This is a genomic window from Nostoc sp. FACHB-280 (assembly GCF_014697615.1).
Taxonomy (GTDB): domain Bacteria; phylum Cyanobacteriota; class Cyanobacteriia; order Cyanobacteriales; family Nostocaceae; genus Nostoc_B.
In genome coordinates, this window is sequence record NZ_JACJSD010000006.1 from 114,736 (window position 1) to 172,406 (window position 57,671).

Annotated in this window: 41 protein-coding genes (2 of these 41 only partly in view); 26 read left to right on the forward strand and 15 right to left on the reverse strand. The window is 39.2% G+C overall.

Translation table 11 applies throughout. The features are described from left to right. Positions 1–672, reverse strand: partial view of a PhoX family phosphatase gene (locus H6G75_RS06440; protein ID WP_190979124.1) — the beginning only. 1,677 nt of this gene lie to the left of the window's left edge; 672 of the gene's 2,349 nt are visible here — the first part of the coding sequence; its start codon is at positions 670–672; the stop codon falls past the left edge of the window. Positions 673–1,146: 474 nt separating this feature from the next. Next, the gene (locus H6G75_RS06445; protein WP_190979125.1) at positions 1,147–1,965 is read right to left on the reverse strand and encodes a DUF928 domain-containing protein; all 819 of its coding nucleotides are present in this window, start codon (positions 1,963–1,965) and stop codon (positions 1,147–1,149) included. 384 nt (positions 1,966–2,349) lie between these two features. On the opposite strand from H6G75_RS06445, the gene H6G75_RS06450 reads away from it, so the two are divergent. The 3 genes from H6G75_RS06450 to H6G75_RS06460 all read left to right on the forward strand — a co-directional run bounded on the left by H6G75_RS06450 (position 2,350) and on the right by H6G75_RS06460 (position 5,396). Further along, positions 2,350–4,056 (forward strand): CHASE2 domain-containing protein, encoded by a 1,707-nt coding sequence (locus H6G75_RS06450; protein WP_190979126.1) that lies wholly within the window; start codon positions 2,350–2,352, stop codon positions 4,054–4,056. Positions 4,057–4,061: 5 nt separating this feature from the next. Further along, on the forward strand, positions 4,062–4,358 hold the full coding sequence (locus H6G75_RS06455) for a MarR family transcriptional regulator (protein ID WP_190979127.1): 297 nt from the start codon (positions 4,062–4,064) through the stop codon (positions 4,356–4,358). A 276-nt stretch (positions 4,359–4,634) separates the two neighbouring features. Further along, positions 4,635–5,396 carry a MinD/ParA family protein gene (locus tag H6G75_RS06460; protein WP_190979128.1) on the forward strand — a complete coding sequence of 254 codons (762 nt, stop codon included), beginning with the start codon at positions 4,635–4,637 and terminating at the stop codon, positions 5,394–5,396. A gap of 248 nt (positions 5,397–5,644) precedes the next feature. Here the strand turns inward: H6G75_RS06460 and H6G75_RS32675 are convergent, their stop codons facing one another. Both H6G75_RS32675 and H6G75_RS06470 read right to left on the reverse strand, forming a co-directional pair. Further along, positions 5,645–9,130 carry a CHAT domain-containing protein gene (locus H6G75_RS32675; protein WP_199337734.1) on the reverse strand — a complete coding sequence of 1,162 codons (3,486 nt, stop codon included), beginning with the start codon at positions 9,128–9,130 and terminating at the stop codon, positions 5,645–5,647. A 367-nt stretch (positions 9,131–9,497) separates the two neighbouring features. After that, complete coding sequence (locus tag H6G75_RS06470) at positions 9,498–14,162, reverse strand: CHAT domain-containing protein (protein ID WP_190979129.1); 4,665 nt, start codon at positions 14,160–14,162, stop codon at positions 9,498–9,500. 252 nt (positions 14,163–14,414) lie between these two features. On the opposite strand from H6G75_RS06470, the gene H6G75_RS06475 reads away from it, so the two are divergent. The 3 genes from H6G75_RS06475 (at position 14,415) to H6G75_RS06485 (ending at position 17,292) form a co-directional block, all read left to right on the forward strand. Further along, positions 14,415–16,181, forward strand: a complete 1,767-nt coding sequence (locus tag H6G75_RS06475) for a tetratricopeptide repeat protein (protein WP_190979130.1) — start codon at positions 14,415–14,417, stop codon at positions 16,179–16,181. A 269-nt stretch (positions 16,182–16,450) separates the two neighbouring features. Further along, entirely contained in the window at positions 16,451–16,750 is a 300-nt protein-coding gene (locus H6G75_RS06480) for a hypothetical protein (RefSeq protein WP_190979131.1), read from the forward strand. A 272-nt stretch (positions 16,751–17,022) separates the two neighbouring features. Beyond that, complete coding sequence (locus tag H6G75_RS06485; protein WP_190979132.1) at positions 17,023–17,292, forward strand: hypothetical protein; 270 nt, start codon at positions 17,023–17,025, stop codon at positions 17,290–17,292. A 250-nt stretch (positions 17,293–17,542) separates the two neighbouring features. Here H6G75_RS06485 and H6G75_RS06490 read toward each other — a convergent pair whose 3' ends face one another. The 4 genes from H6G75_RS06490 to H6G75_RS06505 all read right to left on the reverse strand — a co-directional run bounded on the left by H6G75_RS06490 (position 17,543) and on the right by H6G75_RS06505 (position 21,129). Then, the gene (locus tag H6G75_RS06490) at positions 17,543–18,076 is read right to left on the reverse strand and encodes a DUF1634 domain-containing protein (RefSeq protein WP_190979133.1); all 534 of its coding nucleotides are present in this window, start codon (positions 18,074–18,076) and stop codon (positions 17,543–17,545) included. A 1-nt stretch (position 18,077) separates the two neighbouring features. After that, the gene (locus tag H6G75_RS06495; protein WP_190979134.1) at positions 18,078–18,914 is read right to left on the reverse strand and encodes a sulfite exporter TauE/SafE family protein; all 837 of its coding nucleotides are present in this window, start codon (positions 18,912–18,914) and stop codon (positions 18,078–18,080) included. 73 nt (positions 18,915–18,987) lie between these two features. Continuing rightward, complete coding sequence (locus tag H6G75_RS06500; RefSeq protein ID WP_190979135.1) at positions 18,988–19,623, reverse strand: cadmium resistance transporter; 636 nt, start codon at positions 19,621–19,623, stop codon at positions 18,988–18,990. A 48-nt stretch (positions 19,624–19,671) separates the two neighbouring features. Further along, the gene (locus H6G75_RS06505) at positions 19,672–21,129 is read right to left on the reverse strand and encodes an APC family permease (protein ID WP_190979136.1); all 1,458 of its coding nucleotides are present in this window, start codon (positions 21,127–21,129) and stop codon (positions 19,672–19,674) included. 589 nt (positions 21,130–21,718) lie between these two features. Between H6G75_RS06505 and H6G75_RS06510 the strand changes: the two genes are divergently transcribed. After that, on the forward strand, positions 21,719–22,372 hold the full coding sequence (locus H6G75_RS06510) for a hypothetical protein (protein ID WP_190979137.1): 654 nt from the start codon (positions 21,719–21,721) through the stop codon (positions 22,370–22,372). Positions 22,373–22,451: 79 nt separating this feature from the next. Here H6G75_RS06510 and H6G75_RS06515 read toward each other — a convergent pair whose 3' ends face one another. The 3 genes from H6G75_RS06515 to H6G75_RS06525 form a co-directional block, all read right to left on the reverse strand. Continuing rightward, entirely contained in the window at positions 22,452–23,792 is a 1,341-nt protein-coding gene (locus H6G75_RS06515; RefSeq protein WP_313934805.1) for a response regulator, read from the reverse strand. Between the two features lie 86 nt (positions 23,793–23,878). After that, positions 23,879–26,332, reverse strand: a complete 2,454-nt coding sequence (locus H6G75_RS06520) for an ATP-binding protein (RefSeq protein ID WP_397331538.1) — start codon at positions 26,330–26,332, stop codon at positions 23,879–23,881. A 169-nt stretch (positions 26,333–26,501) separates the two neighbouring features. Continuing rightward, positions 26,502–27,689, reverse strand: a complete 1,188-nt coding sequence (locus tag H6G75_RS06525; protein ID WP_190979139.1) for an anion transporter — start codon at positions 27,687–27,689, stop codon at positions 26,502–26,504. A 129-nt stretch (positions 27,690–27,818) separates the two neighbouring features. On the opposite strand from H6G75_RS06525, the gene H6G75_RS06530 reads away from it, so the two are divergent. The 8 genes from H6G75_RS06530 to H6G75_RS06565 all read left to right on the forward strand — a co-directional run bounded on the left by H6G75_RS06530 (position 27,819) and on the right by H6G75_RS06565 (position 36,766). Next, the gene (locus H6G75_RS06530; RefSeq protein ID WP_190979140.1) at positions 27,819–28,388 is read left to right on the forward strand and encodes a hypothetical protein; all 570 of its coding nucleotides are present in this window, start codon (positions 27,819–27,821) and stop codon (positions 28,386–28,388) included. Positions 28,389–28,987: 599 nt separating this feature from the next. Then, a complete protein-coding gene (locus tag H6G75_RS06535; protein WP_190979141.1) occupies positions 28,988–29,800 on the forward strand; it encodes a carbonic anhydrase in 813 nt (270 codons plus the stop codon). A gap of 722 nt (positions 29,801–30,522) precedes the next feature. After that, positions 30,523–31,794 (forward strand): glycosyltransferase family 4 protein, encoded by a 1,272-nt coding sequence (locus tag H6G75_RS06540; RefSeq protein ID WP_190979142.1) that lies wholly within the window; start codon positions 30,523–30,525, stop codon positions 31,792–31,794. Positions 31,795–32,278: 484 nt separating this feature from the next. Beyond that, positions 32,279–32,740 carry a ribosome silencing factor gene (gene rsfS, locus H6G75_RS06545; protein ID WP_190588378.1) on the forward strand — a complete coding sequence of 154 codons (462 nt, stop codon included), beginning with the start codon at positions 32,279–32,281 and terminating at the stop codon, positions 32,738–32,740. Next, positions 32,737–33,237 (forward strand): CGLD27 family protein, encoded by a 501-nt coding sequence (locus H6G75_RS06550; protein ID WP_190979143.1) that lies wholly within the window; start codon positions 32,737–32,739, stop codon positions 33,235–33,237. The genes rsfS and H6G75_RS06550 overlap by 4 nt, the downstream gene beginning before the upstream one ends. Before the next feature lie 152 nt (positions 33,238–33,389). Next, on the forward strand, positions 33,390–34,343 hold the full coding sequence (locus tag H6G75_RS06555; protein ID WP_190979144.1) for an asparaginase: 954 nt from the start codon (positions 33,390–33,392) through the stop codon (positions 34,341–34,343). 438 nt (positions 34,344–34,781) lie between these two features. After that, entirely contained in the window at positions 34,782–35,243 is a 462-nt protein-coding gene (locus H6G75_RS06560) for a group I intron-associated PD-(D/E)XK endonuclease (RefSeq protein ID WP_190979145.1), read from the forward strand. Between the two features lie 59 nt (positions 35,244–35,302). Beyond that, complete coding sequence (locus H6G75_RS06565; protein WP_190979146.1) at positions 35,303–36,766, forward strand: YcjF family protein; 1,464 nt, start codon at positions 35,303–35,305, stop codon at positions 36,764–36,766. Positions 36,767–36,860: 94 nt separating this feature from the next. On the opposite strand, the gene H6G75_RS06570 is transcribed toward H6G75_RS06565, so the two are convergent. Next, a complete protein-coding gene (locus tag H6G75_RS06570) occupies positions 36,861–37,589 on the reverse strand; it encodes a hypothetical protein (RefSeq protein ID WP_190979147.1) in 729 nt (242 codons plus the stop codon). Between the two features lie 665 nt (positions 37,590–38,254). Between H6G75_RS06570 and H6G75_RS06575 the strand changes: the two genes are divergently transcribed. From H6G75_RS06575 to surE, 4 genes are all read left to right on the forward strand, one after another. Next, positions 38,255–41,011 carry a hybrid sensor histidine kinase/response regulator gene (locus tag H6G75_RS06575; RefSeq protein WP_190979148.1) on the forward strand — a complete coding sequence of 919 codons (2,757 nt, stop codon included), beginning with the start codon at positions 38,255–38,257 and terminating at the stop codon, positions 41,009–41,011. Positions 41,012–41,037: 26 nt separating this feature from the next. Then, entirely contained in the window at positions 41,038–42,267 is a 1,230-nt protein-coding gene (locus H6G75_RS06580; protein WP_190979149.1) for a response regulator, read from the forward strand. A 329-nt stretch (positions 42,268–42,596) separates the two neighbouring features. Beyond that, complete coding sequence (locus H6G75_RS06585) at positions 42,597–43,895, forward strand: response regulator (RefSeq protein ID WP_190979150.1); 1,299 nt, start codon at positions 42,597–42,599, stop codon at positions 43,893–43,895. Between the two features lie 8 nt (positions 43,896–43,903). Continuing rightward, complete coding sequence (surE, locus tag H6G75_RS06590) at positions 43,904–44,584, forward strand: 5'/3'-nucleotidase SurE (RefSeq protein ID WP_190979151.1); 681 nt, start codon at positions 43,904–43,906, stop codon at positions 44,582–44,584. A gap of 142 nt (positions 44,585–44,726) precedes the next feature. Here the strand turns inward: surE and H6G75_RS06595 are convergent, their stop codons facing one another. Next, the gene (locus tag H6G75_RS06595; RefSeq protein WP_190979152.1) at positions 44,727–45,047 is read right to left on the reverse strand and encodes a hypothetical protein; all 321 of its coding nucleotides are present in this window, start codon (positions 45,045–45,047) and stop codon (positions 44,727–44,729) included. 455 nt (positions 45,048–45,502) lie between these two features. Between H6G75_RS06595 and H6G75_RS06600 the strand changes: the two genes are divergently transcribed. Further along, positions 45,503–46,177, forward strand: coding sequence for a sugar transferase (locus H6G75_RS06600; RefSeq protein WP_190979153.1), 675 nt, complete (start codon positions 45,503–45,505; stop codon positions 46,175–46,177). A 5-nt stretch (positions 46,178–46,182) separates the two neighbouring features. Here the strand turns inward: H6G75_RS06600 and H6G75_RS06605 are convergent, their stop codons facing one another. Next, positions 46,183–46,815: a HupE/UreJ family protein gene (locus H6G75_RS06605; RefSeq protein ID WP_190979154.1), complete on the reverse strand. Its 633-nt coding sequence runs from the start codon at positions 46,813–46,815 to the stop codon at positions 46,183–46,185. 627 nt (positions 46,816–47,442) lie between these two features. Here H6G75_RS06605 and H6G75_RS06610 point away from each other — a divergent pair. Continuing rightward, the gene (locus tag H6G75_RS06610) at positions 47,443–48,891 is read left to right on the forward strand and encodes a M48 family metallopeptidase (protein ID WP_190979155.1); all 1,449 of its coding nucleotides are present in this window, start codon (positions 47,443–47,445) and stop codon (positions 48,889–48,891) included. Between the two features lie 138 nt (positions 48,892–49,029). Next, entirely contained in the window at positions 49,030–49,584 is a 555-nt protein-coding gene (locus H6G75_RS06615; protein WP_190979156.1) for a hypothetical protein, read from the forward strand. 337 nt (positions 49,585–49,921) lie between these two features. Here the strand turns inward: H6G75_RS06615 and H6G75_RS06620 are convergent, their stop codons facing one another. Further along, positions 49,922–51,310 carry a hypothetical protein gene (locus tag H6G75_RS06620; RefSeq protein WP_190979157.1) on the reverse strand — a complete coding sequence of 463 codons (1,389 nt, stop codon included), beginning with the start codon at positions 51,308–51,310 and terminating at the stop codon, positions 49,922–49,924. Positions 51,311–51,550: 240 nt separating this feature from the next. Here H6G75_RS06620 and H6G75_RS06625 point away from each other — a divergent pair, with 240 nt between their 5' ends. From H6G75_RS06625 to H6G75_RS06640, 4 genes are all read left to right on the forward strand, one after another. Continuing rightward, a complete protein-coding gene (locus tag H6G75_RS06625; RefSeq protein ID WP_190979158.1) occupies positions 51,551–52,636 on the forward strand; it encodes a sigma-70 family RNA polymerase sigma factor in 1,086 nt (361 codons plus the stop codon). A gap of 85 nt (positions 52,637–52,721) precedes the next feature. After that, the gene (locus H6G75_RS06630; RefSeq protein ID WP_190979218.1) at positions 52,722–52,883 is read left to right on the forward strand and encodes a hypothetical protein; all 162 of its coding nucleotides are present in this window, start codon (positions 52,722–52,724) and stop codon (positions 52,881–52,883) included. A 7-nt stretch (positions 52,884–52,890) separates the two neighbouring features. Further along, positions 52,891–54,063, forward strand: a complete 1,173-nt coding sequence (locus tag H6G75_RS06635) for a DUF1822 family protein (RefSeq protein WP_190979159.1) — start codon at positions 52,891–52,893, stop codon at positions 54,061–54,063. A gap of 145 nt (positions 54,064–54,208) precedes the next feature. Further along, positions 54,209–57,671, forward strand: partial view of a caspase family protein gene (locus H6G75_RS06640; RefSeq protein ID WP_190979160.1) — the 5' portion only. Its footprint extends 305 nt past the window's final position; 3,463 of the gene's 3,768 nt are visible here — the first part of the coding sequence; its start codon is at positions 54,209–54,211; its stop codon lies off the right edge, out of view.

A 57,671-nucleotide genomic window follows, 5' to 3' on the forward strand; every position in this document is an offset into this window, starting at 1 on the left:
GATTCCCAAGCCAGACAAACCATGAATCCGACGATTTCGGGGATCTCTAACTACGGTAAAACGTCTAGCAGAGTTGCGGCGAGAGATGCGAACAATTGAACCGCCTACGTTGTATAAAAATTCTCCATCTAGTTCCACACCTCTGGTTGCTGGTAAAGACCGACCAATGACTGGTGGAAATGTTGTTGGTAGCCCTTGAACATCAGCAGGCGCTTCTGGTGCTAAAGCCGAAAGGGGAAAACCAACATATTCATGATTCACCCACAAAAAGCCTTCATCATTGGTTCTGCCCAGAGGAATGAAACCAGTGTAGTCGCAGTTGTACCCAAAATATTCATCAGGGTTGGGAAACACGCGATCGCCCCAACTGACGATAATGTAACGCTCAAATTCTGGCGGTACAATCACATCATCAACAACATTGTAGCTAGGCAAATTGGGACTGGTAGAAGGTGCAATTACTTGTCCTTGTCCAATTCCTGTTGGTAAGAAACTAGGTTGAGTTTGATAAATCGGTAAAGGATGCGGTAAACGTACTGGTGTAAAGCTTAGTGGAGTTGTTGTTGCCTCGGCGACATTAGACAAACCTGTTAAAAGTTTGTCTCCCAATACAGCAGCCCCCGCACTGCCACCAAAAAATATAAGAAGTTGTCTTCGACTTAATGTAGACATCAAATTTTCCTCTGTTGTATCAGGAGAAATTTACTAGTAACCAACTCTTTTCCAAGCTGAAGAAATAACTCAAATTATGTGAGTTTTGTCAGTTTCAAACTTTAGTAAACCGACTTTAAAGCGTAGGTTAACACTGAGATTATCGTTAAAGTTTCACACTATATCCCAGATTTTACTTAACCTAATTACCAATAATTATTAGTAGGTTATATAATGGTTAACTTAAAATTATGACTATCAACATAGTCATAATTTCTGTTGTTTCTCACAAAAATATCCCCAATTTCTTGAAGAAGTCGGGGATTTGACATTACATCTGTATTGAGTAAGCAACTAGTACAGTTCGGCGTAAATAAACCGACCACACTTCGACGGCGCTCAGTGACCATAAGAAATTGCTAAAAGGCTTGTTGTATCAATATTCTTTCTTTTTCTTTTTGACCTTTTACTTTTGCCTTGTTGTACTAGTCTCTTTTATTGACTAGCTGCTGTCGTGGGATGGAGGGGGATTAATGGCTGCTTAGACATTGCTTCTAATCCTACTGATTGTAAAACATCATCCCAATCTCGGACTAAAGTTAAGTCATTGGGATGGGAAGCACGTAAATCAGCCAAGGTTTTTAATGTGTCATGCCAGTAACCATTTTCTGCATAGATGATGACACGTTGTTTAGGTGTTGCTGTTTGTAATTTACTTGCTAATGTTGGGGGTACTTCGATACGTTCAATCCAGCCACTAGCAATTGGATCGCCACTGCGATCGCCGTTGGTAGAATCACACAGTAAAGAAAAACGCCATTGATATTTTTTGCCAACTTCCAACCCCGAAAAATCTGTAGGTAAGGTGTAGCTCATAATGCCACTGCTGGCTGTGATCGGCAGAGTTTTGTCAAGTAATTCTTCTCCAGTTTCATCCCTGAGTAAAAACCCAGCTTGCTGTGCAGAGGTTTGGGGAACATTGACAAAAAATGCCGGGCGATCGCTCACTGTCAATTCTACGGGAATTTGATTAGCGGCACTCTTGGGTGGTTTGGGTGGTAAAACTCCACTGATATTTTGCGGACTACATTTTCCCCTAGCTGCGCCGGCTTCGAGATTGCGAGAACCACGAATTCCTGGCACTTTAAATTTTAATAGAGAACGGCGACGCGGGAATAATCTAGGTGTAGAACGCGGAATACTGAATTGAGCAATGCTATTAGTGGGTGCTGCAATTGTAGGGATTGTCCCCAGCCACAAATCGGGAATGAGAGTTAAGCCTAATGTAATTAATAGTAAGTTTCTATTGAGCATATTTTTTACAATATGTATGTTTTTATTAATGACTATTTCATACTATTTCAAGTTTCATTTTATGAATCTCTTCTGCCTAAATTTAGTTAATTTAGGCGTAAGATAGCCTCAGTAAAAACACTATAGCACTCCTTAATCATTCATAAATTAAAGAGATGCCCAGATTCTTGGAGAAATTCAGGGAGCTAAATCTATTGTTTATTTCAAATCAATTTCATTGAGAAATATTAAACAACCAATGACAGAGTGAAGAAAAACAGGTAATTTGGACGCACATTAGCAAAATATTAGTTACAGCAAACAATTATCACCTCCAAATTTCTTGGGGAAACAAGCTATTTTTTAACATTTACACTTTAGTTAATTGATCAAGAGGTAACGCCAATGGTCGGTCAAAATTCCCAATTCCGCAATTTCCGTCAAACAGTTTTCACTATTGGCGGGACAGTGGTCGTCACTAGTGTAGCGATCGCAGGATTAATTTTGGGATTGCGAGAATTGGGTAGTTTGCAGGGGATGGAGTTAGCTGCATTTGATTGGTTAATGCGATCGCGTCCCGACGAAGGGGTAGACAATCGCTTTTTAATTGTGGGTGTGGATGATAACGATATTCAAACCCGCAAAGAATATCCCATTGAAGACGGCACAATGGCGCAGTTATTAACAAAACTCGCAGAACACGAACCGCGTGTGATTGGGATAGATATTTTGCGAGATGTGAAACAAGGCGCAGCCACAGGTCGTGCAGATTTAATGCAAATATTAGCAGACAACGAGAATATAGCGGCGGTTTGCGTTCTGAGTAAAGCCGATTCTCCTGGTATCGCCGCCGCACCTGGGATTCCTGAAGATAGAGTCGGGGTTGCAGATTTTCCTGTAGATGCTGGTGGTACAGTCCGCCAAGGGATGATTATTTCCGTTCCTAAAGCTTCCAAACTGCCCAAACCCAGCGAACATATCTGCAATATTGCTGATCCCGAAAACCAATTACCATCGCTGAGTTTTCAAATGGTGGTGCGTTACCTAGATGCTCAAGGGATTGAACCAGAACCAACAAAATCAGGGGAATTAAAATTTGGTTCCACTGTTCTTAAACGCCTAACACCAAAATCAGGCGGCTATCACAACATCGATACATCAGATTACCAAATACTACTTAACTACCGTTCTGCTAAAAATGCCGTCAAGCAAGTTTCTCTCAGTGATGTTTTAGCTGATAAAGTTGATCCAGCCTTAATCAAAGACAAAATTGTGATGATTGGCTATACTGCCCAAATTGTCAAAGATACCTTTTACACACCATATAGTGCGGGTGCAGCCGATAGCCAAAAAATGCCAGGGGTAGTAGTTCACGCCCAAAATGCTAGTCAGATATTAAGTGCAGTTTTAGATAAACGACCTTTATTTTGGTATTGGAATGAATGGGAAGAAGGGTTGTGGATTTTTGCTTGGTCATTAGTTGGGGGATTTTTGGCTTGGCAAATTCGCAAACCTTGGCTGTTGATATTGGGTGGCGGTGTAGCGATCGCTGTATTATTAGGTAGTACTTATATCATCTTTATCCAAGCTGGTTGGATACCTTTAGTACCACCAGTTTTAGGTTTGTTAGGCAGTTCTGTTGCTGTGGTTTTAATAGACAGATATGCCGCCACAATTGTTAAAACAGTCAAAGGCTTTCTCAAAATTAATATTGACATTGACGAAAACAAAAAAAATCAAGAAGTAGCAGCAATTACCGAAAGTGATTACTTTTTAGAACTACAACAAAAAGCCAAAGATTTGCGGGGGCGAGATAATATTGAAGACTTCCCACCCACAATTTTACCTACTGTAAATAACTTAGAAACTAATCATCTGTTAGCTGACACCATCATTTCTCAACCTCCTAATTCTGCACCCACAGAAATAGATTATCTCCAGCAAGTACGCGACAGACGTAACCAAATTAATTCCCAAGAAACCTTACTACCTCACAACCCCAACAATAACTTAGAAATCACCACCACACCAACCACAATTGAAGAACCAGACGAACTAGAATATCTAGCAGATTTACAACGTCGTAGTAAAAAATTGAAAGAAAACAAATAATCATCATGAATTACCAAGAACCAACCCAATCATCTCCCCAAAATAGTCAACTAGATATCCTCGATTTACCAGACGAACAGCGACAACTAATAAATTGGATAACTCGCCAACAAAAAGTTACTTTAGCAGAAGTAGCAAGCCATTTGAATATTACTGAAGAACTAGCACAACAGCAACTAAAAACTTTAGTGACTCAAAGATTTATTCAAGAAGTAGATGATAGTGAATTAATCTACTATCAACCCTACTTTGGTGAAAAAAAGAAAAGTAAACTCAGTCAAAATATTTGGGATAAACTCTAAAATTATGTAAAAATTCTTACAACTATAGCAATTCTAAATGATTCCTGAAAAAAATTAGTATGTGTAGTGGCGTGGCAAGGCTAAAATAGGGCATAAAAATAACTCTTGTGGTGTGGGCATCCTGCCCGCACCGGACGGGCTAGAAGCCCATCCCACAAGAAATTTATCATGCAACATTTAAGGCTTGCCGCGCCACTACGTACTATCAAACCGGATTTTTATATTACTCTGCGCTCTCTGTGTCTCTGTGGTTCGCCTACAAAAATCACTTTCATCATGTCAAAAATTGTATCTATCCACTCCTTTCGCGGCGGTACAGGTAAATCAAACTCTACCGCTAACCTAGCCGGAATTGTTGCACGTTATGGTTATCGGGTTGGCATTGTTGATACAGATATTCAATCGCCAGGGATTCATGTTTTGTTTGGTTTTGATGAACAGAAAATGAAATATGCCTTGAATGATTATCTTTGGGGGCGCTGTAATATTGAAGAATCGGCATACGATGTTAGCTCAGTTTTAGGGCATTCAGCAAACAAAAAAGGACGAATTTATCTCATTCCTTCGAGTATTAAAGCTAGAGATATCACCAAAGTCTTGCGGGAAGGATTTGATTTTAATTTACTTAACGAAGGCTTTCAAAAATTACTAACTGCTTTACAACTAGATTACCTCTTCATTGACACTCACCCAGGACTCAACGAAGAAACCTTACTTTCTATTGCTATTTCTGATATTTTAGTTTTAATTTTGCGTCCTGATCGCCAAGATTTTCAAGGTACAGCCGTCACCGTAGAAGTAGCCCGTAAACTGGAAGTACCAAATATGTTGTTGTTAATTAATAAAGCACTTCCAGCTTTAGATTTTGATGCTCTCAAACAACAAGTCGAAAAAATCTACAACGCACCAGTAGCCGGAATTTTACCCCTAGCAGAAGAATTAATTCAACTAGCCAGTAGTGATTTATTCTGCTTACGTCATCCAGAACATCCCTTGAGTCAAGTTATGGATAAAGTCGCACGGATGATTATGCAGTAAATGGAATGGGTGTAAGGTGTGGGAGGGGTGGGAGCTTACATCTTGCACCTAGCCTTGGCGAATGGAATTCGCGGCTAAACAAACGAAGTCCGCCTGCGCGGACTAATGAAAAATCAAGGTTTTGAAACCCGCGCAGGCGGGTTTTGCCTGTGTAGCCGCGACTTCAGTCGCCTGGTGCAAGATATGTGTGAGGATAGTGAAGAAATCTTTCCCCCCCTCTCTCCCCACACTCCCCACTCCCCATATCATTACCAAGGATTTCCAATCATCGTAAAAGCCGCCCAAAAATAGGGATGCGTCAACATTCTGTCGCCCATTTCTAGTAAAACTGGTGGTAAAGGAACATAACCACGCGCAGTCCGCAGCCTACCCATTTCTATTCGCACTTGCCCTTTCAGCATAGCAACTTGCGATCGCCGCAGGGCTTCGGCTTTGATAGGTGCTATTTTCAACTTCTCATAAAATTGGGTCATTAATCCCAGTGTTCCTTCATCGGAAACATACCATAAACTTGCCAATGCAGATTTTGTACCAGCTTGCACCGCAAAACCAGCAAAACCTAATTCTGCATCTTCATTACCCAAGGCTGTACGACAAGCACTCAGCACCACCAATTCCACTGGTGGGTGATTCCAACCCAATTGGCGAATCTGATCCATTTTTAATTGGGTGTCCCACAATTGAATATAAGAGTTACTCGGCGCACCGGAATTAAATTCGCCGTGAGTTGCTAGGTGAACAATCCCAAAGGCTGTTTGCTGTCGCTGGGCTTTTAGATTTGTTAAGGTGAAGGCTTCATTTAAAAAGGCTTTACCAGGCCACAGTTTTTGCGTGATAGTAGTTAATTCTGAAGGTACAGATGGTAGGGGATCTTGATTCATAAATTGAGATGCACCCATCCCCAAAACTTCTGCTGTTTTAATATCAACGTATGTGGTATCTGTCAGGCTCAAACTTGGCATTAAGCCAACACTATAGTTTTCAATAAGATACTGTTGACCATCATAAAGCGCCGCTATGGGCATAGTTCGCAAGCCTGCATCCACAATAAACACTAAATTGTTAATTTCTCGTGCTTGTAGATTAGATTTTAGGGGTGCAATCAGCCAGTTATATAGTTTTTGAGACGGAGTAAGATAGCTGTGTGACAAACTTGGTTGTGTGATATTGTTGGTAAACTGTTGACTCACAGCTAAAACTTGCGATCGCGTCACATCAATTACTTTCCGAATCGGTTCACCTTTACCCGTCACTACGACTAACTCTAAAACATCATCAGCTTGAGGCATGAGTTTTTGTTCTGGTAAAACACTCCGCTTGAGTGTTTTCGGCACAAACGAAACGTAAATCAATGCAGGTTTTACACCTGTGGCAGCTTCAATGTTGACTAACATTTCACTAGCTTCTTTAATACCTTTAATTGGCGGTGTACCTGTACCTAAATATTGGGCAAACTGGTTAGTAAATCTAGCATCAATTTTAGATATCTCTTTATCTACATCTACATTTAGCAAAGACTGATCTTTTTCTAAAATTGGAATACTAGCTGTTTTCTTATCTTCTGTATCAGAATCATCTACATTAGTTAGGTCTATATTTAGCGGATTATTTGTTTCGGGATTAAAAGGATTATTTGGCTCTCCAGGAGGAGGATTATTTGTTCCAGGATTAGGCGCGGGATTATCTGTTCCAGGATTATCGGGATTAGGTGTGGGAATAATTATTGGTTGTCGCGTGATATTAACATTGATTGATTGTGGTGCAGATTCCGAAACACCATCACTCACTTTAATGGTAAAAGCTGGTACTCGACCGACAGAACCTCTTTGTGGTGTATAAACTAAAACTGTATCTGGATTTAGAATAGTTTCTTGTGTAACGGGTGTTCCATCCTGCAAGTTTAAAGAACCAGATAATATCTCATCTACAAATATTTGGCTGACATCATTATTAACATCATGAGTATTAATATTTAATGAACCAAAAGTAAATGTAACAGGACGATTTTGGCGAGTATCTGGTAAATTATAATTACCTGTTAAAGTCGGTGTGGTATTAACAGAAATAATAGAAATTAAACCAGGCGTACCTTCTGCTTGTCCACCCAGTGGCAGTACAGGAAAAGTGTGAATTGGTGATGTCGGCGTAATTTGGGAATCGTCGCTATCTATGATGTTTGCAACAGTTGGATTTTGATTAAGAAAACTAAGTTGACTGACGTTAATAGCTGCTTTTGTCCCATTCAAGTTAGCATCACCCACCACAAATGGCACATTATTTACGCCACCGTTATGTTGAATAGTGACAGAACCGGGTTGCGTAAATGCACTAGTCAAAATCGAATTTACTGTAGGCTGACCATTATCAAAAATTTCTCCTACTACCCTGACAGTGCCATTAGCTAAAAGATTAACATTACCACCTTGAGCAAGTGGGGGTGTATCAGGCAACGAAATACCAGCTTGAGGTGGAAGATTTGCAGTGAGAAACTCAATTTGTCCAACATCAATACTGCTCGCACTTGTATTGATACTGCCCACAGTAATGTTAGCACCAGCCCTTAAATTTACTGCGCCTGCATTAGCAATACCCAAAATTAAATCTGCGGAAGTATCAATATTATTAGTTGTAATATTACCGCCTGCTGTTAAATTAACTGCGCCTGCCGTAGCACTTTCAAAACGACTGAAGGCTGAAGCATCAATATTATTAGTTGTAATATTACCGCCTGCTGTTATGTTAACTGTGCCGGACTGACCATTAAATCTATCAGCAGTAATGATATTTTGAGTTATAACAACATCACCATTGCTAACAGTTAAACCAGAACCAGTTAACTTCACCTCACCATTATCGACAACTAAATTAGTGGCATTGCCACCACCACCACCAGTTAATAATGCCGCTAAATCATTCGATGGCAAATTATTATTAGTTGCATTTAACGGTTGAATTTCCAAACTCAAAGGATTTCCCGCCAAACTGACTTTGAGTAAACTACTTCCCGGTACAGATGCAATTGTGACGTTACCCCCTGGAGCAGATAAACTGCCTGTACTTACCACTGTGCCAGCAAATAAACTTAAATTATTCCCTGATGGTACAGCTAAATTACCTTGGTTGAAAATTGCACTAGCAACACTACTATCAAAGGCGAAACTATTAGGTGTGCCGATGAGTTGACTGTAGTTGTTTGTGCCAACCGCATTTAACCAGTTATTATTCCCAAAACCAAGACGAGTGGCTGTAGTAGCTGTAAAGGATGCTGGCACGTTTAAACTGGCATTTTGTCCAAAGATAATGCCTGCGGGGTTGATTAAATATAAGTTGGAATTGCCTCCTGTGACGCGAATTATGCCGTTAATGATGGATGCGTCTCCACCTGTGACTCTACCTAAGATGTTTTGGATGGATGGTTGGGATAAAAAGTTGGCTGTTTGGTTGGCATCGAGTCCAAATTTGCTGAAGCTATGGAAGAGGTTGGCTTTGTCGCTGCTGAGGCTTCCACCACTAATATTGATGTTGTTGCCTTGGGTGTTAACTGTTGTGCCTGTGCCATCATTTGCGGGGGTGATGTTTTGGGCGATCGCTGTTTTAGGTGTTAGATATAATCCTAAAATGATGCTAGTAACGGTTAATATTGTGGCTTTACCTAAAGCTAGTTGAAATGCCGACTGATGTTGTTGAAAAATTATTGAAAAGTTGATTGTAATTCTATTAAATTTCCTGTTCAAAAAAAAATTGATAACATATTTATTTTGAGTAATAACTCGATTTAAGCTTTAACTTTTGTGGTTTAAATTATACACACTTAAGTATATACTTAATCAGTTTGTTTAAGTCAAAAATTGCAGAAAATCAATAAAATATTTACCTTTATGTGAAGAAATCCTAGAATGTAGGAATTTCCAAATTGGGGAGGAATTCAGAATTAATTAGTCGGACTTGATATTACGCACAAAGTTTGACTGTGGCAACTGAGTGAAGGACTGTAAAGGTGTAAGGGTCTTGAACATTTAGACACTTATACTCCTTTACACTCCCTCAAGCCCTTAGTTTTCCAAATGAATATTTAAGTCCTAACAGTATGAATGCTGTGATCTACCAAGGATTACCAATCATGGTAAAAGCTGACCAGAAATAGGGATGAGTTAGGCTTTTGTCGCCGAGTTCTAGTAAGACTGGTGGTAGTGGTAAATCACCATGAGAAGTTTTGAGTTTACCGTTTTCTAGGCGTACTTCTCCTTTAATCATGGCTATTTGTGCTTGTCGGAGGGCTTCCGCTTTAATCGGGGCTTGTTTTAACTTTTCATAAAATTCGGTCATTAAGCTGAATGTGCCTTCATCGGAGACATACCATAAACTGGCTAATGCAGACTTAGCACCAGCTTGCACAGCAAACCCAGCAAAACCTAATTCTGCATCTTCATCACCTAAAGCTGTACGACAAGCACTGAGTACTACTAGTTCTACAGGGGGGTTATTCCAACCAAGTTGACGCATTTGATCCATTCTTAGTTGACTATCCCACAATTGAATATACGAGTTACCGGGCGCACCTTTTCTAAATTCACCGTGGGTGGCGAGGTGAACAATTCCGTAGGGTATTTGTTGTCTTTGGGCTTTAAGATTTTTTAAAGTGAAGGCTTCGTTTAAAAAGGCTTTACCTTGCCAAAGTTTTTGAGTGATGGTGTTTAATTCTGTGGGGACTGCTGGTAGTGGGTCGAGGTTGGTGAATTGTGATGCGCCCATACCCAAAACTTGCGCTTTTTTAATGTCTACATATTGAGTATTAGTTAAGCTGAGGCTGGGCATTAAACCCACACTATAACGTTCAACTAAGTATTGTTTACCATCATAAAGTGCTGCTACGGGCATAGCGCGTAACCCTGTATCCATGAGAAAAACTAAGTTATTAATTTCTCTGGTTTTGAAGTTAGATTCAAGGGGGGCAATCAACCAATTGTATAGTTGTTGCGCTGGTTTGATATAAGTGCGCCGCAGGGCGGGGTCGGTAACTGCACTAGTTAATTGGCGGCTGGCGGCGATAACTTGCGATCGCGTTACATTTGGAAATACTTGCCGAATGGGTTCACCTTTAGCTGTCACCACTACTAATTCTAAAATGTCGTTATCTTTAGAGAGAATGGGTAATTGAGCCGTTTCTTTAATACTTGCCGGGACAAATGAAACGTAAATTAAGGCAGGTTTAGCACCGGTAGAAGTTTCAATTTTAGTGAGAATATCTTGCGCATCAGTGATACTTTTAATTGCTGGTTTACCTTCTCCCAAGTAACTTCCAACCTTATCAGTAAACTTTTCATCTGGAAGGAAATCGGGATCAGTGGGCAAATTTTTTGGAGGTTCTGGAGGTTGTGGAGGTGTTATACACAGAATAGTACATTGTGGTGGCGTAACAGTAATATTTACTTGTTGAGGCGCAGACTGAGAAACAACATCACTAGCTCTAACGGTAAAAGCTGGAATTTCACCACTGGCTCCTGATGGTGGTGTATATACTAAAACCGTACTAGAAGTTAATACACTACCAGATGTAACTGGTGTACCATCTTGAAATGTCAGCGTGCCAGATGAAATTGCATCAAAAATTACAGTGATGTTGTCATTATTGACATCACTAGTAATCGGATTTAAAGACCCAAATGTGAAAGTTATCGGTTGATCTAGATCTGTGGAAAACAGTGAATTGATTGTAATCGTTGGTGGTGTGTTGATGGAAGTAAAATTAGCACCGTTACCTGTATCTGTTACTGTGCCACCATTTGGTAAAACTGGAAATGAAGTAACAGCTGTTGACGTATCATTTCTGACAATATTTCCAAATGTTCCATTAGTAGCGGAATTGCCTACAATAAATGGGACGTTATTTGGCCCGCCATCATGTTGGATTGTAATTGAGCCTGATTGAGTGGAACCAGTAGTATTAATTGTATCTGTACCAACACCTTCTACCGAAATCACGCCTATACCCCGAACTAACCCATAAGCTAAAACATTGACATCTCCAGCTATGGCAGTGCCTTCTCCGCCAAAATTCAAACTTTGAGTATCTATGCTACTAAAAGTAATATTGCGACCAAATGTACCGCTAGTTCCGGCTTGGAGTGTGACTGCACCGGCAACAACATCTCCAAAACCTTCGGCAGATGTGTCAATATCACCTGTGGTAATACTATTTCCGGCTGTAAGATTTACTTGACCTGCTGTACCACTATCTTCGTTGCCAAATGATGTGTCAATATCACCTGTGGTAATGCTACCTCCGGCGGTTAAAGTTACAGCACCACTGTTGCCAAGACTAGTAGTGGTAATATCGCTGGTGTTAATATCGCCTCCGGCTGTCAGTTCGACTCTACCGCTAATGTTATTTTCATTGTCTGGGCTAGTGATATCTTGAGTCGTAATATTACCAGTAGCACTAATAATGACAGGGCCACCATAGTTACTAAAAAAAATATCACCTGTGACATTCACATTACCTGGTGAAGAGGTGCTGCCTGATGATGTGAATAAATCTCCACTGGTAATAAAACTAGAGGGATTACCAGTAGTAACTTCTTGTAAACTGCTGACACCTGCTCGTAAAATCAAAGCTGGCTGACTACTCAAAATTTGACCATCAGCAGTAGTACTAGAAAGGGCAGTATCTTCACCATTAATTATAATTTCGCCAGTCGTAATACTCCCACGGGATTCTACCTTTAAAGATGGCCCATTATAGTTACCAAAGGTAACATCTTGGTTAGAACTAAAAATTGGGTCAACTAAACTAATAAAGTTTGCCCCTTGCTGCTGAGAATTGAGAATTGAAAATTTACCACCACTAGCAAAGTGTGCGTCTAAAGAAATCTTGCCATCACTAACTAAGGTGAGATTACCGCCACTGATAAAAGTTGTTTGCTGTAAGTGATTAATCGCAAAAATATCAATACCTTGATTGCCTTGGAGAGTCAGGTTATTACCAGCAGTAGCCGCGAAATTTCTAGCGACACTATCACGGACTCTGACTGTATCTTTCGCTAGTAAATTTAAGTTATTTGTGGCAGTAAGTTGACTTTCTGGTAGTGTTAAATTCTGGTTAGCAGCGATGGTGACATTTTTCCCAGATGCTTGATTAACGACAACATCACCATTGCTAACAGTCAAACCAGAACCAGTTAACTTCACCTCACCATTATCGACAACTAAATTAGTGGCATTGCCGCCACCACCACCAGTTAATAACGCTGCTAAATCATTCGACGGCAAATTATTATTAGTTGCATTTAACGGTTGAATTTCCAAACTCAAAGGATTTCCCGCCAAACTGACTTTGAGTAAACTACTTCCCGGTACAGATGCAATTGTGACGTTACCCCCTGGAGCAGATAAACTGCCTGTACTTACCACTGTGCCAGCAAATAAACTTAAATTATTCCCTGATGGTACAGCTAAATTACCTTGGTTGAAAATTGCACTAGCAACACTACTATCAAAAGCAAAACTATTAGGTGTGCCGATAAGTTGACTGTAGTTGTTTGTGCCAACCGCATTTAACCAGTTATTATTCCCAAAACCAAGACGAGTGGCTGTAGTAGCTGTAAAGGATGCTGGCACGTTTAAACTGGCATTTTGTCCAAAGATAATGCCTGCGGGGTTGATTAAATATAAGTTGGAATTGCCTCCTGTGACGCGAATTATGCCGTTAATGATGGATGCGTCTCCACCTGTGACTCTGCCTAAGATGTTTTGGATGGATGGTTGGGATAAGAAGTTGGCTGTTTGGTTGGCATCGAGTCCAAATTTGCTGAAGCTATGGAAGAGGTTGGCTTTGTCGCTGCTGAGGCTTCCACCACTAATATTGATGTTGTTGCCTTGGGTGTTAACTGTTGTGCCTGTGCCATCATTTGCGGGGGTAATGTTTTGGGCTATGGCTGTTGTGGGTATGAGACAAAACAACAATGCAATGTTGCTGAGTGCTAATGTTTGTTTTTTAGCTTTGGTAGTAGCGGGGAAATTTATCTTGCTACCAGGAATGAGGGCTTTCTTTTGGAAGCTAGGTTGAATTTGCTGTCGGCGTTTTTTTGCCTTGACAATTGCAAGTTGGGAGTTCTTGATTTGCTCTTGTCTGCGTTGCCGGGATAAGGTTTCAGGATGGGTGCGGTAGTAGTATAGGGGCTGATAGATATGCTCTACTTCGGCAACTTCTGAAAGTCGCAGACACAAATCATAATCTTCTGCTGTTGCCAGTGATTCGTCAATTCCTCCGGCTAATTCCAACACCTCACGGCGAATTAGGCGGAAATGAAATGTCATGAACCGATGTAACAGTTCTTCACTGCTATAAGGTACCAGGCAACGATAGCCATAACTAAGAATTGTATTGTTTTCATCAATGTCTAAATAGTCGGTGTAAACCCAGCCAAAATTGGGTTTAGCATCTAATACTGCTGCGGTTTGGGCTAGTGCGGTGGGGGCGAGTAAATCATCACTATCTAGCCAACCAATATATTTACCACGAGTTGCAGCGATCGCACCTTTTAAAGCTTTGGCTACTCCCAGATTATCTTGGCTGGCTATTACCCGCACGCGGCGATCGCGCTGTTCATATTCACGGGCAATGGCTAGGCTATTATCTGTAGAACCATCATCCCAAATCAGCAGTTCAAAGTCTGGGCGAGTTTGCGATAAAACACTTTCTATAGCTAATTTGAGATAATTGGCGCGGTTGTAAACTGTGATGATGATAGAAATTACTGGCTGCATAAAAATTAGATTTTTTTAATTTATTTATTGAGAGTTTAAAATTTTTAGTTATCTTTTGGAACAATAGAATATAGATTAACTTATTAAGTTGCCAATAATTTATAAAAGTTTGCAGTTTCTTCCAGTTAAAGATGTTAATTTTTGCGAATGTTTGCAAAATTAATTTGTTCTAGATGTGTTTGCTAAAGTTGATGCGGACTGCCATTGATTATTGTCAGAAACGTTAAATATTATTGACAAAGTTTAAAAAATATGAGACATTTTTATGCTATTCAGCCAATACGAAAACAAGCTATTAATAACTGGTTAGGTAAAGCAGTCAAATCCAGCAGTATTGTTGGAGGACTAACCGCAGTTTTTTTCTTAGCAAGTTCGTTAGTGCCAACAAGTTTGTTTGCTGAAGAAAAATTAGAAATTAAAGACTTTGACTATTGGGCAAATTTTTGTAAGTTGTTGGGAGAAGAAAAGAAATATGATGAAGCGATCGCCGCTTGTAATCAAGGTATTTCTATCAAACCCGACGAACCAGAAATTTGGATTACCCGCACAGAAATTTTACTCAAGCAAGCCAAGTATAGTGAAGCGTTGGTGTCAGCCGATCGCACCTTACGCCTGCAACCAAAATATTCTTTAGCGTTGGCTCAAAGATGTGAAGCATTATTGAATTTAAACAAAACTGCTGAAGCGATTGCTGCTTGTGATTTAGCCTTGCGTTCTGATGGTAACTGGGGCAATCATACCGCAGTTTCAGCCTTGTATAACAGGGCTTTAGGCGAAAGTAAATTAGGGCAATTAGACGCAGCAATTACTTCCTATAACCGCGCCTTAGAAATTAATCCTGAGAATTCTTTAGCCTTGGTTGGGAATTGTCAAGCATTATCTAATTTAAACAGATTCAGCGAAGCGATCGCTGCTTGTGACGCAGCCATTAAAGTTAACAAAAATTGGGGTGATACGACACCTGCAATTGCTTGGTATACTAAAGGCTCGGCACAGAAAAAAAACGGTCAATTAGAAGAAGCGATCGCCTCCTTTGATCAAGCCGTAGCCATGAATCCCAAAGATGCAGATATTTGGTTAGAACATGGTAGAGCATTAGCAGCCATTAGTAAACCAGAACAAGCCGCAGTTTCTTATGAATTTGCTGTCAAATTAAGTCCTAATTATGCTTTGGCTTTAGCCAGTCAAAGTGCCAGCTTCAACAAATTAGGTAAATTTAAAGAAGCACAAGCAGCCGCCGAACAAGCACTGCAAGGTGATAGCCGTTGGGGTGATGTTAGTCCCGCCTTAGCTTGGCAAGAACGAGGAATCGCTTTAGCTGGATTAGGAAATTACGAAGAAGGATTAGCCTCAATCGAAAGAGCGATCGCCCTCAATCCCAACTATGCTGAAGCATGGAATAATCGTGCTGCAACTCAATGGTATTTAGGCAGATATTCTGATGCAATTGCGAGTAGCGATCGCGCCACCGAAATTAATCCCAAATATGCCCAAGCATGGTTTAATAAAGGCAGAATCCTTAAAACCTTAGACCGCTATTCTGCATCCCTAGCGGCTTATAATAAAGCCTTAGAAAATGTGGGCAAATTCACAGATCAATCACTCATAGCCAATATTTGGGCTAACCGCAGTGTAGTTTTATGGCATTTATCGAGAAATCAAGAAGCCTTAGTATCTGCCGATAGAGCGATCGGTATCAACCCTAATTTACCCCAAGCATGGTACAACCGAGGCATAGTTCTATTTAATTTAGCTCGATATGATGAGGCGATTAATGCTTATAACCAAGCTAGTACTCTAGCTCCTATGGATGCAAATATCTTAGCAGGTAAAGGCGTTGCCTTATTAAGATTGGGTAAATTAGAAGACGCTGATAAGACTTTTACTGCTACCTTACAACTTGATCCCAAAAATGCCTTAGCCTTAGCTAATCAACCCATCGCCCAACAAAAATTGCAAGCACAACAAGCACAACAAAAACCTAAATTACCAGTTGTACCAGATACTAAAGTGCGTTAGTCCTAATATTCAGTTTCAGTCTTCTAATTTGTACTAGTTCGTAGTGTTCAGATACCCGACTTATTCAATAGACATCTTGCATATAGCATTTATTAGTTGACTAAACGACAAATCTATCTGCGTTTAGCTGTGTTTATCTGCGGTTAATTATTTTTGTTTGTACCTCACTAGTTTAAGAAAGGCTGTAAATCAGATTATGTCCACTAAAAAGCGAATTTTCTGTAATCCCTCTGCTGCACAACTTTATAGTTTAAGGAATTGGATTGAATATGGTTTTAAAAAAGTTAAAAATGAACTGGGCTGATTTTCGCTTGACTAATTATGAAAGTATTGAACGTTGGTGGGAAATCATCTTTAGTGCTTACTTTTTCGTTAGCATTCAGGCTACTTACTTTCAGCTTTCTGAGCAATCGAACCTAACATCTACATCATTAGTATTCTCATCAAGTAACTCTAACATTTCTCAACATAGTCAACATTCCCACTGGGAATCAGGTACAACATGGAAGAGTGCCTTAAATAACCTGAGATTAATTATTCAAGCGTATATTTTTTACTGTTTAATTTAGCCTTGGCTTACAGTATTTAATATTCCTGGTATGAAACGTGGCTTTTTAAAATTAATCGACTTCATGAATGACTTTCGTGCTTCTCCTGTCAGTTTCCCTCTCGCCAGTTGAATCTCTTGTCATTTTTTATCTCCCTAAAGTAACAAAAGAGGGATCGGGGTATATTATACAGCCAGTAAAATTCTAACTTTTTTCAGTATTTATAACAGCAACTGCCATTAATTATGACTATAATAAATATATTTACATCAAGAGTAATAGACTAAATTAGAATGGCAAACTTAACTTTATCAAATATATTTCTAACTCTAGGAATTATTTTCTTAGTAATTTCTGTTTTAGGACAATCAAAATTAGGCTTTATTGAAATTAATCCAGGCTGTTTTGGTAGAGTGTTAGCTTTATTTCTTGGGGTTGCTAGTTTGGCTTTTGTATTATTAGGTGGTAATTTCTCGGTAGAAACTGTTGACTTGATTAGAAACTATTTAGCAAAGGCTATTCAACAAAATCTGCCGCAGCTTAATGAAATTTTAAACTCTTAATACCGTTTATGGATTAGTTTATGAGATACTGTAGAGACGTTGTATACAACGTCTCTACATGATATTAAATTATGCTCATCCTCATTGAAAATCATAAAAATTTGAGATACATCTTTTTTTAAAGATAGCATTAGGACTTACGCAGTAATATGAAAAACCAGGGTTTTTGGATGGTGAATGGGTGTAAGGTTATAGGTGTTCAAACCCCTTACACCTATTATTAAAAGACTATCTTTGTGCGTAATTTCTGTTAAAAATATGCGCCTACTAAACTATACGTTAAACTCGCTAATACCAACAGAGTTACCACTATATAAGTTGATTCTCTCTTGAGGATAAAAGCCAATAAAGAAATAATTACACGTAAAATAGGGGTAGCGATTAATAATAACAAACCTAATTGAATAATGCCTCGACGGCTACCTGCTAAAACTGCATTCATAACACCAGCAGGAGAACGGAACTCTGAGGGTTCACCGTGAAAAACTTGATATGTAGCAGGTTCAGAACCATGATGAATTAAATATAATATGCCACCGAACAAAACAACAGAACTAGCTATTAACACACCATACTTTAAAAGATTGCTGAGTATGTATTCTAATTGTTGCTCACTGGCTGTTTTACTGACTATCTGACTACTATTAATCTCGCTGCTATGGCGTTGTTCTTCTAATTGTTGAATATCTGAGTCTGGTTCTTCTGCTGGTAAGGTAATTGTTGCGACTTCCGTCTCTGCTGATGCTGATGATTGCCAACGAAAAATAGAATTAAACTCGTACATATTACAGCCCCCCTATTAGACTGTTGTAGACCATTTTAAAAGCCATTACCACCAGCACAAGACTGAAAATAATTCGCAAAATTTGTGTTTTAGCACCTATAAGCACTTTTGCTCCTAAAAAAGCACCCGGTAATACTCCTAACATTACAGGCATTGATAATCCCGGATCGATGTAACCTCTGGCTAAATAAACTCCGGCTGATGCGGCGGCGGTGACACCAATCATAAAATTGCTAGTAGTAGTAGAAACTTTAAAAGGTATACGCATGGCTTGATCCATTGCTAGTACCTTAAATGCACCTGAACCAATACCAAGTAATCCCGATAAAATTCCAGCAATGAACATGACACTAAACCCTGCTGGTACAGAATTAACTTGGTAAGACATCAAACCATCGGGAGTAGGGTAGGTTCCATTGAGGTTAAAATAATTGGCTAAAGGATCTGCGGGTTGCTCTTGAACAGTTTCAATTCTTGGTCGTTGCGAAAGATATGCTGAATAAATCAAGACGATCGCTAAGACGATTGTTAACATTTTTACAGAGACAAATACCGCAATCATCGCCCCAATAATTGCCCCAATTGTCGTAGCAACTTCCAAAAACATTCCTAAGCGCAAATTGGTGTAGCCTTTTTTGATATATGTCGAGGCTGCACCTAAAGAAGTTGCAATTACAGAAACCAAAGAAGCACCGACAGCGTAGCGAATATCTACACCAAAGACTGAAGTTAATAGGGGGACAATGACAACTCCACCACCCAAACCCGTTAACGCGCCGACAAAGCCAGCACTAAATGAACCAAGCCAAACCAGTAAAGAAAATTCGAGTATGTTCAAACCTCATACCTCTTATGATATAGGGAAATTCCCAGAGATTTTGCAGATGAGTCTACCAACTACCCTGTTGTCTTCAAGATAAATTTAGTAAAGTTAAACTGCCACTATCGATAACAATAAAAGCGCCTAGTCCCATCAATACAAAAGGCATAAAATTATTACCATAACGAGTTAATAAGTTAGCGATCGCAGTTTGGTTAGTTAATTGATTAGCTACGTAACACAAACATCCCACCAACGTAAAAAACACACCCAAAATTACTAATAAGCTTTCCCAAGTGGCGCTGGCGAATAAAGGTACATAAATACTGATATTGTCCGTACCATTGGCAAATGTCACCGCTGCTACACTGTAAGTCTGCAAATTGAATAATTTGGCTAATATAGTGTCTTGTGATGTTTCTGTTTGTGGTTCCACTGCTGCTGATTCATCTTCTGCTTGACTCAATAAGCACTTGATCCCAATAGCGATCGGAACTAAACCAAACAGCCCAATCCAAGGACGTGGTAGGATTAAGCCACCAAAAAAACCCGGCAGACTCGCCATTACCAGTGCTGTAAAACCCAGATACTGCCCGGCAATGATATGCCAACGGCGAAACCTGGCGTTAATCTGAGAAAAGAATAGCGTCAATATCACTAAATCGTCGATATTTGTGGCGCTAAAGGCAAATGCTCCGGTACTAATCGCAGTAACTAACCCGTTCATATCAATTTAGTTCAAATCAAAAATTTTGTAATCAAAATATGCAAAAACTTAAGGTATTTTGCTGCTGTCGCTAAATCGGGCGTGAATTTCCTCAATTCTTTGGTGCATTACCGTAACTACGTGGGGAGAACGTCTTTTTTTGGCAATGAACCAGCCACTAGTAGCGACTATGTACATCAAGAACAAGTAGGGAAAGGCATCATAAGGCGCTGCGGGAACTGGAAAAAGGCTGCTACCAGGAATCCCCACACTACCCAAAACCGGAATCATCATGAAACCCACCCCAAGGATAGAAAACACGATATCTCGGCGGCGTAGTTTGTTGATTTTATACAGATAGACAGGCGCAGCAATGGAAATCAAAATATAGACAGTCAGAAAACCATAGCTACAAATAGCCCCTAAGTACCCCATACATTCAAACAGCTTGATATTCAACAAAGACATCCCAGCCGGTACGAGGAATGTAATCAAAGAACACATCGTGACTGCAACATGGGGTGTTTTATTAGCTGAGTGGGCTGTACCTAAAGATGAATGAAATAAACCATGACGCGCCATCAAAAAGAAGATTCTAGAGGCAGGGTTGATACTGCCTAGAATGCAAGCAAAGAAGCTAAACAAAGCACCCAAACCCACTAATTCCCCCAAAAAGCCGACTCCTGCTTGTCGGGATAAAAACCCTAAAGGTTCCTCTATGTTGGTAATAGATACACCCGCGTTACTAAAACCCAATACTTCTATATACGTTGTGCAAACATAAAACAACCCTGCCAAAATCACACTACCCATGACTGATTTTGGTATGGTTCGCAGAGGATTTTTGGCTTCATCACCCAAAGAGGTGGCACTTTCAAAGCCAGAGAACGCAAACATCACTAACACCAATCCCGTTGCTATGCTACCTGGAGTAGTATCAGTCAAAGTCAATTGAGACATATCCAAGGCAAAACCTTGATGCGCCCAAATCATCAAGCACAATACAGCAATCAAAACAATTGATATGCCTTCCATCCACAACATAGCAACAGCCGAAAGTTGGATATCTTTGTAAGCTGCATACCAAGAAATTCCAGCACCGATCGCCAGTAATGTAATACTTGAAGGATGAATGCCCAAATGTCCAATTAAAACACCACTAAAATTGGCAAAACCACAAAGAACCGACATCCCCGTAAATAAATAAGCTAGTACTAAACTCCAGCCACAAACCACTCCGGCTGTTGCACCTAAACCTTTAGTGATGTAGGAATAAAGTGAACCTGGAGATGCCGAACGACTAGCAAATTGATTGATATTAATACTGACAAATAATAGTCCAACTAAGCCAAGCAAAAAACTTAACCAAGTACCGTTACCCGAAAGTGCAACGATTAAACCAATGTTAGATGCAGGTATTGTTGTTGGTGCAATTACCGCAAAAGATTGCGCTAACACTTCCGTGAAGGAAAGGCATTCTGGCTTTAAACCATGCAGACTTTGATGCGAAGAGATTTCCTTTTTCATCTTGCGAGTTTTAGTTTGGCAAATGGCGCATACAACGATGGTGTTCACAACAAATTAGAGGAGAGTTTTTAGTTATACACTACTAAAAAACAATCCCTAATTTTGACTTACAGATACTGATATATCTATCAATCGGCAGCGCCTATCGTTGGTTTTATTTCTCAAGATAGATTTAATACTACCCCATGTATTTTCTACAATCAAGTAGACAAAAAATATAATTTTCATTATTTTTTAAGCAATGAAAATCCCAAATCTAACAGGATTTATGGGTGTTTTAATATGGCAATACTCAAGGTAATTTCGCTGACTGACTGTCCAGAAAAATATCCATAAACATCATCGGAATAAGAGACATTTACACCCAAAAGTTAGGAGATGATAACATACATAAAGAAAATATAGAGATAAATCAGAAAACAGTACAAAAATATGAGATTCTCAAAATGAACATGATAATTTTGTATTTTGATGTAAGAAATTAGTATTCAAAAACTTGGAGAAATCAGAAAAAATTGATGGTTCAAAATCTCAATTGTTCTAGATTGCTTTAAAATAAAATTTCGTTGAAAAAATTAGGGATGCAGAGATGAAAAAATTTAAATATTTGTTGCTGACGGTGATATTATTTGTAAGTTTAGTGTTTGCTCAACCAGCTTTAGCTGATCGTCCAAAAGTTAGCAAAAATCCAGATTATATAACTCTTACCCAAGAGTTAGAACAATTTCGTTCTGCCAAAACATCACAACAGCAATTAGCAGATTACACCCCAGAACAAATTGACCAAAAAATCAACGAATTAGAACTACAAAAATATGCTTTCGAGTCAGGAATTGACTGGGGACAATGCACTAACCAAACAGGAAAAACAATAGCTATTTACGGGCCAGAAGCAAATCTTGACGATGATGAATATTCAAAAACAGCCGCACTTTATTTCTTACCTGATGGCGCAACAACTCAAGATAGATGGAATTGTAAAGGTATCTATTTACCCGCAGATGTGAATGCTGTAGCGTTAAATCCTGACCGTCCTGGGCAAGAATTTGTTGGTGATGTAGTAGTGAAAGTTCCCAACGGGACAAACTTAGTTCTCAAAACAAATTCTGATACTGGCGCAATTGAATTTAATCAAGTTGGTGCTAAAATTCTTCCAGCTAGTGATGTAAACTGGTATGTCCCCAAGGTGTCGCAGACAGTTGTAGAAGCCCATGTCGCAACTGCACCTACCAAGAAGGCGTGAGTCTGGTTAGGACTAAGCAAAAACCTCGGTGATGTAACTAATTAATCAATCTGACCAACTGATAATAATAGCCAAAATTTCATATTGGTATTGCTATACTGAACTCAGTACCTTTACCAATAACAGAATGGCATCTCAACTTGCCATTATGTGTTTTTTCGACAATTTGTCTAGCAATTGCTAAACCTAAACCTGTACCTTTACCTACAGGTTTTGTTGTAAATAAATGGTCAAATATTTTTTCTTGAACTTCTTCACTCATCCCATGAGCGTTATCGCTGATTGAGATGATGACATAATTATCCTCAACAAATGTTTTGACTGTGATTATATTAGGGTTACTGGCAATGTCCTCAAATTTGCGCCCCTGGTTGGATTCTTCTAACGCATCAATGGCATTCGCTAAGATATTCATGAAGACCTGATTTAATTGTCCAGGAAAACATTTTACTTCGGGTAAATTATCATAGTTGCTGATGACGGTAATTGCCGGACGATGTTCGTTAGCTTTGAGACGATGCTTGAGAATTAAAATGGTGCTATCAATACCTTCGTGGATATTAAAAGGCTGCTGAGAATCGCTATCAGCACGCGAAAAAATTCGCAGACTTTTACTGATAGATTTAATGCGATCGCCTCCATCTTTCATCGCCCGAATGAGTTTGGGTAAATCTTCTCGCAGGTAATCTAAATCGACAACTGCCAGTTCATCTTCAATTTCCGCACCAGGTTGAGGAAATGTCTGTGCATAGAGATCGATAATACCTAACAAGTCATTTAGATAATCTTGTACCGCATTGACATTGCCCACAATTGCGCTGACAGGATTATTGATTTCATGGGCGACTCCAGAGATCAGATTACCAAGGGCAGACATTTTTTCATTTTGAATCAGTTGCAGTTGGGAAGCTTCTAGTTCTGCGGCTTTTTGGGCGACTTGGGCTGCAAGGTTTTTGGTGAGTTGAGATAGTTGCAATTGGGTACTAACTCTTGCCAAAACTTCTTTTTCATAGAAGGGTTTGACTATATAATCTACGGCTCCTAGTTCCAATGCCTTAACTTTGCTTTCACCGTCGGAAAGAGCAGTCATAAAAATGATCGGAATATGGCGGGTACGCTCATTGGCTTTTAACCGTTTGCAAGTTTCAAAGCCATCGATACCCGGCATCATCACATCTAGTAAGATCAGGTCGGGAAGACGGCGTTCTATTTGCTGTAAGGCGCGATCGCCACTGGTGGCTATAGCTATATCAAAGCCGGCATCGCCCAGAGTCTCGGAAACTACCTCTAGGTTGCTGGGCGTATCATCAACAATTAAAACTAAACCTGTGATGTTAGATATTGGTGGTGTGTATATCATTTTGGAACTGTGGACGTAAATATGGTCAGCCTTAGTCATGGAAGTTGGGAAAGTGTTCATAACTTAAAACCTTTTAGTTCTTGGGTTCATCCTCAGTACTGTGCTAGTAGTTGCTTAAAAGTGGCAGCACAGCAACCATCATGTTTTTAAGCAAGATACTGCTGAATGAATTTTTCCAGTTGTTCACTTTGGAACTGTTTTGCCAGTCGAATAATCTTCTGGGTGAAAGGTTGGTATTGCTGATTTTGTTGTTCCAGTTGTTCTGCTGTTGTGATCAGCTTCTTCAATCGCCCTTCCTGTACCAGTTCTAACCAAGCCTGGAGATTCTCTGGAGGTGGTGGTAATAGTTCTTTTGGTTGCTGCTCATTTGCTGATTGATCGAAGGTATCTTGAGTTTTCCAGGTGAGTTTGAGATGTTTTTCCAGCAGTCGAAACAAATCATTGACTTGCACAGGTTTGGAGAGGAAATCATCACCACCAGCATCAATACTCATTTGTTGATCGATTTGAGCGACGGAGGCAGAAGAGACAAGCACTTTGAGCAATCGCAGTTGTTCATTTTCCCGAATCTGCCGCAGCAATTCAAAACCATCCATCACAGGCATTAATAAATCAGTAATGACGATATCGGGGAGATTTTGCTGGAGTTTGTCTAAGGCAGCTTGTCCATTTTCGGCTTCGGTGATCATGAATCCTAGAGGCGTTAGCAGATTCATTAAGACGGCGCGATTTTCCCAGCGATCGTCTACCACTAAAATATGCTGTTGTCGGCCTTCGTAGCCAATAATTTTACCTACCGATGTAGTCTGCTGTTGACTCCAATCCCTGGCTAAGGGCAGAACAATCTCAAAAGAAAACTCACTACCTACATCAAGCTGACTCTTGACCTTTATTTGTCCACCCATTAACTGTACAAGCTGTTGGCTAATGGCTAATCCTAGTCCCGTGCCTTCTACTTTCCGCTTTTGATCTCCCACTTGTTCAAAGGTTTGGAAGAGTTTATTGATATCTGCCGACGCAATCCCCACACCAGTATCGACAATGCTAAAGCGCAGTTTGGTGCCATGATCGGAATCATATCCAAGGCGGTGAACTCGGAGAGTAACACTACCGCGATCAGTAAACTTAATACCGTTACCCAGTAAATTAATCAAGACTTGGCGCAGTCGTTTTTCATCCGCAGTGATACCCAAGGGTAAATCAGCATCAGGTTCGTAGTGAAACTCAATGCCTTTTTGCTGCGCTCGAATTTGGCAAATTTCCACCACACCTTGCAGAAAAGACGGCAAGTGAAAAGCTTGGGGGGCAAGTTCCAGTTTTCGTGCTTCGATTTTGGACAGATCCAAAATATCGTTAATCAGTGTCAGCAAATGCGTCCCGCACTGGTGAATAATGTTGACTCCCTGACGTTCTTTTTCCGGCAAGTCTTTGGAACGTCCGAGAATTTGGGCATAGCCGAGAATCCCATTCAATGGCGTGCGGAGTTCGTGGCTCATGTTGGCGAGAAATTCACTCTTGGCATTGTTGGCACTATCAGCAATTTCTTTGGCAGCATCTGCTAAGGCTTTTGATTGTTTGAGTTGGGCTTGTTCAGCAGATTGGACATAGACCAACACGCCAATTAATGTGCCTGCCAAGGCTAAGACTGCTAGAGCGATGATATCTAAGAGTTTTAGCTGAGATTCAATATTTTCACGGGGAATGACCAGTGCTACTGACCAGTTAGCTTCTTTAAGGGGGAGAAACGCCACATATTTGACAGTTTTGTCGATGTTGGCTAATTCAATGCCTTGTTGGCGATTGACCATCTTTTTGGCGATCGCAGCTAAACCTGGATCGGCAGCATCAACCAATTTGATCCCCGGCTTTTCAACCGTCGTCATAAAATCAGAATTAGGATGTACAATCGCTTGTCCGCTGGAGTTGAGGGTAAAAGCATAGCTATTGTTGCCATATTTGAGTCTTTCTGTAACATCCTTGATGCGATCGACCGCAACATTACCATGCACTACACCTATAGGGGAACTCGATGGATTGCCATCTTTGCGGATGGGAACGGAGATGGGGACTGATGACACACCATTCGCTCTAGCAATCATGGGATCACCGACATAGACATATCCAGCGATCGACCTTTGAAACCAGCTTCTATCTGTGACATTTGCCCCCTTACTGTTAGGGACTGTACTCTCTCGCCATCCCTCTGGTGTGGTTAAAGCAAACATGGAAAAATCCTCCAGTCGTTCGTCTTCTGCCTTTAAATATTTACTAGCGATCTCCCAATTGACTGAGCGAACTACATCAGTGTTGGCTAACATCTCAACTCTCACTTTGAGAATTTCTAACCAGTGATCAATCTCATCTCCACTCTGTTTCACCTCTGACAGCACTTGATTCTTGAGATTGCCTAGCATGACGCTTCGCAGGGTTTGATAGCTGAAATACGCACCAACAACTACGAATAAAGTTGTACCACCCACAATTACCTTAGCTAACAAGCTGCGCGAAGGTTTACTGGAGTTTGTGCTGCGGGATGAGGACAAGTCAGTAGTAGGTTGTTTCGCTGGTGCAGAAGATTGCCAGAACGAGAAGACAGACATAGGCATCTGTGACAGATTCAAAATTGATAATTTATGATGCCCATGTGTCAAGCAAGATGACCAAAATTTGCTGCACCATCTCCAAATAAGTCCGTACTTATTTGCAAAAAAAGGCACACATCACTGTCCACTGCGATCGCTGCTAATATTTTGAGCAAGTTACTACCGTTTAAATAATCCAAAAATAGGCAAGTGCCAGAGTCACAACAGTTAGCGGTAGCCCAAAACGCAAATGTTCGCCAAATGTCAGCCGATATCCTTTCTTAGCTACTGCCTCCGCTACAATCAAATTGGCAACAGAACCCAACAGAGTTAAATTTCCAGCCAGTGTGGAAGCCGCAGCGACTAGTAGCCACGTTTGCTGGTCAGGACGAGGAATTAAATGATGTAGTAACAGTACAGCCGGCACATTCGATACTAGATTCGACAACAACACAGTGACTCCCAAAATACTCCAGGGAGTATGAACAAACTGGGAAAACCATTGCAGCGCCCCCAATTTTTGGACACCTTCAGTCAGGATAAACAACCCACAAAACATCAATAGCAAATCCCAATCAACTTCTTGCAAAATGCGCTCTGGTTTGATGCGACGCGTGACGAGTAATAATCCAGCCGCAATCAGGGTAGCTTCCGCAGTCGGAATTCCCAGCAAAAAAGCTATCAACAATCCAGTAGTAATAAATAAACTCTTGGCTAACAAAGGTTTAAAGGTGCGATAGCGTGGTAGTTTTACTTTTAGATAAGGACGTAGCGATCGCACCTCTGGATACAACCACGATAACCAACCTATCTGAATTACCAAACTGATAAAAGCGATTGGTGTCAAAGCCTTGGCAAAGTCTAGATAACTAATCCCCGAAAAAGAACCAATTAAAATATTTTGCGGATTACCGCTGAGGGTCGCAACCGAACCCAGATTAGTTGCACCAGCCAACGCCAACAAGTAGGGAATAGGGTTGAGACTGAGTAATTGAGTTATACCGACTACCAGAGGCGTGAGGATGAGGGCGATCGTATCATTGAGAAACAGTGCTGAGAGCAAGCCACTACCAAAAGTTAAGACTATTAATAACCCCAATGGACTGTGGATATAACGGATAGTGTAATCAACAGCCAACTGGAAAAAACCAGAAGCCGTCAGGTTAGCACTAATAATCATCATCCCAAACAAGAAGACGAGGGTCTTGTAGTCAATAGCACTCCACGCCGCAGATAAATCCAGTAATCCCAACGCCATTAAAAATGCCGCACCTACAAGGGCAATTGTGGCACGATTCATCCGCAGTCCGGGTACATAGCCCAGTCCCAAACCAATGTAAGTCAGTAAAATTACTAAGTATTGTAGAACTACCATTGCCTACTTTCCCGCCCTAGCTAATAGAGATGTAGATTGAGGTTCTAGCATCCAGAACCAGGATAAAGCTAAAGCCGAGGAGGCGATCGCAGTCATACTTACAAAAGCCAGCTTATTCCATTTACAGCCATGACGCGCCGAAATTTACTGTTACTATTTGTTGTGTTCGCTCCATTTTTAGCGATCGCCATCATTAACACACCTTTTATTCCCAGTTGGCAATCTGCTCAAGGTTCATTTTTTTGTGTAATTTGGTTACTCACTTTGTTATCAGGCATTGTATTATTAAAAAAGCCTCAACCTTTGCCTATATTTAAAACTAAAATTTTCCTAACTCTTTACTTAGTATTATCAAGTGGAATATTTATCCTAATACTATATATTTGGGGATTTTCTGGAATTTTCGATTTTAATTTAAAGCAAGTAATTCAATATCCAGGCTACTCCAAAACTTTTTACCTTTATGAACAGACTTGTTTTCCACCTGATACTGCCACAGAATGTGGTGATTATCTTGGCAAGTTAAATACAAAAATAAGTTTTATGCCAATTATGACCACAAAGTTTCAATGTCGCTGTTTATTTGGCGAACCAAAGCATATTGATAATACAGTAGTCATTCCTTTAGAAGCAAATTTGGATAAGACAGCATCGTATATAGTCATTAATCTGAATAATGGAGAAATCAGCCCAAAATAAATATTACATCATTAAAAATCCATAATTACTTTGTAAAAGCTAAGTAAGTCGACGTGAAAAAACATAACTAAGTTAAGAAAGGTAAACAAGGCTACTATCCTCTTCCCTTCTGCCTTCTGCCTCCTGCCTTTCCACAACGATGATTTTTAACACTGAGCTACTTAGTGTTTTTAGTAGTTGTATTGATAGCGATCGCCATACACCTTGATGAATTAATGTTGACAACTTTCAGCTATCATCTAAAATTAACCTCTATTCATAAAGCTCACTCCCAAAGCTTCTTTGACATTTATACTGCCATATATCTATCTAAAAGCATCTGGCTTGCAACTTGTCTTGACTACAATTATCTACTTAGCAAATACAGCACCAAATTAACCTATGATATAGGAGTTGTTGTTTACTGATTCTGACTTCTCAACACTCAAAAACTATTTCTGCTCACAAGCTGCTACTGTTTGGCTGAAGTAACACTACCCTCAATTAAATGGCTGATGCTCCTAATGCTGGCAAAAATCTGCTCATACTCCTGCTCATTAGTTTGAGCTTGAAATTATCTTAACTAGTAACTCACCTACAAATATTTCTGGAACTTGGTAATGAAAAAATTAATTAAAGGTCTGCGTGAATTTAAATCTAGCTATTTTTCAACGCACCAAGAATTGTTTGAACAACTTTCACATGGTCAAAAACCCAGAGTACTGTTTATCACTTGTTCCGATTCACGTCTTGACCCAAATCTCATTACCCAAGCCCAGGTTGGTGAATTATTCGTTATCCGCAATGCAGGTAATATTATTCCTCCTTATGGCGCAACTAATGGCGGTGAAGGCGCAACTATTGAATATGCAGTTCAAGCTTTAGGAATTCAACAAATTATTATCTGTGGCCACTCTCATTGCGGCGCGATGAAAGGACTCATGAAATTACAAAGTCTGAGAGAAGATTTGCCACTTGTTTATGATTGGCTTAAGTATGCAGAAGCAACTCGTAGGTTAGTTTTAGACCACTACAGTCATTACCAGTCTGAAGAATTGTTAGAAATCATGATTGCGGAAAACGTTCTCACGCAAATTGAGAATTTACGGACATATCCAGTCATTCACTCCAAGCTTTACCAAGGCCAACTGAAAATTTATGCGTGGGTTTATCACATCGAGTCAGGAGAAGTTTTAGCATACGATCCTCATAAACACGCTTATGTCTTACCTCAAAGCCAAATTGCAGAGTCAGACACAGAAGAAGCCATCCTCAATCCATTTCCCAATTGTGATGTGGCAATTCGTTCCCAGCAAGCCGATGTCACACAAGCTCAGGAATTTACAATAGCTGCATCTGAAAACTTCCCGATGCCACGCCTTTCTCCAGAGCAAAGAGATCGAATTTATCGAGGTTCCAGCCAGTCCAATTAATCTTGGCTCTTATAAATATTCTGGCTTTATAGCGGTGTGCCACACAAACTAGTGACGTGTTTCAAGATATGTGGTGTAAAGGTTTTGGATACATACACCGTTTGACTGATACTCACGCGAAGTCCTTATACCCTTACACCCTTGCTCAAACCCTTGATTTTTCCTCCTTGCGTAAGTTTTATGGTATTTAACCAAGATAAGTGGGTAATGACTAATGACAGTCTCAACCGCAAAAATTGCCAATTCAATGCCACTGAATCTTGGTAATTAAATTACCTCTCTCTAAATCAAGTATTTACACGTATCTCAATAAATTACTCATATTAGAAATTCTATTTAACTTGTAAAAAACTCGGCTACCTCTCAGGTGAGTGGTTACTACTAGATTCTGAGTTCATTTAGAGTGAGAACCAAAATGCCTAACCTTGGTAAATTTTAGCCATGAACTATGACTAATAAGTTCATTAATTTTTGATATTTTAACTATCTGCTGATGGCAACAAGCGTAAGAGTTCTTCAGTGCATACTTACTCATTACTGTAAATAGTCCAGTAATAAATTTATTAAGTATTCTCTACGCAATTCCGAACAAATTTTACTCAATCTTCAACGACAAACCACTGACATTAAAAGAGACTAAAGAGAAAATTGAAATCAGGTGCAACAAAATGCGGCACAACATCATTGTTATCCAAAAAGCCAGGGACTCTGACTGATTTCTTATGCGGATATTAATTTACTCCTACAACTACTATCCAGAACCAATTGGTATTGCCCCGTTGATGACGGAATTAGCAGAAGGACTGGCCAAGCGAGGGCATGAAGTGCGCGTCGTCACCGCTATGCCAAATTATCCTGAACGCCAAATTTACGAGGGTTATCGGGGCAAATTCTACCTAAATGAGTACAAAAATGGTGTTCAAATCCAACGCAGTTATGTTTGGATTCGGCCACAACCGAATCTGTTGGATCGGATAATGCTTGATGCTAGTTTTGTTGTTACAAGTTTTTTACCTGCTTTATTCGGATGGCGGCCAGATGTGATTTTATCCACGTCCCCGTCTCTACCTGTATGCGTACCTGCGGCTTTACTTGGATGGTTACGCGCTTGCCCTGTAGTATTGAACCTTCAAGATATCCTACCAGAAGCAGCTGTTCATGTTGGACTACTGAAAAATAAATTGCTCATCAAAGTATTTGCTGCATTAGAAAAATTTGCTTACCATTCAGCTACAAAAATTAGCGTCATTGCTGATGGGTTTGTCGAAAATTTGCTATCTAAGGGTGTAGCAGCAGAGAAAATCGAGCAAATTCCGAACTGGGTTGATGTCAACTTCATTCGTCCTTTACCTAAAGAAAATAATCCCTTCCGTAATACACACAATCTCAACGGTAAGTTTGTCGTTCAATATTCGGGCAACATTGCCCTCACTCAAGGTTTAGAAACCGTCATTCAGGCAGCGGCGGCACTACGAGATATCACCGACATTGCTTTTGTAATTGTGGGTGAGGCTAAAGGTTTAAAAAGATTACAACAGTATTGTTTAGAATGCGGCGCAGATAATGTGTTGTTACTGCCATTTCAACCGCGTGCAGAACTACCACAAATGTTGGCAGCGGCTGATGTTGGTTTAGTTGTGCAGAAAAAGAATGTGATTTCTTTCAATATGCCATCCAAAATCCAGGTTTTGCTGGCTAGTGGCCGAGCAATCGTCGCCTCCGTTCCCGAAAATGGTACCGCAGCCAGAGCCATCAGACAAAGCGGTGGTGGGGTTATTGTTCCACCAGAAGATGCCCAAGCTTTGGCCGCATCTATTTTAGAACTTTACAAACATCCGGAAAAGGTAAAAACTCTAGGCTATAACAGCCGTCAGTATGCGATGGAGCAGTACGCTTTTGAGCAAGCCTTAAATCACTATGAGGCTTTGTTTGAATCAGTGACTTCTGATAATCAAGTAATTGAAGCCAAGGTTGTTTCCAAACAAGAGGTGTAACTCATACAAGCTGACTATGGTCAAAAGTCGATGATGACTTACCCAAAAATTTGGGTGCGTAATTAATGTTCATACGCCTGCAAGCTGCAAATTGCATAGTTGAGACTGTCATTAGTCATTTGTCCCTTGTGCTTTTAGAATACAAATGACCAATGACACACCATCAAATCTGGGTGCTGGCTGTGGGCAATAAGAAATTTGGCAGAATCATAACTTACTCATCCGCAAGATAGAATCTTGAGTATTCTCAGATTTTAATGGGGAGATAATTCGCTACAATTCTTGGTAAAAATTTATTGCTTGATTGGTGATCAGACTAGAGCTTGTAGCTATTTAGTCTGATTTTTAGTTACAACCCAAACAGCTAATTTGGAACTAACTGCATTAACAGGTGTTTTTTTGTTAGTATTCAAAAAAACAGTTGTTGTTCAATTGTTGTTGGTGAGTAATTATAAAATAAAAGGGATCAAGCACCTGAGGTTTAATGTCTGATTATATCCAAGGAAATCTCCCATTACAGTCTGTGTCGGAGAAAAACAGTCCACTCAAAAGCCTAGATGGAGGGATAAAAGATTTGAGTGGGCAATTAGCTATAACTGTTGCTGACGCAGCGTCAGATCGCAAAGCAGGAGATATTTTGGTACTGAGAGTAGCCGATGTATCTTACCTAGCAGATTATTTTGTGATGTTGACTGGTTACTCTAGGGTGCAAGTCAGGGCGATCGCTCAAGCAATAGAAGATAAAGTCGAAACGGAATGGCAACGTCGCCCTCTACGCACAGAAGGCAAAGCGGAAGGCAGTTGGGTGTTACAAGATTACGGTGATGTAATTGTTCACATCATGATGCCCAAGGAACGAGAGTTTTATAATTTAGAAGCGTTCTGGGTCAATGCCGAACGTATTGCTGTTCCAAACGCCGATGAGGGTGGGGGTAAGCCAATATGATGAGGTCTTCGGTGTCCAATTGTCCGGTTCCTACAGACCAACAACCACTGAATGAGTACGAAGAATTAAAAACTTCCTGGCTGTTTCGTGATTGCACTTTAAATTGGCGAGAATATCTCACAAATATTGCTTGGATTTGGGGTTTGTCTTGGCTGGTTTCTGGCCCCGTAGCCGCAGCCAGCTTTCCGCCACAAAAATATGCTGCCCATTTTGTCTTGTGTGGAGCCGCAGGGGCAAGTCTGGGAGTAATTTTTGTTTTATTACGTATGTACTTAGGGTGGCGTTATGTGCGCGATCGCCTCTACAGCACGGCTGTATTTTATGAAGAGTCAGGCTGGTATGATGGTCAAACCTGGATTAAACCCCAAGAGGTTTTGGCGCGCGATCGCTTAATTGTCACCTACGAAATTAAGCCAATTCTGCAAAGGTTACAATTTACCTTTGCTGGCTTGGCGGGAATGTACCTAATTGGTACTATAGTTTGGCATTTGTTTTAAATAGTCCACAGTCAAGAGGAGCTAGTGCGTTGGGTGGCGATGCCCACTTGCTCACTGGCGTTCAAAAGTCCATAGTCATCAAGTCTATAATTAGCCTTTTGACCATTGATGATTGACCATTGACAAATATAAAAAGAGATAGATTTTAACCCATGACAATGGGAAAACGAACTCAAGCCACAGTACTGGAAGTCCGGTTACTCAGGGAAGGCATTATAGAATCACGCCATGTAGTCCAAGCTGCTGTATGTGATGACAGAGGCCGGGTTTTATCCGTTGCGGGTAACGCAGAAACAGCAACATTTGTCCGTTCAGCACTCAAACCCTTTCAAGCACTAGCTGTCACCACAACCGGTACCCTAGAACGCTACGATCTGAGCGATCGCGATTTAGCAATTATTGCTAGTTCCCATAAAGGCACAATAGAGCAAGTCAGACAGGTATTTAACATCCTTTGGCGTGCGGATATTGATCCAACTGCTCTTCAATGCCCGATTCCAGAAGGTAAACGCAGTCCCCTGGAATATAATTGCTCTGGTAAGCACGCCGGAATGTTAGCTGTTTGCCAGCAACGCCATTGGCCTGTAAATAACTATTTAGACCGCAAACACCCCATACAGCAGTTAATTTTGACGAAAATTGCCGAGTTACTGCGAATGCCTGCGGAGGAATTTATCAGCGCCCATGATGACTGCGGCGCACCAACTTATCTTATGCAGCTGGGACAAATGGCATCTTTATATGCCCTACTAGCCGCAAGTAGCAATTTGGATATGGAGCGCATTGTCCGGGCGATGATTCATCACCCTAGCTTGGTTGCTGGTGATGGCGAGTTTGATACCGAACTGATGCGTTTAGCAGCAGGAGAAGTAGTCAGTAAAGCAGGTGCTGAAGGTGTACAGTGTATTGGCAGACTTGGCGAAGGGATGGGACTCGCAATCAAAGTGATGGATGGGGCAAAACGCGCTAAATATGCTGTCGCTATTCACTTATTGCAACAAATGGGTTGGATTAGCCCCAGCGCCGCAGAAACCCTCGCAGAAAGGTTTATGACCTTCGGCAAATACAGGCGATTAGAAGTTGTTGGAGAATTATCGCTGTTATAGTTGTCAAACTCTGGACTTTGCGTTACACTAGAAAAGTCAAGAGCGACGCGGGATAGAGCAGCCTGGTAGCTCGTCGGGCTCAACGAGTAAGAGTAACTAAACGCTTATCAGTTGTTCTTACAGTGGGCGGTACATGAAGAAACTCATGTGCGATTACCTGTCAAACTCGGGGAAGCCAATAGCGCGGTAATCCCGAACCAAGCTTCAGAAATGGAGAAGGTGTAGAGACTGGAAGGCAGGCACCCTAACGTAAAAAAGTCGAGGGTGAAGGGACAGTCCAGACCACAAACTGGTTAATCCAGGCAGTGAAAACTGTAGATGGTAAGCATAACCCGAAGGTCAGTGGTTCAAATCCACTTCCCGCCACCAAATTAAAAATAAAATAAAACTCTGTGGTGTAAAAGCTACAGAGTTTTATTTTATTTCAGGTGTTTGTTGATGGAAACAAAGCTCAAAGGTGATATTGCAGAGCAAGCAGCTGTGCTTCATGCTCTCAAGTGTGGTTGGGGAGTGTTAAGACCAGTTGGCGATCGCTTACCTTACGATTTAGTATTTGATGTAGGGGGAAACTTCATAAAAATCCAAGTTAAATACGCTTGGTTAGCCGAGTCTTCTGGTAATTATGTCGTCGATAATCGTCGTACAAAAACAAATCGGCGGCTAATGATTCGAGAAACATACAAGCCAACTGACTTTGATTTTGCGTTAGTGTATGTAGAACAGCTTGATTTGTTTTATGTCTTCCCGGTAGATGTCTTCATAGGATATGGTAGCGAAATCAACCTTGTGGAAGCTGAAAAAAGACAACGTAAGCCCCGTTCTGCACCGTATCGTAATGCTTGGGATTTAATTTTACAAGCAACCGTAAGTAAAGAAAATTGTGTACCTTCGCTTGTCTGATTCGCAAAGCAAGGTTTTGATCTATTCTGAAGAAAACCTTCCAAAAAGCTCGGAGAATCATGGTTGTGAAGTTAGAACGACCTATTTTAGTGGGAGGATTAGGACTTTCCTTTTCCCTTTGGATACTACAAAGCTGGGATGATTTTATAGTACAGCTAGGTGAATTTGGTTTATTGAGTACCCTAGCAGTTGGTGGTGGCTTGTGGTTATGGCAGCAAAATCGCCCAAAAGCAAGTTTAGAACCACTAGATTGTACACCTGTAGATCGGGCAACAGCCGAAAGTGCGATCGCCAAAGCCGAAGCAGTGATTAACCAACTCGCACAAGAAGCAGAAAACCACACCTCACTAAATACACTGCGAGAACAATTAACTTACCTGTCGTTGGAGTTAGACAGACAAGAAATTAAAGTGGCTGTAACTGGCAGTAAAGCTGTAGGTAAAAGCAGTTTAGTTCAACTGTTGAATTCTAGTGCTTGGCAAGAAAAACAGCCAAAATTGCATTTGCAAGAAACAGCACCTTTGTTTCAGGAAACAACTGATAAGTCAGACGCAGCAGTTTTAGCAGAAGTCGCCAAATCTGATATTGTGCTGTTTGTCGTCAACGGTGACTTAACTCAAACAGAACACCAAACCTTACAAAAATTAAAAGCAGCAAATCAGTCTACAATTCTGGTGTTTAACAAACAAGACCAGTATTTAGCTGATGAGCGTGCTAGTGTGTTGCTGTCATTACAACAAAGAATTCCCGGTAATGTGGTAGCAACTGCGGTATCTCCAGTTCCTATCAAGGTGCGGAAACATGAAACTGATGGTTCTGTACAAGAATGGCTGGAACAACCAGCACCAGATATTACTCAACTCACACAGCAATTAAACGCAGTTTCGGCACAGCAAGGACAAAAGCTAGTCTGGACAACAACTATGAGAAAAGCTGTGGCGCTGAAAGCTGAGGCAAAAAATTGCTTAAATCAAATTAGGTGCGATCGCGCTACTCCCATTATTGAACAATATCAATGGATAGCTGCGGCTACAGCCTTTGCTAACCCAGTACCCGCCTTAGATATACTGGCAACTGCCGCCATCAATGCTCAAATGGTTGTTGATTTAGGTAGTATCTATCAGCAGAAATTATCTCTAGAACAGGCACAAACTGTAGCTGGAACGATAGGAAGTTTGATGCTGAAGTTGGGTTTAGTGGAAATTTCGACAAAAGCCGTAAGTACCGTCCTGAAGAGTAACGCCATCACCTTTGTTGCTGGTGGTTTAGTGCAAGGTGTCAGTGCTGCTTATCTCACCAGAGTTGCAGGTTTGAGTCTCGTAGAGTATTTTGAGCAGCAAGAAATCGCATTAAACTCAGGAAATGCTTTAAATCTTGACACATTGCGCCAAACCTTACAAAAGGTATTTCAGCAAAATCAGCAGATGGCTTTTCTCCAAGGTTTTGTTAACCAAGGTGTGAAGCGTTTATTGCCACAAACACAGAAGCTTGTACTCAATGGTGTTGAGCAAGTTATTGGTTAATTGGAAAGTTGATTAAAAAGGAGATAGTTATGATGTAACTATCTCTTTTTTATGGAAGAAATTTAACTTCTAACTAAACTCAGAGTTCCTGATACTAGTTAACTGATTCCAGCAGAATTTTAGTTTGCTGTGTTGTCATTTGTTGTTTAGCAAACTCCAAAAAAGAATTCATAGCTTCTGTATAAGCTGTAAAAATTGACTCTACTGCAAGTATAGCTTGCTGTCTTTGCTGATCATTTAGTTCTATTTGTTGAAAGAAACTCACAATATTGGGAGTATTAATATGGTGATGTTCTTCTTCGTGCAGATGACACATCCCAAAATAACGATATTCTTTACCTGTGATTGCTTTTAGTTCTAAAGCTACTGGCTGTGAGACATTAAAAAACACATTCGCTGTAGCTTCAGCAACTTGCATAGCTGCGAATTTCACAATCGGGTCTGCTTGGAAACTATGATGATGTAATTGATAACAGACATTGCGTGACTTCAAAGTAGCATCACCAAAGCTAAATAACATTGCATCAGTTAATTTAGAACAATGATGTAGATCAAGCTTTTCTAAATCTTCTAACAACCATTGCCAATGAAAATGCTCTTCGTAGGTGTGTCGATTAAGTAAGGCTTGAACCTTGTTAGTCGTTGGTTCTTCGCGGAAAACATAGTTACACAATTCGCCAAAACCCATAGCCAAAGGCACAATTAGTGGCGCAAAACAAAGCCTATCTTTGGGGTGGATACTTTGATTTTGCATAAAAGAGAATAAGGGCAATTGAGCAAACTCTTGCTTTTTGGTTTCGATTAATGCCAAAACTTGCTGCATACTTTTGGTTACTGGTTCTAATTATGAAACTGCTATTTAACTGAATTCTAGTGAATAGGGAATCAAAAAATAGGGCAAGACATAAAGAACTCTTGTACATATACCTTGCATAGAGACAAACAGGTACATGACTAACAAAAGTTATTTTGCTAAATTTAAGCAGCCTATTAGGCTATTTTTATTACTCGAAAGATGAGAAACTTTGGAAATTATTAATCTTTGGTGCGTTGATATCAGATGGTTATCAACATCTATCAAATTGAACTCAATGTTTACTTTTCCGAAGTGAGTTTATAAGAAAAAATAAACAAAGTATTTATTTTTCCTATATCAATAACATTGAGGTTGCTTCAGTTGGTTGGTATCGGTATTCTAAACTTTTTAAAAGAAAAAAGATACACCATTTGACCTAATTAAAATAAAATCCTTCTCCAGGCATAGATTTAATTTTTATAAAATCAATTTCGTTATAATTACGGTTGTCAAATTATATATTTTAAGATATTTAAACATAAAAAGATTATTGATTAATAAATTCATCAGTGTCTGTAGAAAATTTCTTAAGTATTAGCCAGTAGATAGTAATAGCTGATGATACTGAGACTTAGAGAATGGGCAACCTAATTATAGGTATGTAGTTGGAAATTCTCACGATTCAGAAAATTATGAAGCATTTTAGTCTTCTGCCTTCTTCAAAGTTGCCTTTGCGACTGATTTTGGTTGTACCCTTTGTGCTGCAAATTTTTGCCGCAGTTAGTTTAGTAGGTTATTTATCATTTAGAAACGGTCAAAAAGCAGTTAATAACCTTGCAGATCAGTTGACTACCAAAGTGAATGGACTGGTGGAACAGCATCTGAATACATATTTAGCAACTCCGCATCAGGTTAATCAAATTAATTTAGCAGCCATCAATCTAGGAATATTGAATCTCCAAGACTATCAAGTGGCAAGTCGCTATTTCTGGAAACAAATGCGAGTGTTTAAGATTGGTTATATCAGCTTTGCTAATCCTAAAGGTGAATTTATTGGGGTTGAACGTTTAGATAATGGTGGACTGTTAATTAATGAAGTTTCTGAGAAAAATAGCCTAGGTAAACTTTATGTATATACGACAGATAATCAAGGAAATCGTGATCAATTAACAGCAATTAAAGATTATGATCCGCGTGTAGAAGCTTGGTATGCTGATGCAGTCAAAATGGGTAGACCAGTGTGGAGTCAAATTTACCAATGGGAAGATAAACCAGAAATTTTCTCCATATCTTCTAGTTATCCGCTCTATGATGACTCTAAGAATATTGTAGGTGTACTGAGTGTGGATTTATTACTAACGCAGATTAGCGATTTTTTAAAAAATCTAAAATTTGGTAAACAAGGAAAAGTATTCCTTTTAGAAAGGTCTGGACTAATTGTTGCCTCTTCAACTAATGAAAACCCATATAATGTGATTTATGGTAAAGCCCATAGACTGTCAGTATTTAATAGTAAAAATCATTTAATCAAAGGTATTGCTGACTATTTACAGCAAGAGTTTGGTGGTTTTCAAAAAATTCAGAATCCACAACAATTTACATTAAAACTTCAAGGTGAGCGGCAGTTTGTGAAGGTCACGCCTTGGCAGGATAAATTAGGATTAGATTGGCTAGTAATTGTGATTGTGCCTGAAACTGACTTTATGGCAGAAATAGATGCTAACAATAATACGACTATTGTGCTTTGTGTAGGCGCACTGGTTGTAGCTACAGTTTTAGGAATATATACGGCTCGTTGGATTACCCAACCTATTTTAGATTTAACACAAGCAAGTAGTGCGATCGCTTCTGGAAATCTTGACCAAACAGTTGAAATATCAGGTGTCAAAGAAATCAGTATTTTGGCTCAATCATTTAATAAAATGGCAGGACAATTAAATGATTTTTTTATGGCTTTAGAAAATACTAATCAAGAACTAGAAGAACGTGTTGAATCAAGAACCAAAGAATTAAAAACTGCTAAAGAAGCTGCTGACACTGCCAACCAAGCTAAAAGCGAATTTATTGCCAACATCAGTCATGAACTTCGCACACCTTTAAATGGCATTCTTGGCTATGCACAAATTCTCCAACGAGATATCACAGACAATCCTGCACAACAAAATGCCATTAAAACTATTTATCATTGTGGTTCTCATTTATTAATGTTAATTAATGATATTTTGGACATTGCCAAAATAGAATCTAAAAAACTAGAATTATATCCTCATACATTTAATTTTCATGAGTTCCTCGTAGGTGTGTATGATATCTGCCGAATTAAAGCAGAGCAAAAAAATCTCATTTTTAGTTACCACATCAGTGAGTTAATTCCAACCTTGACTAAGGCTGATGAAAAAAGGTTACGCCAAGTATTATTGAACCTGTTAGGAAATGCCATCAAGTTTACAGATAATGGTGCAGTAAAATTCAGTGTAGAAGTCGTTGAAACTGATGTCATGACCACAGATTATCCATGTAGCACAATCAGATTTCAAGTTGAAGATACTGGAGTTGGTATATCCTTAGAAGAATTACAGAAAATTTTTCTACCTTTTGAACAGGTAGGAGACAGTTATCAAAAGGCAGAAGGAACAGGCTTGGGTCTGGCTATCAGCTGTCAAATTGTAGGAATGATGGGAAGCCAAATTCAAGTAGAAAGCCATTATGGTCAAGGTAGTAAATTTTGGTTTGATCTAGATTTACCAAAAGTTAAAGATTGTGTATCATCTGTGGTTCCACATCTTGACAAAGGTAGCAATCACATCATTAGATACAAAGGAAATCAAAAAACTATTTTGGTGGTAGATGATGTTGCAGATAATCGTGCTGTGATTATAAGTTTACTTACACCCATAGGATTTTATGTAATTGAAGCTCTAAATGGTAAGGAAGGTATTACTAAAGCACAAAAATATCAACCAGATTTAATTATTACTGACTTAGGAATGCCCATAATGGATGGGGTACAAATGACACAAAATTTACGTAATCTACCAGAATTTGCAGAGACAGTAATTATTGCTTCTTCTGCGAGTGTTTTTACGTTAAACCGCATCCAAAGTTTAGAAGCAGGATGTAATGATTTTCTACCGAAGCCTGTACAAGCTGAGGAATTATTCGCGCAACTGAAGTTGTATTTAAATTTAGATTGGATTTATGAAGGTAGCCAGTTATCTACTGAGATGGCTGACAATGTGGATCAGGAAATGATTTTTCCACCTGCAACAGAATTGGTGAATTTATATCAAGCGGCTAAAGCTGGTTATGTGATGGGGATTCAAGAAGAAATAAATCGAATTCAAAATCTAGATAATAAATATGTAAATTTTACTAATAAGATTTCTCAATTAATTGAAGATTTTGAAGATGAGGCTATTGTGGAAATTCTAAAACCATACTTAAATTAATAAACATCAATTTAATAAATTTTTCAATGAATAATATTCCTAATAATTCGATTCTCGTTGTTGATGATGTTCCAATTAATATCAAAATTTTATTGGAAATATTAACTCAAGCAGGTTACAGAGTCTCTGTAGCCAAAAATGGTAAAAGCGCCTTAGAGAAAGTAGAAGAAGCAATACCAAATTTAATTTTGTTAGATGTGATGATGCCAGGTATGGATGGGTTTGAAACTTGTCGAATTTTAAAAGCAAACCCAAAAACCAAAGACATTCCAATTATATTTATGACGGCACTATCGGAGCCAGTTAATAAAATTAAGGGATTACAATTGGGAGCAGTAGACTATATTACTAAACCAATTGAACATGAAGAGGTATTAGCAAGAATTAATGTTCATTTAGAACTGCGACGCACCCAATTAAAGTTAGCGCAGGAAGAAAAAATGTCGGCTTTAGGACAATTAGTAGCAGGGATCGCTCATGAAATTAATAATCCTGTAAATTTTATTTGTGGTAATTTAATTCATGCTGAGAGATATATTGATGATTTATTGAAATTACTAGCATTGTATGAAAAAAATCTTAATAGTTCAACTCCAGAAATTAAAAATTTCTCTAAGAAAATAGAAATAGATTTTCTCAAACAAGACCTACCTCAACTGTTATCTTCAATGAAGAAGGGGTCTGAACGTATTGAACAAATTGTGCGATCGCTCCGGTTATTTTCTCGCTTAGATGACACAGAATATCAGCCCTTTGACTTGCATGAAGGTATTGATAGTACTTTGGTAATTTTAAGCAGTCGGATTAAAGCCACAGCCGCACGTCCAGCGATTGAGGTTGTGAAGGAATTTGGTGATTTACCATTAGTAGAATGCTATGCAGGCAAAATCAACCAGGTTTTGATGAATCTGTTAGCAAATGCAATTGATGCTATTGATGAGGCGATAGAAAAGCAAGATTCCAATACCAGTGAACAAACGCCAACTATTTGGATTAACACAAAAGTTACTAGTGATCAAAAATCTGTGTTGATTGAAATTGTTGATAATGGTGTTGGGATGTCTGTAGATGTGCAGCAGAGAATGTTTGAGCAGTTTTTTACCACCAAACCTCTAGGTAAAGGTACTGGTTTGGGTTTAGCGATCGCACGGGAAATCATTGTGGAAAAACACGGAGGCTCTTTAGAAGTTGATGCTTCCCCAGGAGAAGGTGCGAAATTTGCGATCACCATTCCCATTTACCAAGGAAGTTACTGAAATTCATTAGGGTGGAAAAGAAATAATATAGTTAGAATTCAGAATCGAGAAGTCAGTATTGATTGTTATAAATCCTGATTCTTCTATTGCTGTTGCAAATTTGCCATCAAGGCAGGATTTGGTGAAGAAAATTTTCACAGCAATAGTAACAGCTGCTGCTGCTTTGGGAAAAATAACTAACAGTGGATAGTAGTTACCGGCTTTCTCTCTATCTTAATTTTTTCTACGTATATTTGACCAAGTATTTGCAAACGCTCTAGATTTTTTATACTTGCAGCCGCTATCAACTTGCTGATTCTGGTTTTAATATCTCAACCCAAAACATCCCAATGCTGAATTTACAAGAAAATAGTTTAATTTTAATCGTAGATGATACTGTCACAAATCTAGAAATTATTTCTGACGCATTGAACAATGCGGGATTTAGTGTGACTACAGCGAGAAATGGTGAAAAGGCGCTTCAGCAAATTCAAGAGAAATTACCAGATTTAATTTTACTAGATGTAATGATGCCTGGTATTGATGGATTGGAAACTTGTCAAAAATTAAAGACAGACCCCGTGACTCAAGATATCCCAGTAATTTTTATGACTGGAATTTCTGATACAGAAACTAAAGTCAAAGGGCTAAGTTTAGGGGCAGTAGATTATATTACTAAACCATGTCAAAAAGAAGAAGTATTAGCGAGAATTAGAACCCACTTACAACTGCGTTATTTAACTAAAACTTTAGAGCAAAGAGTAGCAGAAAGAACCGCCGAACTGTCTCAAGCCTTAAAAGATTTACAAGCATATCAACTGCAATTAATCCAGAAAGAAAAAATGTCGGCTTTAGGTCAGTTAGTAACAGGTATTGCTCACGAAATTAATAATCCTGTGAGTTGTATTCATGGCAATCTTGCTCATACTACCAATTATTTTAATAACTTAATGAAGATAATTGACCTTTATCAGCAAAACTATCCTGAACCTGTGCCTGCTATTCAAGCCGAAATTGCGGAGACAGACTTAGACTATATGCGCTCTGATCTACCTAACTTAATTACTTCGATGAAAGAGGGAGTTCAACGTATTCGCAACATCAGTACTAGTCTGCGGAATTTTTCGCGCTCTGATCAAGACCGGAAAGTCTTCTGCAATATTCATAATGGGATAGATAGTACAATTATGATTCTTAAGCACCGCTTGAAAGCTTCCAAAATCCGCCCAGAAATTGAAGTGATTAAACATTATGGTAGTTTACCTTCTGTAACTTGCTTTAGCGGTCAGTTGAATCAGGTATTTATGAACATTTTAACTAATGCCATTGATGCTTTAGAAGAGTCGAATATAGGGCGGAGCTATAGTGAAATTGAGCAGCATCCCAATAGAATTTGGATTACAACTTCTCTGAGTGAAGATAAACAGGATGTTTTAATTCGGATTAAAGATAATGGCGTGGGTATGTCTGCTGAAATCCAGCAAAAAATATTTGAGCATTTATTTACGACTAAAGCCGTTGGTCAAGGTACAGGTTTAGGGTTATCAATTGCCCATCAAATTATTGTCGAAAAACATCAAGGTAAATTGGATGTATATTCTGTACCAGGAAAGGGTTCAGAGTTTACGATTACTATTCCAATTCATTAGGCTGATAAATGACGATAATCTTGACTAACGACGATGGTATTGATGCGCCAGGAATTAAAGCGTTGCTGCGGGCTGTGAACAGTGAAAATGTGATTATTGCTGCGCCGAAAGATCATCAATCAGGTTGTGGACATCAAGTTACTACAACCCGTTCTATTAATATTCAACAGCGTTCCGAGCAGGAATATGCGATCGCTGGGACTCCGGCTGATTGTGTGAGAGTAGCAATATCGCAAATTTGTCAAGATACCAAGCTTGTCTTATCTGGCATCAATGCAGGTGGAAATCTGGGTGTCGATGTTTATATTTCTGGGACTGTAGCTGCTGTGCGAGAAGCAGCTATGAATGGGATTCCGGGAATTGCTATTTCTCACTATCGCAAAGCCAAGCAAAATTTTGACTGGGAATTAGCAGCAAGATTAACATCTGAGGTTTTGGCTGATTTAATTCAACGACCTCTCGAACCCGGATGCTTTTGGAATGTGAATTTACCCCACTTACAGCCAGGAGAACCAGATCCCAAAATGGTATTTTGTCAACCCTGTAATAAAGCTTTGCCGATTAATTATCGTGTAGATGGCAATGAACTTTATTATGTAGGGGAATATGGGAAGCGCGATCGCACTCCTGGCAGTGATGTGGATGTTTGTTTTTCTGGCAATATCGCCATTACTCAGTTAAAAGTATAGGCAAATCAGGAACTAATATCGTTTAACTTACGAAGACAGATGATAAGCAGGAGGCTGGGGAAGTCAAAAAATTCATTTGTCTCCAAAATTGTTTGAATGTCACCAACCAATTCCAAATCCAAAATTCTTCTGCCTCCTGCTATCAATATTTACTGTTGACTCCTTCTTTATCCAACCTTTGCATCAAAGATGTTAACCTGTCTAGAGTTTGGGTGAGTTGGGTGAGTTTCTGCACAGTATAATCTTGAGACTGCGCTAAGTTTTGCAGAGTATCACACAAAGCAAAAATTTGATTGCCTTGCTGTTGTAACTGCCTGCCTTGAGCCTCAACTTGTAAACTCAGATAATCTAATCTTTCAGCGAGGCTTTCAATTGTTTCTGTAGTAGTAAGAACTGCTTCGCCAATCTGTTCAACAATAGATTCTAAGCGACTAACTTTAACTTCGATTCCACCTGAAATCATATTTCCACCATCCCATCATAAAATTATTAGTCCTGAACTCTAGCCTTAGTGTCTTTTTTTACTTATGTCCTTGTGGATAATCTCTGATATCAGCCCAGATATAAAAGAGCGCCATCTGAAGTTAGTCTGAACAAATCATTTTGTAGGGATGTATTGTCCTTACTACTTAGTGATTTTTCTTAGTTACTTCAGTTTAGCCAGAAAGTTAAATGAATCAATTAGTAGTTAATTTTGATATTGCGGCATTTTTTTATACATAATATTTGTACTTAAGTATTCTCCGGAAAGATATCTAAAAAAGTTTACGCAAATTTTACAAAATTTCATCAATTTAGTCTGATTGATGAAGATTAAGTAAATATACCTTAAGAAAGTCCTAGGTAGCAAAGGACAAAGTTTATATTCGTGAGTAAATTTACGTGAATTTACCCTGGTTAATTACAATTGGCTAGACAATGTACCAAACACAATTGCAAAGTCTTTGTCAAGTTCCTACTGACAGAGCTTGGAAATTAGATACACCACACTCTTCCGTAGATTCTAAATTCAAACGTTGTTTAGATATTGTCGGGAGTTTAGTGGGTTTAATAATTTTGGGTATTGTGTTTATACCGATAGCGATCGCCATTAAACTCGATAGTCCAGGCCCAATTTTCTTTACTCAGGAACGTTACGGATTGCAAGGACAACCTTTTAAACTCCGTAAATTCCGTTCAATGGTTGATGATGCCGAAAGACTCAAGTCTCTTGTTCACAATGAAGCTGATGGATTAATCTTTAAGAATCAGCATGATTTTCGAGTTACGAAAGTTGGTCGTTTTTTACGCAGTACCAGCTTAGATGAGTTGCCACAATTTTGGAATGTGCTGGTAGGTGAGATGAGTTTGGTAGGAACCCGTCCACCTACAGCGGATGAAGTAGCTAAGTATAATCAACGCCATTGGCAACGTTTGAATGTCAAACCCGGTTTGACTGGTGAATGGCAAGTTAATGGTCGTTCTCACGTCAAAGATTTTGAACAAATAGTTGATTTAGACTTACGTTACCAAGAGAAATGGCATCCATTGTATGATTTGTTGTTGATCACCAAGACTTTCTACGTCATATTTGGCAAAGTTGGGGCTTTTTAAATCAATTAGTTAAGTCCAATAGTCAACGAGACAAAACCAAGAGCGCAGATAGCAAAGCCTAACAGACTAACTTTTCTAGACAAAATACTAGATAAATCTGCTTGATTTACCTGAGTAGCAATTTGGCTGACACTCTTTACCACTGCATACTGCGTCAAAGCCGCACCGACAATATACATTACTGAAGGTATTGTTCCTGCCCCAATAATCGATTCACTATTAAAATAACCGTGAAACAAACCTGCGATCGCTGTTAGTAACAGCAGTGTGAACAGCTTAGGCTGTTTGGCTGTAACCAATACCATACCAAAAGCAACACTCACAATTGCGATCGCAACTTCTGAAACTGGTAAATTGATTTGCCAGAGAGTAATGATTGTGCCGAAAATATTGGCTGATATCAGCGTAATACTTATCCAGTTAACATACTGGGTTTTTGTGGCGAGTAAACCGATGGCTAAGATACTCACAAACTCAGCCAAGACTAATACTGGATCTGCCATTCCCCACAAAAAGCCGTCCCAAGAATTAGAAATGTCATGGGGATATGATAATCCAGTCCATGAACTCAGCAAACTAATCATAGCTAAAGCTGCGATCGCACCAACATAACGTTGAAGTAATTTATCTTTGAACATAAGATATACCAAATTAGTTTTTCGGTATTTTATACTGCCCAACTCCCAAAACAAACTAACGCGATCGCTATCTAATTTTTGATGAATTTTTGGGGCTTCACAGCACTTATCATTTTCATAAAATCATTACTATTTGTTACAGTAATCTCCCAAAGTTTTTTAATGCTCAAATAACTTGTTTCATAAAGTTATTAATATCTATGACAGTAATATCCCAAAGTTCCATCCCAGTAATTGTTTGACAATCACAGAATTTGCTGCAAACTAGAATTGCGATAGCAATTCATCAAATCAATTTTGGCAAACTTGAGTGGCACAAACAAATGCTGTTTAACGAATACTTACAAGATTGAAACTGAAATTTATCTTAATTTGTAAACTTTTAATGATTTGGGCAGATTAAAATCATAAAATAACGTAGTTATCTTCCAGCATAATCGCTAATCTGGGGTCAACAATGATTTGATAATGTTGTGCCTCAAGTTTCCAGATTGTAAACACCCCTGTACCCTGATTCCCCTACACCCAGTCTCAACAGAAAATCTTTCTGCGTAAATCCTAGTCAGGCAATGAATAAACCGTAAAATCACGCAGTAATGTTATTCAGATGAATTGAAGGCAAATTCTATGACTAGAGCATTTCCAGTTGCTCAAGCTGTAAAATTGAGTTTGATTTTAGGCGTGACCACTGGTAGTTATTTACTAGGAAGCAATTTCAAGGTTCATGCTGAGTCAGGAACCGACGCACATCGCCAAGCGCAAATTACAAATGTCAAGCTGGCGCAAAATTCCTCAGATATCAGCCGCTTTCAAACCTTTGCAGAAGCTGATGAACTCTATCAAAAAGGACAACTGCAAGCAGCAGAAAATCTTTACCGCAAAGTAAAATCTGAGTTTGCAGCTAGTGATAGAAGACGTACTGCTATTTATGAAGTTGAAAAACTTCCGGGTGATGGTCAAGTATACTGGCGAAATGCCAATGAAGGTTTACAACAAAATTTAGACAGCAAGATTTTTTTACCTCTGCAACTATTACTAAGTAATTATCCAGAATTTATTAAAGGTCATTTACTGTTAGCTGAAGCTTGCCAGAATAAGCCAGAAGCTTGTAAAAATAGTGCTAAAGATGGACAGCCAAAAAATGCCCTAGAAGTTCTCGAAAGAGCAGTAGAATTATATCCTGATGAGCCAGAATTACTCAAAGCAAAAATTAAAGCTTTAGAAAAAGAACAAAAGTTTTTAGAAGCTTCTATTGCAGCCAGACAATTTGCCACAATTTATGTTGATTATCCAGAAGCGCCAGAGTTTGAAAAACTAGCAGAAAAAAATCTCCAACGTCATCACGCCAAGCTGAATGATGATTTACGATTTCAAGGTATTTTTAGTGCAGTTGTAGGTGGTGTAAAAGCATTTAGTACAAAAGATTGGCAAGCTGGGGTTTCCGGTTTTGAAACAGTATCTATGCTTTTGCAAGGTGAATCTGCTTTTGGCAAAGAAGTTGCTGATAAATTAGTTAAACAATATCAACAAGAAGGTAAGTTATTAGAAGACCCCCAAGTTCTCAGTTATGTGCGGGGAATTGGCGGTAGACTAGAGCCTTTGATGGGGCGTAAGTTTGATTATGAATACTACGTTATTCAAGACAGTTCAATTAATGCTTTTGCCTTACCTGGGGGAAAAGTTTTCGTAAATACGGGGGCAATTTTAGCGGCGAATTCGGAAGCAGAATTGGCAGGTTTATTAAGTCATGAACTCGCTCATGCTGTGCTGTCTCATGGTTTTCAACGTGTTGCTCAAGGTAAGTTTATTAGTAGTTTAAGTAATGTCATTCCTATGCCGGATATGTTACAAGAAATGGTAGGTAAAGAACATAGCCGAGAAAATGAACGCCAAGCAGATATTTTAGGTACGAGAGTGTTAACTAAGGCTGGCTATGCTGCGGATGGGTTGCGGAATTTGATGGCAACCTTAAATGCTAAATCTGGCGGAAAATCAGAAACTTCTTGGCAATCTACTCATCCGGCTCCCGCAGAGCGAGTTACATATTTAGAAAATTTAATGGCTCTCCTAGACTAGCTATAGCAAATTAATACTTAATATCAGGTTAAATCCTTACATAGTCTGGGATTCAGGAGTAATAAAGTAAATTTTTATTAAATCATTGTTTTTATATTAGCGAAACCTTGTTATATCAATCATTTGAGCCATTTTTTAGTGTTAATTTATCAACCCAAGTCTGGGAGAGCCAATTTAATTAAAAGTAATAACTATAATCGTTATGCTTTTGAAGGGGTGAAAAAACATAAAGAAATTCAGGATTTAATTCAAGGGGTAACTCCGAGTATTGCGACAACAAATCCTGGAACTCAGCCAGATGAAAAACCCCCCAAAGGTAATCTTAATACTGGAAGTAAACCGACACGCGGTGCAGTAGCGATCGCAGCCGTTCAAACCAGAGATAATGTAGAAATTCGCATCGATGGTGGTAAAGTGGAAAGTGCTCGAAACTTCACGATTAATTTTATTGTGGAAAATCGCAGCGATCGCCCCTTTGCATTTGTGCCTTTATATGCTGAAGTAGTAACAGAAAGTGGCAAAAAATTGAAAACTAGATTTTCATCTGCTCAAGCACAAGTTCCAGCCAAGGGAACAATTAAAGGTGAAGTGCAAGTATTAGGGCAAACTTGGAATAGTCAAGGTTCACAAAATCTAACTTTAGTAATTAAAGAAAGTACTGGTGGTGGGCGCATTTTCCGCATCCCATTCTAGAAAATAACAGCCAGCCATTCTAAATCTTGACTACAAAAACTAAACCACTTTTTGATGAAGGTGCTATTTATTAGTTGTTGTAGAGACGTTATATACAACGTCTCTACAGTATTTATCTGCTTATATATAGCATTTATTACTTTAGTGATGTACTAGAAAAAAATAACCGCAGATGCACGCAGCGAAAAGTTGCATGGGCGGATCTGCCGACTTGAGCAAACTTTTCAAGACAGATAAACGCAGATGAATTGGTATCTCAGTAGGAAATAAAAGGCTATAGTTGGTGTTAGAATATTCTAGGTTTTTGTATCTCCACACTTCAGTGCGAGAAACTATTTTATTGTGGACAATAAAGTGTATATTTCCACTCAGTGGTTGATATATCTTTATTACCTATGACTTCTACCTTAACTCGCCCAGAATTACCTTTAAACTTTGCAGATACTTTATTACTACCTGAGACAAAATCTGTATCAATGAGAGTTTGTCCTTCATAGCTGACTTTTAATCTATCAGGAACGTTATACATTTCATAACTAATATTAATTTGACCTTCATTGGCAGTAAGTTGAATTTCTCGACTATCACCTTGTTGACCACCACTCACCTGTTCTTGGTCGCAGAGTTTTAACCCTCTGGCTTCAGCTTGATAAACTTGTAATTCAATTGATTCAACTTGATTATCAAAAGTTTCTATTTTATCTTCTTGATTTTCTCCGTTATAGTTATATCTTTGTCCTGGTTTGAGAGTAACACCTTGGGGATTTTTAGCTGAGATTACACTGGCGATTCCAGCTATTACATCTACTTGAATTCCATTCGCTGTATTGCGAGTTTGAAACAAATTTCTATCTGGAACTTTCGGAGCAACAATCACTTCATCTTGCTCAGAATTAATTACATGCAGCGCACAAAATTTAGCTTTTTGATTTTGAGATTGTTCCCAAAGTTTGGTTACTACATCTTTCATCCCAGAACCACTACTTTTTTCACTGAAAGATTGATTGTTGGCACAGTTGACTGTGGCAATTAAATTTTCATTTCTGAGACTCCACTCATCTCTAGTAATCGCTGCACATTCCTTACCACCACTTGTCTGACATTGTTGTATTGGTTCGTCACAAGGTTCACTGGCTGAAACACCACTCCAGCCGCGACCATCGGCGGCAGCAACACTACAATATTGCAATTTAGTACCAGAACTTTGGGCTATAAATAACTGTTTAGCAGGCTCAAAATTAGATAAATTTTTATTGATAAATTTATTTTGATTCCGAACACCTCGCTGTACACGCACTCCATATTCACAAGCACGTTTACCACTACCTTGATTTGCCCATTCTATGAGTAAAGAATCGCCTTGTTTAGCTGTACAAGGTAAGTAATAAAGTGTTAATTGTTTATTTTTTGTACTGGCTTGGAGTTGTAGTCCCATATCCTTTCCCGCCGCATTTTGAAAGCGTAATTGAGCGAAAGATTTACCATTACCGGGAAGAAATAAAGTATCATATACTTTTTGTAAAAAACTACCAACAACAGCAGGGCCATAGTTAGAACCACGCCGAATTGACAGTTCATGATTGCCTAAAATTTGGTACAGTTCTGCTTTTTCTGGGACATTGGCATAACTATTTGTTGTGCTTGCCACAGTATACAGAGGAATCATGAAAGTAGCGATCGCATACATCAATCTTCTGTGTTGTGGTTTTAACTTGCGGTTATTCATCGCTGACTCCAGAAAACTTTAACTATGTGGATATACTGTGGGAATTCTGAAAATATTCGTAGGTATTTACCCTTCATTCTTAAATATTATGTAAAGATAATTTGTAAATCATAAAAATAGAGTTAAACAAGTCAATTCATGCACCCTCGTCAAGAAATTGTTGAGATTTTTTCGAGCTTTCTACAATTTTCATCAGGCGGTTCCACAACATGGGTCACGGATAGCAAGCTCTATCGCAATATGAGTAATTACCTCAGTCAGCATTCTGCCGCAGAACGTTCCACATCTGATTGGGCATTATACTGGCATGAGGTTTGGCAAAATCAGCCAAAAAGTCTGGCGAGGGGTCATTTGTATGCGTACTTACAAGAAGTTGGTTACAAAGCGGCTACAAAAGTCAAACCGCGATTTACCTTGCCACAGTATACTTTAGCGGACTATTTTCAAATAGCGATCGCATATATTGATAAGGTATTCACAGGATTTGACCCCCAGCGACAACCTAATTTAGAAGCCTTTGCTTATCGGGTGTTCTGTAATCTCATCAAAGATGGGCTACTTAAAGAAGGGCTAGAAGAAGCAAGTATTAGAAGTGATTGGTCGTTATTGTTACACAGTAGTCAAAAACTGCTTCATAAAGCTTTAGTACAGCGTGGGTTATCCGCCACAGAAATTGCGCCTTATATTTTTGCTTGGGAATGCTTCAAGGTGATTTATGCGCCCACAAAACCCAAGGGGAACCGCCAGCTTACCGCCCCTGATTTGATTGTATGGGAAGCGATCGCCCAACTTTACAATCAAGAACGAATTCAGCAACTACCATCATCAGATGCTAAAACTATTCAAAAATGGTTGGAAGCTTGTATCAAAGCTATTCGGGCTTATACAGATCCACCCACTACTTCTTTAGATGCGTCGGTATTCAACGAAGACAATACATTGCAAGATATCTTACCCAGTGGTGATGCTACTCCCTTAACAAAACTACTAGATGAGGAAGAAGCACAAATCCGTAAATCTCTCTGGATAGAGATAAATTCTCTGTTAAGCAATAGCATCACCAATCTTGATGCACAAAGGCAAGAGCTACTGAAAATGTACTACGGCGAAGAACTCACCCAAAAACAAATTTCTCTCCAGCTAGGAATATCCCAGCCAACTGTGGTGCGCCGACTCCAAAAATTTAAATCTGAATCACTCATCACCTTAGCGCAATGGTCGCAAACCACCCAGAATATTTCTCTGACTCCAAACGTAATCAATAACATGAATGGATTAATTGATGAATGGCTAGAAAAATACTACAAACATCACAATGAAGTATAGCAGATTCATTATTATCAAAACTCTCCTACTCTGCGCTCTCTGCGTCTCTGCGGTTCGTAATATAAATTTCACAAGATATTGTTTTATGAGCGACCAACAAAAAGTAATTGAACTAATCAAACGTCTACCAGCAGATGTTTCAATTCACCACATAATTCAAGAAATTAAATTCCTCGCTGCTATTCATGAGGGAGTAGATGAAATTAGCAGAGGTAAAGAATATCAATTGACACAGTTGAACAGATAATTAAATCATGAACTATCTTAATTCTCTAGCGATATCAACTATTGCCATCGAATCCTGCGTGGAGATATCAGAAACTACACAGGATACAGTTTGGCAGCAAAGTCAAAATTTTTCCACACCCAGCACTCGCCTACAAGCTTATTTAAATCGACTTTGCCTGTTAACTGTTTTACCTTGGCTAGAAGAAATATGGGGAATTATTGCCAAGCCTGCGCCAAATTTTGCTGTTTTGCATAGCTTTTGGGAAGTAGTAAATGGGACAGCGATTACTATTAATCAAACTCGGCTAATATTAATTCCGAGTTTAGCAATTGATATCAATGAAATTCGTGTCCCCCAAGAATGGGTGGATATTCCCAGTTGGGCTGGGGATTATTATTTAGCAGTGCAAGTTAATACTGAAGATGCTTGGGTAAAAGTTTGGGGATATACAACCCATGTGCAACTCAAACAACCAAGTAATTATAATGCAGGCGATCGCACTTATGCTTTAGATTATGAAGACCTCGTCCACGACTTAGATATATTGTGGGTAACTCGTCAACTTTGTCCTGATGTGCCAACAAAAACTGAAGTGGAACCTCTAGCTAATTTAGCATTAACTCAAGCAAATAATTTACTAGAAAGATTAGGCAATCCGGCTGTAGCATTTCCTAGACTTGCAATTCCCTTTAGCTTATGGGGAGCGTTGCTAGAACACGGCGGTTGGAGACAAAGATTATATGAATTACGTACAGGAATTACCCAACAATGGTCAATCATCCAATGGATAAAAACAGGAATTTCTGATTTAGCCCAACAACTTGGTTGGAACTATCTAGATTTAGAAACTAGTCTTGGTAGTAGAGGTATAGCCCAAACAAATGAGCCAGTTATTTTAACTCGTCATTTGATAATTGCTGGTCAAAATTACGAGTTACAAGTGCAATCTTCAGGCGATATTACATCAGGAATTTGGGTTATAGAATTGCAGAGTTTATCACTACAAGGTTTAATTCCTAGTGGGTTTAAATTGCGGTTATTAACTGAAGATTTACAACCATTTCCCGATAATGAATGTGTTGCGGATACAGCAACAGAAAAGTTAGCAATTGAATTACAACTAGAAGCGGGTGAAGGTTTGGTATGGGAGATTGAACCAACGCCCGAAAATTATGAGCGAGAAATATTGAGATTTTAAAATCTTATCAACTTGCGGCGTAACTCTGCGTTGAAAATTAGTAAATTAAATTATAGATAGACACAATTTTTAGAAGACGCATTTCGACTCCGCTCAATGCTCAACAAGCTAGTCCTTCTACTTATACTTAGAATATTTTACAAATATGCCCCGTGCCATTATCAAGAACGATGTCAAAAAACTTTGGTGTTTAGTGATTGGGATTAATGAATATCAAGATAAAAATCTGCGTGCATTGCGTTACGCCGTTGCAGATTGTCAAGGATTTGCTCAGGCTGTAAAACAAGCCAATCACAAATTTATCCACACAGAAATCATTGAGCATCATTCCCAATCATCACCAGCACCTTCATTAGCGGAAATTCGCGCTAGTTTTCAGCAAATAGTTAAATCTGCTAATCCTCAAGATACAGTTTTATTCTACTTTTGTGGACATGGAATGCTGGAGTCAGAAAGTCAGCAGGCTGTGTTGTGTTTAACTCATACTCAAACAGATGACTTACTCAACACTGGTTTGACGATGCAAGAACTGTTGACATTGTTGGGTAATTGTCAAGCTGCTCAACAAATAGTAATTTTAGATGCTTGTCATAGTGGCAGTTTTACTCTGAGAAATTCACCCACGCCTCAGATGTTAGAACAACTGCAAAAAGTTGCTGTTCAGAAAAAACAAACAGGATATAGTCAAGGATTTTATGCCTTACTTTCTTGCGATAAAGAACAGTTATCGTGGGAATTTCCCGATTTGGGTCATGGTGTGTTTACCTATTTTTTGATTCGTGGCTTATTAGGTGAAGCGGCTGATTCGAGAGGGGAAATTGAAGTTAAATCGCTCTACAAATATATTTATCACCAGACTCTCCAGTATATTGATAAGCTCAACCAAGGACTGCGGTTAATTAATCAACAAAGACGTAGCCGTGGTGATACTGATGGGTTAAAAAAAGAACAACCACAGCAAACTCCGAAATTGATTGTAGAAGCAGTGGGGGAATTAGTTCTTGGGTATAAAGCCACAGAAATCGAACTGCGATCGTACAGGCAAGCTTTAATAGTAAATGGGCTATCAGATGGCGAAATCACGCCTGAGATTAGTAAAATGTTGGCTGGTGCGGGTGGTTTTGAGTTGAAATATTGGCATTCCCAAGCACGAGATTTGCCAGATGTCCGCCAAGCGATTCAAAATTGCTTACTCAATCAAGCATCGTCAGCCAGTTTAGAAGATGCAACATCATTACTTTATCTGCGGGGAAGAATTGAAGAAACAAGTACAGGGGAAGCTTTTTTAGTCATTAATGATGAAATTAAACTTAGTCGTGATTGGTTACGTCAAAGTCTGCGTCAGTCAAATATTGCTCAACAAATTGTAGTTTTAGATTGTCTTGTAGATGCACAAAATATTTCATCTCTCCAGAATTGGCTAGAAGATTTGCAACAAGAATCAGAAATTAGCCAGTGTTTAATTATTGGTGCAGCTACTATTGAAAATGCCGAAGAATTTGCTACAGCTTTGCTGACAACTTTGCAAACATCCAACTTACAAACAGGTTTATCTGTGGCTGGCTGGATTATGGGTGTACAGCGCGAACTTGCAGAAAGTCAAATTTGGCGGAATTATTGGCTAGGGGGAATGCAGGGAGTAATTGAAATTTTACCTGCGACTTTACAGAAAAAATCCCAACGGGTAGATTTAGGGATTTGTCCTTATATGGGATTAAGAGCTTTTAGTGAAAAGGATGCAAAATATTTCTTCGGTCAAGAAGTTCTCACCCAAAGAATAATTAATGAAGTTAATCATCAATCTTTTTTAGCAGTAGTTGGTGCTTCTGGGAGTGGTAAATCTTCTGTAGTCCAAGCGGGATTAATGGCACAGTTAAGGTTAGGCAAACAACTTCCGGGAAGTGAAACTTGGCTAATTAAATATTTGCGTCCTGGGGAAAAACCCCTGCAAGAATTAGCCAAAATTATGGCAGAAAGTGAAGAAAATCCCTTACAAACTGAAGGATTATTACATTTAGGTGGTGAGGGTTTTGTTCATTGGTTACGCACTAGAAATGAGCCAATGGTAGTTTTAGTAATTGACCAATTTGAAGAAATTTTGACGCTGGCGGCTACAGGCGATCGCCAAGTTTTTCTTGATATCATTTTAGAAGCTTTAGAATACGCATCCGACCGCTTCAAATTAATCATTACTCTCCGTGCCGACTTTATTTCACCCTGTCTCGAATTACCTAAACTATCGCAAAAATTACAAGCATCTCATGTTTTAGTTCCACCCCGATTGAGTGCAGAAAATTATCGCAAAATTATCGAAAAACCAGCCGAACAAGTAGAATTAACAGTTGAGCCAGGTTTAGTAGAGTTACTGTTAAATGATTTACAACAATCGGCGGGAGATTTACCTTTACTGCAATTTGTTTTAGAACAATTATGGGAACACCGCAACCAAAATACAGGTGAATTAACAGTTTCAGCTTACCGCGATAAAATTGGTGGCATAAAAGTAGCTTTAGAACTCAAAGCTCAAGCCATTTATGATAGTTTATCGCCAGAAGAACAGAAAATAGCCCAATGGGTTTTTCTGTCTTTAACTCGTCTAGGACAGGGTACAGAAGATACTAAAAAACAAGTCCAAAAATCCCAGTTATTGCAAGGTAAATATTCACCATATTTAGTTGAAAAAACTCTGCAAAAGTTTATTGATGCCAAATTAATTGTTGTGAATTTACCAGAACATGAGGTAAGTATCGGACAGAGTCGCACTGCTGATTCTATTTCTCAGGAATTAGAAATACTCAAAAGTGAAGTGACAATAGAAGTAGCTCACGAAATTTTAATTCGTCATTGGTCGAGTTTGCGTTGGTGGCTGGATGAAAACCGCGATCGCCTATATCAACAAGAGCGTTTAGAAAAGAAACGTAAAGAATGGGAACAAAAGCACAAACATCCAGATTTTCTCCTGCAAAAAACTCAACTCACAGAAGCAGAAGCATATTATCAAAAATACAAAGATTACCTCACACCCCAAGAAAAAGCATATATCCAAGCCAGTAAACAAGCGCGGCTAAAAAATCGTTTTTTACTAGGTAGTACCAGTACTATTACTTTAATATTAATTGCAGCTTCTGGTATAGTTGCTTGGCAACAACAACAGCAAAACCAGTTAGCGCAACTCATCCGCTATAGTTCATTTAATATTATTACCCCAGATATTGCCAAAACAACATTAAATAGTCTATCTGCATTGTTGAATAATGCTCATAAACATCAACAAGCTGGGGATATTAATCAAGCATTGGATGATTATCGGCAGATTTGGCGTATTACTTTGAATTTACAAGAAAAAATTAGCCAAGAACCACAAAAGTTTGCGAATATTTTCAAGCACAAAAATACACTACAACAAGCATCACAACAAGCTGAAAAATCTTTGGCAGAAATCATTAAAATAACTCGACTTGCGGCTTTAGAAGCGGAACTCCAACAAGGTAAATTTGGCGATTTAGTTGATACTGATTTTGCCAAGTTAGAAAATCAATATACAGGCGCACTCAAAACATCTTATGCAATTTTGATGCGCGAACAAGGTGCGAAAGCTGATGTCAATA

Bases quoted from the DNA above. Each gene is read 5' to 3' on its own strand.
- H6G75_RS06445 (WP_190979125.1), bottom strand. From the start codon at position 1,965: ATGCTCAATAGAAACTTACTATTAATTACATTAGGCTTAACTCTCATT.
- H6G75_RS06450 (WP_190979126.1), top strand. From the start codon at position 2,350: ATGGTCGGTCAAAATTCCCAATTCCGCAATTTCCGTCAAACAGTTTTC.
- H6G75_RS06455 (WP_190979127.1), top strand. From the start codon at position 4,062: ATGAATTACCAAGAACCAACCCAATCATCTCCCCAAAATAGTCAACTA.
- H6G75_RS06460 (WP_190979128.1), top strand. From the start codon at position 4,635: ATGTCAAAAATTGTATCTATCCACTCCTTTCGCGGCGGTACAGGTAAA.
- H6G75_RS06470 (WP_190979129.1), bottom strand. From the start codon at position 14,162: ATGCAGCCAGTAATTTCTATCATCATCACAGTTTACAACCGCGCCAAT.
- H6G75_RS06475 (WP_190979130.1), top strand. From the start codon at position 14,415: ATGAGACATTTTTATGCTATTCAGCCAATACGAAAACAAGCTATTAAT.
- H6G75_RS06480 (WP_190979131.1), top strand. From the start codon at position 16,451: ATGGTTTTAAAAAAGTTAAAAATGAACTGGGCTGATTTTCGCTTGACT.
- H6G75_RS06485 (WP_190979132.1), top strand. From the start codon at position 17,023: ATGGCAAACTTAACTTTATCAAATATATTTCTAACTCTAGGAATTATT.
- H6G75_RS06490 (WP_190979133.1), bottom strand. From the start codon at position 18,076: ATGTACGAGTTTAATTCTATTTTTCGTTGGCAATCATCAGCATCAGCA.
- H6G75_RS06500 (WP_190979135.1), bottom strand. From the start codon at position 19,623: ATGAACGGGTTAGTTACTGCGATTAGTACCGGAGCATTTGCCTTTAGC.
- H6G75_RS06505 (WP_190979136.1), bottom strand. From the start codon at position 21,129: ATGAAAAAGGAAATCTCTTCGCATCAAAGTCTGCATGGTTTAAAGCCA.
- H6G75_RS06510 (WP_190979137.1), top strand. From the start codon at position 21,719: ATGAAAAAATTTAAATATTTGTTGCTGACGGTGATATTATTTGTAAGT.
- H6G75_RS06515 (WP_313934805.1), bottom strand. From the start codon at position 23,792: ATGAACACTTTCCCAACTTCCATGACTAAGGCTGACCATATTTACGTC.
- H6G75_RS06520 (WP_397331538.1), bottom strand. From the start codon at position 26,332: ATGTCTGTCTTCTCGTTCTGGCAATCTTCTGCACCAGCGAAACAACCT.
- H6G75_RS06525 (WP_190979139.1), bottom strand. From the start codon at position 27,689: ATGGTAGTTCTACAATACTTAGTAATTTTACTGACTTACATTGGTTTG.
- H6G75_RS06530 (WP_190979140.1), top strand. From the start codon at position 27,819: ATGACGCGCCGAAATTTACTGTTACTATTTGTTGTGTTCGCTCCATTT.
- H6G75_RS06535 (WP_190979141.1), top strand. From the start codon at position 28,988: ATGAAAAAATTAATTAAAGGTCTGCGTGAATTTAAATCTAGCTATTTT.
- H6G75_RS06540 (WP_190979142.1), top strand. From the start codon at position 30,523: ATGCGGATATTAATTTACTCCTACAACTACTATCCAGAACCAATTGGT.
- rsfS (WP_190588378.1), top strand. From the start codon at position 32,279: ATGTCTGATTATATCCAAGGAAATCTCCCATTACAGTCTGTGTCGGAG.
- H6G75_RS06550 (WP_190979143.1), top strand. From the start codon at position 32,737: ATGATGAGGTCTTCGGTGTCCAATTGTCCGGTTCCTACAGACCAACAA.
- H6G75_RS06555 (WP_190979144.1), top strand. From the start codon at position 33,390: ATGACAATGGGAAAACGAACTCAAGCCACAGTACTGGAAGTCCGGTTA.
- H6G75_RS06560 (WP_190979145.1), top strand. From the start codon at position 34,782: ATGGAAACAAAGCTCAAAGGTGATATTGCAGAGCAAGCAGCTGTGCTT.
- H6G75_RS06565 (WP_190979146.1), top strand. From the start codon at position 35,303: ATGGTTGTGAAGTTAGAACGACCTATTTTAGTGGGAGGATTAGGACTT.
- H6G75_RS06570 (WP_190979147.1), bottom strand. From the start codon at position 37,589: ATGCAGCAAGTTTTGGCATTAATCGAAACCAAAAAGCAAGAGTTTGCT.
- H6G75_RS06575 (WP_190979148.1), top strand. From the start codon at position 38,255: ATGAAGCATTTTAGTCTTCTGCCTTCTTCAAAGTTGCCTTTGCGACTG.
- H6G75_RS06580 (WP_190979149.1), top strand. From the start codon at position 41,038: ATGAATAATATTCCTAATAATTCGATTCTCGTTGTTGATGATGTTCCA.
- H6G75_RS06585 (WP_190979150.1), top strand. From the start codon at position 42,597: ATGCTGAATTTACAAGAAAATAGTTTAATTTTAATCGTAGATGATACT.
- surE (WP_190979151.1), top strand. From the start codon at position 43,904: ATGACGATAATCTTGACTAACGACGATGGTATTGATGCGCCAGGAATT.
- H6G75_RS06595 (WP_190979152.1), bottom strand. From the start codon at position 45,047: ATGATTTCAGGTGGAATCGAAGTTAAAGTTAGTCGCTTAGAATCTATT.
- H6G75_RS06600 (WP_190979153.1), top strand. From the start codon at position 45,503: ATGTACCAAACACAATTGCAAAGTCTTTGTCAAGTTCCTACTGACAGA.
- H6G75_RS06605 (WP_190979154.1), bottom strand. From the start codon at position 46,815: ATGTTCAAAGATAAATTACTTCAACGTTATGTTGGTGCGATCGCAGCT.
- H6G75_RS06610 (WP_190979155.1), top strand. From the start codon at position 47,443: ATGACTAGAGCATTTCCAGTTGCTCAAGCTGTAAAATTGAGTTTGATT.
- H6G75_RS06620 (WP_190979157.1), bottom strand. From the start codon at position 51,310: ATGAATAACCGCAAGTTAAAACCACAACACAGAAGATTGATGTATGCG.
- H6G75_RS06625 (WP_190979158.1), top strand. From the start codon at position 51,551: ATGAGTAATTACCTCAGTCAGCATTCTGCCGCAGAACGTTCCACATCT.
- H6G75_RS06630 (WP_190979218.1), top strand. From the start codon at position 52,722: ATGAGCGACCAACAAAAAGTAATTGAACTAATCAAACGTCTACCAGCA.
- H6G75_RS06635 (WP_190979159.1), top strand. From the start codon at position 52,891: ATGAACTATCTTAATTCTCTAGCGATATCAACTATTGCCATCGAATCC.